The organism is Chryseobacterium mucoviscidosis (assembly GCF_002177115.1).
Classification (GTDB): Bacteria; Bacteroidota; Bacteroidia; order Flavobacteriales; family Weeksellaceae; genus Chryseobacterium; species Chryseobacterium mucoviscidosis.
Map to the genome: position 1 here is coordinate 1 of NZ_MVAG01000071.1, position 57,064 is coordinate 57,064.

Sequence of the window (57,064 nt, forward strand, 5' to 3'; positions counted from 1 at the left end):
TTTTTTTTTGCGCTTTATTTTCCCCCCCCAAACAAAAAAAATTTTTTTTTTTTTAAAAAAAACCCCCCCCCCTTGGCCCGTGTGTGTTTTTTTTTTTTGGGGGGGGGGGGGGGGGGGCCCCCCCCCCGAAACTCTAAAATAGCGAGTGCGAAAAGCGGGAAACAACTCTTGAAAAATTTATTCAAGATCTACGAACACCCGCAATCTTTATCGCATCCGTTTCTTTTGGAACTGAACTTTTTCGGTGCAAAATTCTTTTTCAATATTCTGAATAAAGAGTAGCACGCGAATGCAACGATAAGTAAGACAATGATATATTGTAAAAGTAAGGAAGTATCCATTATTTTAAAATCTGATAGGCTATCATCGACACAAAATATGCCAAACCGGTCATCATTGCCACCTGTAAGCCGGTCCATTTCCAGCTTTTGGTTTCTCTGTAGACTACTGCAAGTGTAGAAACACACTGCATTGCAAATGCGTAAAATAAGAGGACGGAAACTCCGGTTGCAAAGCTGAATACTTTTTCGCCGTTCGGTTTTACATCGCGTCTCATTTTATCTATTACTTTTACTTCAGGAGCATCATCTTCAAGACTGTACAAGGTAGACATAGTTCCTACAAACACTTCTCTTGCCACGAAACTTGTCAGAATTCCGACGCCCATTTTCCAGTCGTAGCCTAAAGGAGCAATTACCGGCTCAATTCCTTTTCCCATTTTGGCAAGGTAAGAATGATCCAATTCCACATTGGTTGCCACAAACTGATCCGGCTTCTGTTTTGGACCGAAATAGCTTAAAAACCAGATGATGATGCTTACAATGAAGATAATCTTTCCGGCTCCGGTAATGAATTCCCATACTTTGCCTAAAACCATTTTAAAATCGTAGGCAAAGAGCGGTTTTTTATAGGTCGGTAAATCCATCACAAGATAGGTTTTTCCTTTATTTTTAATAAATCTTTTGAGAATAGCTGCGGAAAATAATGCGACTAAAAATCCAAGTAAATACATTCCCATTAAAACCAAAGCTTTGTATTTTATTCCTAAAAACGTTCCGTCTGAAATAATAAGCCCGATGATGATGCTGTACACCGGAAGTCTCGCAGAACACGTCATAAAAGGTGTTACTAAAATGGTAAGCAGCCTTTCTTTTAAATTTTCGATATTTCTTGTTGAGATAACTGCCGGAATTGCACACGCTGTTCCGGAAACCAAGGGAACAATACTTTTACCGTTCAGTCCGAAAGGTCTTAAAATACGGTCCATCAGGAAAACGACTCTCGCCATATATCCCGAATCTTCCAAAAGATAAAGGAAGTACAGTAAAATTCCGATCTGTGGTGCAAACACTACAATTCCGCCGATTCCCGGGATAATTCCGTTTGAAATCAATGAATTAAGTGGTCCTTCAGGTAAATGTTCTGAAGTGAAAGCTGCTAACCAGGAGAAGAAACTGTCGATCCAGTTCATCGGATATTCGGCTAAGAAAAATACACTCTGGAAAATGATTAATAAAATCAAAAGGAAAACGACGTATCCCCAGAATTTATGAACCAATATTTTATCTAATTTTTCTGTTAAAAGTTCTTTGAACTGCGGTTTTTTAGAAATAACATCAGACAGAATTTTATCTGCATGCTGATATCTTCTTACCGTTTCCTGCACCTGCAGTCTTTTTGGAACCAGACTTTTGGAGTCCGGCTCGTTGATGAGTCCTACAATAGATTCCAGCTTCTCCAGATCTGTTCCCAGAGAAAGGCTCATCCATGCTTTATATTCGTTTTCAAATCCTTTATGAAGGGATAATTTTCTGATGAAATCTTTGTGTTCGGAAGGAGTTTCAAAAGAAATTTTCTCGGTTGTTACAAATTGATTAAGATGAATGGCTTCTTTTACTTCTTCAATCCCGATCTGTTCTTTAGCATTGGTCTCAAAAACTTTTATCCCTAAAGACTCAGATAATTTTTCAATATTGATGGTAATTCCTCTTCTTTCTGCCTGATCAATCTGATTAACCACCAGAATCATCGGAATTCCCAAATCCTGAATCTGCTGAAACAAAAGAAGTCCCCTTTTTAAGCTTAATGCTTCGAGAATATAGATAACTCCGGCATAATTTTGCTGTTCATCAATAAGAAATTTAGAAAAAATAGCCTCATCTTCCGAGCTTGGATAAATACTGTAAGAACCCGGCAGATCGATAATTTCAACTTCTTCGTTCTTATAACTGTATGTTCCGGAATGGCTTGCTACGGTAACTCCCGCGTAATTTCCGGTCTTTTGCTTTTTATTGCTTAAGGCATTGAAAACCGTAGATTTTCCGACGTTTGGATTCCCGACTAAAAGGATCTGTTTTTTGTGAGCGCTCTGCATTAATTCAATTCTTCAACGATGATATAATCTCCTTCTTCTTCACGAAGAGCAATACGGCTTTTTTCATCACCAAATTCCACATACATCGGACCACTGAACGGCGCCTGATACAAAATCCTGAAGAAAGTTTCCGGAAGAAGCCCCATTTCGATGATCTTGTTGGGCATTTTCAGGCTGTCGTTATCATATCCTACTATTTTCCCCAGTCTGTTTTTGGGAAATCCGCTCAACTTATGTAAATCCTTATGTTTCAAAGCCGATATTTTTGTAAGTGCAAATATACGCTATTTAAATTTAATCTAAATAACGTATATCATGAAAAAAATCAACCCAAATGCTTTCACGCATTTGGGTTGATTCAAATATAATTTAGTAAATATGAATGTTACTTTTTCTTTTTGTCTGTAGAAGCAGACTGGGTAAGTTCGATCGGGTTGTTGTTTGCGTTGAAGAAATCTTTATACATTTTCTCCTGCTTTTTCATCATATCCCCTATTGTTCCGTCCATTCCCGGAATTGTTTTAGACATAATCTCCTGCGTCATCATCGGTCTTGCCGTAGCGAAAGGATCTTTCTTGAACTCGTTAAACGTTTTCTCGAATTTTTCCCGCGGCATTTCTGTTACTTTTAAGCTCATGTTGGAAATTTTTTCTGCATAAGAAAGTTCTTCCCAGTTCTGTACCTTTCTGTTTCCCTGAAGCACCCAAGAATAGTTTTTTGCATCGTCTTCTATTTTAACGATCAAGCCCGGAAGTCCTGAAAACTTATACGGACCATCCTGAAAAGGCAGTTCTGTGGTAAACCATGCTGTCCATTTTCTTCCTCCGAATTCAGCCGTAGCTTTCTGAGCATTGTAAGCTCCTATTTTTTCTTTTTCGTTAGAAATTTTCCAGTCGAATTTCGGAGTTTCTGTGTAGGCAATTCCCATTGGTGAAAATCCGCTTGCTATTCTTTCGATGTACTGGATTTTCATATCAGGATATGTTTTAACCACTTTTTCTGAGAATTTCGGCATCCTGATAGATTTCGACATATCTTTAAATACTCCCGATTTCTGCATTGCTTCAATCTGAACTTTCATGATAGAATCCTGCGCAAGCATGGTGTAATCTCTGTAAACGGATCTGTCTTTCACGATGTCTAAAACCGTCATTACTTTTTCCAGTTTTGCAGAATCGCTTTTCGGCTTGAAAGTAAGTTCATAAAAAAAACGGTTAGCAGTTTCTTTAGAATCTTTATCCTGTGCACTTAAGAAAGCAAAAAATGCAACCAGAAATATTGAAAATAGCTTTTTCATTTTAAATAGAATGTTTATACAATTAGTTATCAGTTTAGGATTTTTGTTACAGATTTTTTTTAATTTGTTTTTGATTATTCTTTTATCAAATAAAAAAACCAGCCTTTGAAGACTGGTTTTGATTTTATTTAAAGTTAAACTTTACAGTAAACATGACCTGACTCGGACGGAGCTGAATTCTTGTGTAATTGGTATTTGTTGCATTAATTTCATAGGTTTCAAATACTCTTTTATTCGCGATATTCATCCATTTTAATTCAAAATCAATTTTCTTTTTAGCCCATGTGAACTGATAAGAAAGATCGTAGAATCCGTTGTGGTATTTCTGATCTACCGCATTGGTGTTCACCTGATCCCAGTTGAAGCCGATGGTATGGTTTTCTATCGGATAGAAGAAAAGTCCTAAGTTATGGGTAAATCCTTTTCTTGCAGCATCAGAAACTACTCTTCCAGTACTTGTCTGCTTTGTTCTTGAGAAACTTGCATTATAATCAATGCTCATCCAGCTAAAATAAGTGTTGTTGAACTTTACGCCAAATGACTGACTGTTATTCTTGTTCGTGTAGGAAGCATTATCCAGAAAAGCATCAGATTTTGCTGTATTATTGCTGTAGCTGACGGAAGCATTCGTTTTAAACTTCGGAAAATATTTTCCCACTTCCAGGTTATATCCATTATTTAAAACATGGTTGTCCTGCTCTTTATACTGCATGATAGTATATCCTGCTTCGTTGATTGTAGGATTGGAAATTAAGTTTCTCTTTGCATCAGAAAATCTGTAGTTGATGTTAAAGAATAAATTATTTAACGGATTTCTGTATTCTATTCTCGTTCCGGCAGATTTATTATTATTCTGAGGAATCGGATTATTAATATCCATCGCACTGATTCCCGCCGGAGAAGTCATTAAAAACCCTGAATAGGCTGTGTTTATTTCTCCAAAATTATTATTCACATTAGCATTTACGGAAGCTTTCCAGAAAGAAGCAAAGGTATATTGCGCAAAAATACTTGGCTCAAATGTCACTTTATTTACTTCTTTGGAAACCAGTCTTATCGGATCATCTGCTTTAATATTATTCGAGTTCACCGGGAAATTAGCATACAACATCCACGAATCACTTTTATAATTCACCCCTAAACTTCCATAAGGTGTTGCAGTGGTATAACTTAAGTCATTACTGTATTTAGAAGCAGGTGTAGGATCTGGACTGGTAAAAGGATTGGTTATAATATTTGACAAACCAGAAACTAAATCGGTCGATTTAAAATTGAATCCAACTTCCGGAGTAAATGTCCATCCTTTTGTAGAAAAACCAATATTGGCAGAATGATTCGCCTCAAAAGTTTTAAGTCTTAAATTCTGTCTCACAAAATCTGTAGAAGTAGTAAGAAAGCCAGGAATTGCGAGATAGGAAGCCGGTGAAACATCCAAAGTCTGTCTGTCTGTCTGATAACTGATGTACGATAATACATTTACCATTTTTTCTTTCCAGGGAACAATAGTACTCAATGAGTTTTGGAAAGAGGTTGTAGGCGATTCCACCGCTTCATCTCCATGTGCCGTATAACTGCTTGCAGAACCTTTTACAGTTCTGTCAACAATTCCTCTGTCGGCGTTCCAGTACTGAGAAAAACTTGTGGTATTTTTAAAGAATCCCTTTTTTGCATTTTTGGTAAAAATTAATTCTCCTTTTGCTTTGTCTGTATAGAAATTATTGCGGATATTCTGCAATATAGTAGATGCCTGTCTGTTAGGCGTTGCAAATAATTCCTGCTCATTATAAGACTCTCTTTCCACTGCATTATTTGTATAATTGGCGTTGGCTTTGAGTTCCCATTCTTTTTTCTTGTCGATATTGGTCAGGTAATTTGCAGATACGTAGTGAACACTGTTCATGAGATATCTTTTTACCGGAAGATTCGGGGTACTTGCATTTTCTACATTCAGCCAGTCGTTTTGGGTTGCGTTGATTCTTCTTCCTTCAAATCTGTTTCCGAAAGACAGAATATTTCCTTCGTTTTCTACCTGTTCTCCTGTGTTATTCGATTTGTAATTAACCACCCACTGACTTTTCTGCCCGAAGAACATCGGCGTAAGTTTTACATTCCATAAAAGCGGACTTCCTCCTACTCCTACTTCTCCTCTTCCCGTCATGGTCACCGAATTTTTCAGTTTGATGTTGATGGCTGCCTGATCGGAAGGCACTTTATCCTGTAAGATTTTTACGGGTTGGTGATTTTCAAGAACCTCAACTTTCTGTACCGCATCTTTCGGAAGTGAGTTGTTTATGGTTCCATATCCTCCTTCCATTAAGTCTTTTCCGTTGACGTAGAATTTATTGATCGCATTTCCCTGATAAAGAATCGTTCCATCTGTATTAACTTCAATTCCCGGCATTTTTTTCAAAACATCGGCTAATGTTCTGTCGCTCTTGCTGTCGAATGCTTTAAGATCGTAGGAAATGGTGTCTCCTCTTGCCGTAACCATTTTTGTTTTAAGTTTCACTTCCTTAATTTCCGTAGCCTCAGAATCCATTTTGAAGTTGAGCGTCTGATCGCTGTTGCTTATCTGCTTCGTTAAAGGTCTCTGGTTAAAAGCCTTTACTTTAAGGTCTACATTGGATTCTCCTGAAGTGAAGGTGACTTTGTATTCTCCTTTCGAGTTGGTAATTCCATAGGCAAGAATGGCATCTTTTCCCGGCTCTTCCACCGTTACACTTGCACTTGGGATTCCAACCCCGTCTTCATCCGTGATCTTCCCCGAAACCGTTTTCTGTGCAAAAGCGATCACAGAGAAAAAAATCATCAGGAATAAAGATATTCTCTTTTTCATAATTTATTATTTGCTTAATTAGTTAATGGTTAAAGCGTTTTGTTACACGAGTATAAAGATTGTATTTAAGCCCAAAAGTTAAACCTCTTTTTTATCACTACAAACATAGTGATATTTTTTTGATGTGTTGAACTTTATTTTTTAAAGGAAAAATTTTTCCCGAATGAAAAATTTTCTTTTGATTTTGTTATTAAGCCATATTTCATGAAAAGACTGAATTTTTGAAGTGTTTTATTATTAATTCTTTGGCTAATTGTATACATTTGTAAAAAACAATTTCATCTATGGGAGTAGGAACTAATCTTAAAAGGCTGAGAAGCAAAACCAAATTTTCTCAACAGGAAATTGCCGATATGTTGGGATTAGACAGAAACACATATACCAACTGGGAGAATGAAGCAACTGATATTAAGTCTCAATATATTCCGAAACTTGCCGAAATTTTTCAGGTGAAAATTCAAGACCTTTTTGAAGATGGTCAAAAATCAACAGTTTCAAATTCACAGGACAATTTTGAAATGCACGATAATTCGATTGGTCAAAAAGATTTTCAGCAGGGAATCATTATCAATATTACAGATTCTGAAGCAGCAAAAGTAATCAGTTCTCAGCTTGAAGAACTGATCAAAAGTCTGAAAAAATAAGTCGTTTTTTTATCTAACATTTGTGTTTTGAGCCTTAGTTTTAAGACTCTTTTGTTTTATTATTTCGCAGGGAAGTAAAGTATTATTCAAAAGGTTTTAATTCCAGAGGATTGTTATACATTACTTTTTTCTTATCAAACATTGCCTGTGATTCTTTTCTCATTTGTTCATCCATTTGAGGAAATCCCATGAGTGTAAATTCCATATTATATTTTGCCTGTAAATAATTCTTTTTGCTCATTAATTTAAATGCCGAAAGATTGAAGGTAAATTCTTTAGAGTTTTTTTCAACTTTGGTTGCTGTAAAATGATAATCATCTCTCGTATCATACAACTCAAAAACTAAACCCGGTAAGCCTGTAAATTTATAGGGTCCCAAAGATTGAGGATAATCTTTCGAAAAATAAGCAATCCATCTTCTTCCAAACTTGTTTGTAGCTGCCATTTGGCATTTTACACCGTTTATAATTTTTGTTTCACTATATAAAACCCATTGGATTGTTTCTGGCTCTTCATAACGTATCTTTGAGCTCATCGCTATGGTATAAACAGTAGTTTTACTATTTATTTTAATTATTCTTTCTTGAAAATAATCACTTATTATTCTCGTATCGATTGCTCCTTTAGCCTCATATTGACCAGTATCATTCAAATAATTTTGTGCAGCTCCAAAATAATAATCCTGCGAATTTCCTACTAAAACAAACCGCTGGTTGTGATAATATTTTTCTCCCAATTGAAGCTTAGAATCATATGTTACTTTTATGGTTGGATTAAATGATATCTTTTGAGAAAATATTATGGCAGAAATTGATAACGTAATAATTAAAAAAAATTTTTCCATAGCAATATTTGATATTAAAGACAGGCAGAATTACTTCTGCCCATCCAAATTAATTTAAGGATTAAGAACTACATTTGGTCTTACTCCACACTCTATTTCATTTATTGAGGCAATATAACTTTGCATATCACTATTACTCCAGTTACCTGTAAATGTTGTATAATGTTTAACTCCACAAGTTGAAGTCCAAACAGCCTGAAGTGTTTTCGCAAACGCCATCACTGAAATACCCATCATGGCGCTGAATAAAATTTTCTTTTTCATAAAATTTGTTTTCTTTTAGAATCGTTAATAATTAATTTTTCCCTAACTATACAATTTTGCCTAGAATAAATGTACAGTTCGGATGATGCATCATGATGACTTTAAAGAAATACATCTTACGGTAGGGCACCGAAAAATGTTTCGCGAATTTCTCATTGTGTCATATCATAAAATTATGAATAATCCTGTAAAGTTATTGCATAAGAAAATCAGCAAATTACGCCGTATTTATTGGGTAGGAAAAAAAATATTTTTTATTTGAAAATTAATAAAATTCATCAAAATTTATTTTGTGTTTTATATTTAAATACCATCAACAGTATTTTATAGAATGGTATAGAAAAAATTCTATACTTTTAGCTTATAATATTCACTTACAGATAAAAATCAGTTATAAATATTTTTTTATTTTAGCGGGAAGAAATGAATTTTTATTCATCAAATTGTGTTTTTACCCTGCAATTCTTTTTTGCAGGGTGTTTTTTTTTGCCTTTAAGATTATTTTTCAGTTTTTTATTTAGTCTAAATAGTTAAAAATGATTTGAATCATAGATTAAAAAAAGCTTAAATCTGTTAACATATATTTTTATTTAATAATTTTGTAACATTAAATTTTTAAGAAGATGGGAATCAATTTAAAGCCTATAGATATTGTAGATGATATTACTCAGGAAGAATTCATTGAAAAGTATCTGAAGCCGAGAAAACCTGTTGTCATTAAGAACATGGCAAGAAAATGGCCAGCGTACCAGAAATGGACTATGGAATACATGAAAGAAGTAGTAGGCGATGTGGAAGTTCCGTTGTACGACAGTTCGAAAGCAGATCCTGCAGCTCCCATTAATGCTTCTGCAGCCAAAATGAAATTCGGAGATTATATAGATCTTATCCAGAGAGAACCTACCGATCTTAGAATTTTCCTTTTTGACCCGATAAAATTTGCCCCGAAACTTCTTGAAGATTATATTTCTCCTAAAGAATTAATGGGAGGATTTCTGGACAAATATCCCAATATGTTTTTCGGAGGTAAAGGTTCTGTAACGTTCCTGCATTTCGATATTGATATGGCGCATATTTTCCACACGCACTTCAACGGAAGAAAGCATATTCTTCTTTTCGATTATAAATGGAAAGAGAGACTTTACCAGATTCCTTATGCAACGTATGCGCTGGAAGATTATGATATTGAAAATCCTGATTTTACAAAATTCCCTGCCTTAGACGGTGTAGAAGGTATTGAATGTTATCTTGAACACGGAGACACTTTGTTTATGCCAACCGGATGGTGGCACTGGATGAAATATCTGGACGGAAGTTTTTCTATTTCCCTGAGAGCTTGGGACAAATCCTGGGCGGTGAAGGCACATTCTTTATGGAATCTTACGGTGCAGCGTAAATTTGATGACATCATGAAGAAGAACTTCAAGAAAAAATACATGGACTGGAAAGAAAAAGTGGCTGTAAAAAGAGCAGAAATTGCTTTGAAAAGAGGCTTACCAAGATAAAAAAAAGACGTTTCGGCTGAAACGTCTTTTTTATTGATTAAAATTACCTGATTATTTTCTCAATATTTCCTTTTGCACAGTTAAAAGCTTCTTCTGCTTCTTCGTAAAATATCTTCATTGAGATCTCAAACCCGCTTGCCATAAAAAAGGTAACGTGACCTTCAATATTGTAGCTCAAAAAGCCAATATGGTTTACATTAATTACCAATGGCTGCCCCATAACCTTTGCTCCTTCCAGTGCATTGGGCTTTTTAACATGGATAACGCTCGACGCTTTAACATAAATCAAACCGTCTGATGTTGTTTTAATTATATAAGCCATGAACTATTTTTCTGTAAAGGTATCAAATAAAACCACATGAAAAAATCCCCGGAATAACCAGGGATTTAGTCAAAAGTATTAATATTTATAGTGATTGGTGTTTTTCCTGTAATTAGTGATAAAAAATATTCCCGAATTGCTCCGGGAAATATTTAAGATCCCTTATTTGTTAATTTTTTAATAGTTGCAATTAGGTATTCAACTACTATGCCAAGAATAAGAAATAACTGAAAAAAAATATTTTTTTTGTTTTTGATACCTCATTAGAAGATTTACCCTAAAACCGGCATATTTTTAGATTAGCTCACTGTAACACACCAAAAATATACATATATGAAAGCAACTGCACAATCTGAGAACATCAACTCTCACTTCAACAGGGAAGTTGAACGTCAAAAGGCTCTTAAAGCTCTGGAAAAAGCAAAAAGCATTAAAAGAAAAGTTGTTTTTCTTCCGCAGGGAGCAACAGGGAATCTAAATTACAGAGATTCATTCTAAGTTTACTATCAAAAAAATAAGCTGCAGAAATTCTGCAGCTTATTTTTTATACCAGTTTAGTAAGTTCTTCTGCCAAAAGCTTTACCTGAAGCGGTCTTTTCTTTTTATCAACATCCAGTCTGTTGTAAAAACCGGTTTTCACGATCACCATATTTTTTTCGGGAACCATGATAATGAACTGCCCTAAAAAGCCGTAAAAAAATCTGTATTGATGATCACTTTCGTCATCTGCCCAAATAGTGTAGCAAAATGCATCGTTCTCTTTTGTGGGCGATAAAAGTTTTTCACAATATTCTTTACTGATGAGCTGTTTTCCTTCCCACTCTCCTTTCTGCATGATAAGCTGTCCGATTTTTGCGAAATCTCTTGGTATTGCATGGATACAGCAGAACGCTTTTTCAACGCCTTTTTCGTCGATGCTCCATTTTGCAGGTAATTCCATACCTAAAGGCTGCCATATTTTTTCTGAAAGATAAACTGCAAGATCTTTTCCCGTTGCTTCTCTTAAGGCAAGTCCTAATAATTGCGCAGCAACACTTTGATATTCATACTTTTCGCCCGGCATTTCCTTGAACCCAATTCCGAAAGCCTGTTCCGCAAGATCGTCTACAAAATACTGTCTGGAATTCTCTGCAAAAGGATGATGGTATTCTTCTTCCCAATCCAATCCCGCCTGCATCGTCATTAAATGTTTAAAAGTGAGATGTTTTCCGAAACGGCTGTTTTGGTATTGTGGAAAAACGGTGGAAATCAACTGGTTTTCAGATTCAATATATCCGTCATCAATCGCGCAACCCGTTAAGATTGAAAGAACGCCTTTCGCCATTGAAAAGGAATTCATTAAAGAAGAAGCATCATGATCTTTCCAGTATTCTTCGTGCAGGAGTTTTCCGTCGTGAATTACCAGAAGAGAAGATGCTCTTGTCTTTTTTAGCTCTTCCAGAACCCGTTCCGACAATTCTTTTTTATTGTAATTCCTGTCTTTTTTCCAGCGTTTCGGATGTCTGTTGTGAATAACCCGGGAAGGAAATTTTTCCTCATCGTCTATTGAAGGAGTAAAAGGTCCTTTTTTTAAGTTGATCGCTAAAGCTTTAAAAATATATCCGTATCCCGAAAGGAGAACCACAGCAACAAATGCTGAAATTCCTGCGATACCTGCGGTTAGAAGTTTCCTCATAGTAAGTTTGAAAAATTGATGTTCAGATAAAATCTTAATTATCAACCATTCAAAGTATATGCCGCCAATTTTATCGTTGGATTTTATTGTGCTGAACTGTTAACAAGCAATTCTTCCATATTTCGGGTGACTTCATTGCAGGAAAAACAGGCTTCTTTGCCGTCCTGAGAAAACCATCTGCACTGCGAACGGATCGGGCAAAAGCTAAGTTCAGTATTTTTTGGAAAATTCAGATCCTGAACTTTTTTGGATAAAGAACATCTTGATTCCTCATGATTCCATTGTCCGCATCCTTTTTCTACACATTTTCCGGTGAAACGGAATCGCTGCTCAAGGTTTTCATTCTGTTCAATAAAATCTTCTGTGACGGTAAGAGGGGTTATAAACTGTACTTTTCCGTCTTTATTGACGACTCCGAAAAGCTGCGCCCCAACTTTTCCAACGTAGCTGGGACACATCTTTTTTGAAGAGTTAAAACTAGCCTCCATAAGCTTTTATCTGATTATGGATTTCTGTAACCTGCTTGGTAAGATCGATTCCCGGCTTGAAAATAATGATTCCCCAAGGAAACCAGTCTTTCACCTTTAAGGGTTTAGTAAGTTCTCTGAAATTTCTGTGTGCTCCGAAAGCCTGAGTGTTGTCTACTTTGGACAGTTCGGAAAGCACTACATTCTGAATTCCTCTGTCGATGTTTTTTAGCTGTTCGTCGGTAAGGTCTACGCCTTCCAGTGAAACGAAAAATTGCTTTTTAGTTGCCATAAGTGTTGGTTTTATTGGTTTTAGTAAAGCAAATTTCGTCTGATAAAAATTAAATTCTATCAGTAAAAACAACAGTTCCGTATGTGAAAAATACGGAAATTAAATACTGATTATCAACAAATTAAATTCAAAAGCTTATAAGATTCTGTAAATCGGATATTGTCTGAATTTTTTTTCTTCGAAGTAAGGAGAATTTCTGTAGATCCAGTCGAGCTGGGCAGTTCCGTCGTCGGCAAATTTTTTGTCGGCTGCTTTTTTAGCTTCGAATTTCTGTTTTAAATCTTTATCTTTTTTCAGTAATTCTGCGGCGGTATCTTCGAAAATGTAAGCAGAATAGTATTCTTTCTGGGCTAAAATCCCGTCGAAGAAATTCCAGTTGAAAAAGGAATCCAGTGCTTCCGGTTCAAGGGTTTCAATGATGTATTTTACCCCTTCCTGATCGGTCGGAACCATGTAATCCCCTGCTGAAAAAGTTATCTTTTTATTCGCTTTATCTACGGTTGTTTCAAAATGGAGATAATGACCTTCATATGGATTTTTCACGGTTTTAAAATCATTGATTCTGTAAGACTCCACCGCAATCGTACTGTCTTTCTGAATCGGCTTCATCTGAATTTTATTTCTTTTAAATTCCTCAATAACACGGTATTGCGACTGTGGAATGATATAATATTTCGGAATGGTGATATAACCTGTAGGAACTGCGGTTGTAAACAGCCTGATGTTTTTCGTGAAGGGTTTGCTTCTGTCGTAATAAAGTCTCGGTTTTCCGGAAATTTCACTGGGTTTGTATTTTCCCTCAAAACCTTTGAAATCCATCGTTGTATATTTTGCAGAATCTATTTTCCAGCGGATTCCGTACTGTTTTCCGGCTTGGTACTGTTTTAAATTTTCAATTCTGAGTTGTTTTATTTTCTGATAATCCTGATCTAAATTCTGAAGGTTCACCAACATATATTTGTACGTTGCATCCACTCTTTTGTCGTAAGGTTTCAGCATATGCGTTTCAGGAACGGTTCCCAAGGAATTGAACAGCGAAGTATATCCTGTAGAATATCTCGGAGAATCTTCAAAAGAAGCAAAGCCAACTTCCGGAATATCGCCATGAATATTAACGTAAGGCGTACTTTCGTAACCCAGTTTTTTTAAGTCGCTTAAATTTTTCGCCTGATAGCTGTTATAAAAATATTCGCCCAAAATATTTCCCAGACGTTCTTTAAAGGTAGAAATATAAGTAAATGTATATTGATAATCTGCTCCGTTACTTACGTGATTGTCAATGAAAATATCGGGTTTCAGCCACTGATAAATTTCCTGAAAACTTCTGGCATTTTTAGTATCAGCTTTAATGAAATCTCTGTTCAAATCATAATTTCTGGCATTTCCTCTGAAACCATACTGTTCCGGACCATTCTGGTTGGCTCTGGAAAACGATCCGCGATTGAGCATTCCGCTTACGTTATACGCTGAAATGGCTGCGACAATGAAATTCTGTGGTGTTTTGATTTTCTGAGTTGCCAGATCTTTCATCAGCATCATGGTGGCATCGATTCCGTCCGGTTCGCCGGGATGAATTCCGTTATTGATGAACAAAACGGCTTTGTTTTTTCTCAATTTATCAAGGTCTTTTTCGGGAAAAGGGTTATAAATGACCACATAAATTGCTTTTCCATTATCGTCTTCTCCTTTTTTAAGATACTGAATGGTGTTGAAATTTTTAGCTAAATTCTGATAATAGCTGTTCATTTCATCATAAGTTACGGTCTGATTTCCATTTCCTTTTTCAAAAGGGGTCTGAAATTGATTCTGGGCAAAAAGAAATGAAGAAGTAAGCAACAGGAAAAGATATTTCAGTTTCATTGAGTGGTATTTTGGGCTTTAAAATTACTTAAAGTTTGTGAAACTGATTGTTCGCTTTTGTTCGGAAAGCTTATTATTCAGAACGGATTTACTCTATCGCAATTCTTTTTGTAAAAATAATACGTTTGAAATGATTTTTATTTATTGATATTATTGATGAAGATCGTTTTTGATTAGATTTATATTTTTAATTTTTTAACAAAAAACCCCTAAAAATTTGATGCTTTTAGGAGTTTTATATCTTTTTTAATTAAAGAGCATACCAGCGTCCGCATTTATTAACGCAAAATGGGTCTAGGTCAGGATTATTACCAGCAGCTTGAAGACAAGCTGCTTCAGTAGTATAATACGGACGACCTGAACTCCACCAAGATGCACATTCTGGTGTGATTCCTCCTTTAACAGATTTTAATTTTTCTCTAGAAATTTTCTTTAAATTTTTCATAATGATTTTGTTTAGTTTTTTCCTACTCTACACGTTTTTCGGATACCCCGTATTTAATACACTAATATATGAAATATTCGATATAAAAAATATTTTTTTTAATTATATTAATTTCTCAGTTGATTATTACTATTGTGAAATAAGCTTAACACTCAAAAAATCAGTCAACAAGACTTTATTTTGGGAAAGAGAGAAGATAATTCCGTCTTCATACATTTATTTATCCCAAAAGTCTTATTTAGAAAACCTATTGCTAATTTTACATTCTAAATGACTTTGCTCCTGCCGATTTTGCTGATGGCGCTGATTCTAAGTATCAAAAAAAAATCTTCCCAATTTAGAGAAGATATTTAGCGGTTTTTGGGTTTTACAGTATCGTTATTTCTGCCCTTTTCATCGGGATATAATGACGGAAGGGAATCGCTTTGCCAGAATTCTTTGGAATCGACATCCATGATTGTTAATGCTCCGGTGAATGCGGCTCCTGTATCTAAATTCCAGACATTGGCTTTGTTGATGGGTTGTTTACTCCCCAAATGCAGCGTTGGTGTATGACCGATGAAAATTTCATGGTATAAAAGCAGCCTTTTCGGATAAAATTCTGAGTCTTTTGCCAAGGTTTTATCCATTGCAACGGCTGTTTCCCACAATGTTCTGTCCCAGCGGTAATTGCTGGAATACACTTCTTTTTCGGGACCGTGCATGGACGAATAGCCTGCGTGAATAAACAGTCGGTTTTTATCGTCGACATAATAGTTTTTCATCCGCTGGAAAAACTCAAGATGAACTTCAATTTCTTCCAAAGAGAAATCTGAATAGCTTTCTACCGTACTTTTTCCGCCATTGAAAAGCCATACATCTTCACTTTTCCCGAAAGCAAGCCAGTCTTCCGTCCATGCATCATGATTTCCTTTAATGAAAATACATTCCTGCTTTTCGGCAAGTTCAATTAAAAACTGAATGATCTGCGAAGATTCGCTCCAGCCATCGACATAATCTCCAAGAAAAATCAAGTTGTCGTTTTCTGTAACAGCGGCTCTGTCCAAAACCTGTGTCAATGCTTTGAATCCTCCGTGAATGTCGCCTATTGCTAATGTTCTTTTCATTTAAATCTGTTGTGATAATTCGGGCAGGATTCCACAATTTCCATTGCTTCAACTAATCTGCAATTCTTATGTTCAACAATAAAATATAAAATACGTACGGTTCCCGCTCCTTTTCCAAATAATTCATTAACTTTTTCTTTTAAATCCTCTTTATCCGGAGAAAAGTCTTTTACGGCTTCATCAAATTCCTGAGCTGTCATTTCGAAATATATTCTGCATCCACAAAATCAGTCAGCCAGACTTTGTTTTCGGAAAGATAGAATACGATTCCATCTTCGTGCATTTTTCCTGTTTCTATGGTTAAAATGACTGGTTTTCCGTGACGCATTCCGACTTTGGTTGCGGTTTCTTTGTCCTGACTTAGATGAACGTGCTGTCTGTTTCTCTTTTCAATTCCTTTTTCAAAGATGGATGCAAGATTGGTTTCTGCGGTTCCGTGATAAAGAAATTCCGGTGGCTGTTGTGGTTTCAGCGCCAGATCAATATCAATTGAATGTCCCTGATTTGCGCGGATTCTGGTTTTATCCTCGTTTAAAATAAAGCGTTTTTTATCGTTGGTTTCTACGACCTCATCCAATTCTTCCAGTGTGAAAGCGCGATTTTGTTTTGCACATTTTTCCTGCAGTTCTTCCACATCTGCCCATCCGTTTTCGTCTAAATTCAACCCGATAACTTCGGGTTTGTGTCTAAGCACCAAGCTTAGGTATTTGCTTATTCTTTTTTTATGTTGTTCGTTCATTTTATTTCATATTTATTGTTTCTCCATTTGCATTATAATAATAATATTTAAATTCAAATTCATCAAAGTCTTTTAATACCGCTATCATATATACACAATTTAAACTTTGCTGAATATAGCTTTTAATAGCTTTTGGAAAATATTCTTCAAAATATCTTATATCATCTTCTCCGTTTTTATGACAGCAAATCATCAATTTTAGTTTAGCATCAGATTGTAATAGTTTTTCAAAATCATATCTAATATCATCATATCCATAACTCCATTCAGATTCCATAATGAATGGTATCTCAGAAAGGTAACCTTCATCATTATTTTTATACCAAGTTAAATCATATAGCCAAGCTGCATTAAAATTATCTGGACAAGGACACGGCAAAAAATCATAACTTTTCCCTAATTCTGAAAGTTTTTGAATAATATATTTTGTCCATTTTTTATTTCCAATATTATCTACATAATCTTTTTTTGCTAATTGATTTAATATATTTTCTATTTTTTGAGTTACCTCAATAGTATTAAAATTTGTTTCCATTTATTTCGTTATTTAATTTTTTCTAATTTCTCACACAATTTCTCAATATCCTCCTTTCTCGCCAAAACATCAATCCACTCTTTCGGAATACTTTCAAAACCATAATATATTCCGGCAATTCCGCCTGTGATAGCTCCCGTTGTGTCGGTATCCTCACCCAGATTGACGGCTTTTAAAACAGCTTCAGCATAATTTTCAGAGTTCAGGAAACACCATAATGAAGCTTCTAAACTGTGAAGAACGTAACCTGATGAACTTATTTCCTCTTCCTGTAAAGTATGCAATGGAGCAACATCATAATCGCCAACTTTTAATTCTAAAATCCGGTGAAATTTATTCATTTCGTGCTGTGAACAAACCGGATTGTTATCCAAAAATTCTTTGACATTCCTCTGCATGTTTCTGTATGCTTCCCATTTTTCTTTTTTGTTCAGGATTTCCAATGCCAGTTCAAGATAAATGAAACACGCCAAAACAGAACGGATATGTCCATGTGTAATGCCGGAAACATCTTTCACCGTATCAAAACGTTTTGTAATGGAAAAGTCTTTGATATAAAACAGCAACGGTAAAATTCTCATTAAGGAACCGTTTCCGTTATCAAATTCCGTTGTTCCACCACATAAAGTTGGGGAAACCCCTTTACTGATTCTATGGATTGCCTGTGAAGTGGCAATTCCGATATCGAAAACAGTTCCGTGAGGTGTCCAGATTTCTTTATTATACCATTGTAAAAATTTCAGCGCAATATCTTCTAAATCATACGTATTAGTAAGACTTTCTGCAAGACATAAAGCAAGAGAACTGTCGTCGCTCCACGTTCCCGCAGGTTGACGATGCGTTCCGAAAGCTCTCATGGTTGTCACCGGAGAACGTTTCAGTTGTTCTCTGCTCCTGAATTCCACCGGAACGCCTAAAGCATCACCCACACAAACTCCGAAAATTGCTGATTTTATAAGGTTATTCATTTCAGTTTCTCATTTAATTTTTCACACAATTTCTCAATATCCTCCTTTCTCGCCAAAACATCAACCCACTCTTTCGGAATACTCTCAAAACCGTAATATATTCCGGCAATTCCGCCTGTGATGGCTCCGGTTGTGTCGGTGTCTTCTCCTAAATTAACAGCTTTCAATACGGCTTCAGCATAATTTTCTGAATTCAGAAAGCACCATAATGAGGCTTCGAGACTGTCAAGAACGTAACCTCCTGAACTGATGGAATCTTCATGATATTCTGAAATATCATTCTTTAAAATCCTGTCAAAAAGCTGTATCTCCTTCAGGTTAAAGCCCTGAATTTCTGCAAATTGCAATACCGCTTTTTGAGTGTGATGATATGCTTCTTTTTTATCTTTTCCTTTGATTAATTCAATGGCAAAAATTATATAAATAAAGCAGGCAAACACCGAGCGAAAATGTCCGTGTGTGATTGCAGAAACTTCTTTTACCGTCTGATAAAGTTTTTCAATATTTTCTTCGTCCTTAAGGAAGAACGCCAACGGAAGTGTTCTCATTAAAGAACCGTTTCCGTTATCTTCTTCGAAAATATTTCCCGAAAATTTTGCGCTTTCTCCTTTTATTAATCTTGCGATAGAATGTCTTGTTGTTCCTCCAATATCGAATAATCTTCCGTGAGCCGTCCAATGTCCGTATTTTACCCACTTCACAAAGCTTTGCCCGATTTTTTCCAGATCATAACCTTTTGTGAGTTCGTCTGCAATGCAAAGCGTTAACGAACTGTCGTCGCTCCATGTTCCTTTCGGCTGGTTCCACGATCCGAATTCACGCATATTCTCAACAGGAAACGCCTTTAAAGTTTCTCTGGTTTTAAATTCTACTGGAACGCCCAATGCATCACCCACACAAACTCCGAAAATCCCAGATTTTACGATATTTTCCACTATGCAAGATTTACCAGTTTGTCAAAAAGCAGTTTCATTCCCTGCGTTGCGGTTTCTTTCATCACAACGGCTCTCTGTCCGTACCCGAAACCCGTTTCGTTGGGATTGATTACGATTAAAAGACAGTCATCCTTGATATCATGAATTAATCCCGCCGCAGGATACACCTGTAAAGACGTTCCGATTACTAAAAATATATCGGCTTCTTTTGCCATTTTCGTAGCTTCTCTCATCAGCGGAACGTCTTCTCCGAACCAAACAATAAATGGTCTTAACTGCGCTCCGTCTTCTGCTTTATCGCCGATGTTGATGTCATCTTTCTGCTCATATATCAGGTTTTTATCGCTGCAAGAACAGGATTTGAATAATTCGCCGTGTAAATGTAAAATATTGGTTGAGCCTGCTCTTTCATGCAGATCATCGATATTCTGGGTAATGATCTGAACTTCAAAATATTTTTCCAGTTCTGCCAATAATCGGTGTGCCTCATTCGGTTCTACTTCGTGAAGCTGTCTTCGTCTCTGGTTGTAAAATTCAAGGACTAAAGCTCTGTCTTTTCGCCATCCTTCCGGACTTGCTACGTCTGTGATGCTATGATTTTCCCAAAGACCGTCTCCGTCTCTGAAGGTTTTTATTCCGCTTTCGGCACTGATTCCGGCACCGGTTAATATGGTTAGTTTTTTCATTTGTTTTTTATTTTTTTTAACGCTAAGTCCGCAAAGTTTTTGTTTCAAAATGATCTCGCATATTTTCGTTCGCAAAGGCGTTTGACTCAGCAAATGAGCATTAATTTTATTCTTCTAATAATTTTCTGTAAATCTTTTCATTTTCATCATCAAAACATACGAAAATAACTTTTTCTATGATCTCCGATGTAAAGTTTTTCACCTCATCTATGGCAATTTTAGCAGCCAATTCTTTTGGAAACCGATAAATTCCCGTGCTTATGTTGGGAAAGGCAAAGGTTTTAACATTCAGACTTTCTGCTAATTTCAATGAATTTATATAACAATTTGCCAGTAATTTCGATCCTTTTTCTTCATCTCCATTCCAGACCGGACCAACGGTATGAATGACGTATTTCGCAGGGAGATTTCCGCCGGTTGTAACGACTGCTTCTCATGTTTTGCATTTGCCCTGTCGGTTTCGGATTTCTATACACTCATCAAGAATCTTTTTCCCTCCTGCCCGATGAATGGCTCCGTCTACTCCGCCACCGCCCAATAAGGAAGAGTTGGCTGCGTTAACGATAGCGTCTGCTTCTATTTTGGTGATATCGCCTTTTGTTAATTCAATGTTCATAAAATTTGCTTTTTTTCCAATCCTCAACATTCTTTGTCCAATCCGGAATTGATGCTTCATCGCAGCTTAAAATACTTATTCCTCCTGCCATTGCGCAGGTTGTATCTCTGTCACCTAACGCAGAAACTGTATTCCAAAGACATTCTTCAACATTGTTTCGGTATCTCGAAAGCATCCAGAGTACAATCGGAACGGTGTCCTGAGCGGTCATTTTTATTCCGTTTCCTAATGTTTTGACCAATAACTCGATGCTTGGATTTCCGTCTAAATATAAGGCTTTGTTTAGTTTACTTTTCATATCAGAATCCTTCAATTCAGACTGAATTTTTTGAATAAATTCCTGCTGATTCAACTGTATCAATCCTAATTTTTCCTGAATGACAAAAGCTGCGGCTAATGCAATGGCTTTCGTGCCTTCCATCGCTTCCTTGTTGGCATGGGTAACTTCACAGGACAGTTCTGCATTTCTTTTAAGCTGATCCAGTTCATCATAAAAATAAGCTCCGATTACAGAAGCTCTCATCGCTCCTCCGTTTCCCATAGAACCCTGTCCTCCAAATTTTGAATAAGAGACTTCTTTCCAGTTCTCACCATCCTTTACAGCTCTGAAATATTGATGCATTGAAGGTCCGTAACCTCGATTAATATCAAGATAATAATTTTGGGTAAACTCTTCCGCCAGAAAATCCTGATTGATTTGTCCGAATTTTTCCAATGATTTGAAAACAGCAATTGCCATAATGGTATCATCCGTAAAATCCAGAGCGCTTTCAGGAATGATTCTTTGATGGATGTATGTTCTGATTATACTTTCTTCACCAAAGAAGCTTTCGCCAAAAGCATCACCAATGGAAATCCCAGTAAGTGATTTTGAAGCGATTAAGAGTTTATCTTTCATTATTTTAACCTTAATTTCTTATTTAAATCCTCATCATCAAACAGCAACGGTTTTTCTTCCGGAAGAACTAAGTTATCTAAATCGTCATTCAAAACAAACTGATGCTGTTCTTTAACAAAATCTGAAATATCTTCAATGAAAAGGATGTCTTCTTTTGCAAAGGTTTTGATGAAATCATTTCTCAAACCAATCTGAATGGCTCTTCTTTCAAGTTTGTTTCCGAAAGGATCGTGATCCGGATCCCATTGCAGTCTCACAGAAGATTCTTTCACCTGATTCTGCCATTCTTCCCTTGAAATTCCTAATTTTTCATTGTATGAAGAATAGACTGCATTTTTCAGATAATTTTTAAATGCATCCATCTTCAGATGAATGGCAAGAACAGACTCCTGTCCTTCTTTTGTTCCCCAACCGTTTCGGAACATCATCCAAAGGAAGTTCGGTTTGATCCAGGTCATTCTCTCCAAACTGAATGCTCCGCCAAAATATTGATTTTTAACGGCAAATTGACCTATTTCTTTCCGATACGACTGGTAGACAATAATTTTATCTTCATCATACTGAGCCATGATATGATAGCCTTTTTCCGGCCAATCCTGTAGTTGTTCTTTATATTTTTTTAAATTGATTTTCATGATATTTCTTCAAACGGCTTTATCATTTCCTCCTTTTTCGAGAGAATGGCAAAGACCACTCTTTTAAATTTATTTTTATACTTCCCAAGAAGATGCTTTTTGAATAATTCGGCAATTTCTTTCGGATCATTTTTGAAAACTCCGCATCCCCAGGCTCCTAAAATTAAGGTTTCATTTCCTTTGTTTAAAGCTAAAGCGAGCATTTTATCTGTTCTTACATCCATTGCTCCGAAGATTTTGTGGGCTCTTTCCGGTTCCTGACGTTTCACAACGCCTGCGTTCACTGCGGGAGAGGTGATGAAATTGCAGAAAACAGGCTGATCCAGCAATTCTCCTTTGTCTTTTCTGAAAACAGGAACTTTCGGGCTGTAAATCATCATATCTGTATAAAAGCATGATTCCATCGCCCGATGGGTTTCGTAATATTCCCAACCCTGAAGCAGACTGTCGTGGAGTCCGGAAGTTCTAGCCAGACTTTCTTCCTGCGCTTCTGCTCCGTTAATGAAACCGCCACCCGGATTTTTTGCTGATGCAAAATTCAGGCACATGAGCTTCTCCTGATCTTCTTCTGCGGCTAACTGCAAAATGGCTTTCAGGGAACTGCATCTCCAGACTTCAAACTGAGTTTCGAAGTGGGTTTCCGGAAGTTCGTTTTCTGTCATTTCCGACAGTTCTTCCGAGGAATACAAAACGGTTTCTTTAATACAGGTTTCCATTTCGTTTTGGATGCTAATTTTTTCGTTGTTTTCGTTGATATAATATTTTTTAGCTAAGATTTCCAGGGTATCTTTCGCCATTCCTTTATTTGTCATTGTTAGTTTTTTAATGTTTATCAATAGATTTTCCAGTTGTTCATTTGCTGCTTTTTTGAAGTCTTTTCCCATGAAAACTTTCGTCACTTCAATACTTCCGATAATTGCCTGATTAAATTCTTCGAGCTCTTCGGAAGGAATCCAGAGTTCGTTGTGATTTCTTGCTCCCACGTTTTGTGAGGGATATTTGCTGACTACTTCCTCAGAAACTTCAAACTTTGTAACAAAACCGAGATAATTTCCGGCTTCGTCTCGTGTGTTCCATTTTTCTGCGATTTCGGAAGCGTATTCTTCATTCAGAACGGGGTAGAAAATCGGTTGCCAGTTTAATCTTGGAGGGAATTTTTTATAATTGCTTTCGATGATTAAGAGCATTTCTTTTTCTCCGACGGGTCTGTATAAAGTTGTTGTTTTCATGTTTTTTAATTATTATTTTAAACGCAAAGTCCGCAGAGTTTTTTGTTACTACTAAACGTTTTTAAGTTCGCAAAGGCGTTCTACTCAGCTAAGATCAGAGAGTTCTATTAAATTTATAATTTTTGATAATGATCTGTTTCCTTCTGACTGTGGATTTGTTGCGTCGCCTTTTAAATATTTTATTGTTTTCATGGCTTATTTTTTCTTTTTTAACGCAAAGCCCGCAGAGTTTTTTGTTACTACTAAATGTTTTTAAGTTCGCAAAGGCGTTCTACTTAGCTAAGATCACAAAGAGTTTTTCAAGGTGAAGTTTTAAATTTCTGAGGGTTTGTTGTTTTTTTGTTTTACTTTTAAATATATTATTGTTTTCATGTTGTGTTATTTTTTTTAACGCAAAGCCCGCTAAGATTTTAGTTACTACTAAATGTTTTTAAGTTCGCAAAGGCGTTCTACTCAGCTAAGCTCTCAAAGATTTTCCAATTATTCGAAATCATAAACAAATACCTCGACGTTGCTTTTCAGCAGTGTTCTTTCAATAATCGGCTCGATTTCTTCCCATTTTCCGCCTGCCAAACCGCAACCGATTCTCGGCATATGAACTCCTGCATTTAATTTATTTGCTTCTTCAGAAAGTTTTTCAAGGCATTTTTCAACGGATTCATAGCGAATCGGGGAAATTCCTTTTGAATTGGTTTTAATTTTATGCTGACCAATCATGTTGCAAACCCAAATATCTTCTTCAACCTGAACGGTCTGGATTTCTCCGAGATTAAAATTTTCAGCCTCATGAAACCATTTTCTATACTCGTTTTCCGGCTTTTTCCAACGATTTGAAATGGCTAAGACAAAACCTTTCCCCCAACCTCCGATGTCGTTGCAGATGTGTGCAATGATCTTGTTTCCTTCAACTTGAGGGTTTGTTGCGTCGCCTTTTAAATATTTTATTGTTTTCATGGTTTGTTTTATTTTTTTTAAACGCAAAGTCCGCAGAGTTTTTTGTTACTACTAAACGTTTTTAAGTTCGCAAAGGCGTTCTACTTAGCTAAGATCAGAGAGTTCTATTAAATTTATTATTTTTGATAATGATCTGTTTCATTAAACTTGAGGGTTTGTTGTGTCGCCTTTTAAATATTTTATTGTTTTTATTTTTTTAACGCAAAGTCCGCAGAGTTTTTTATTACTACTAACTTTTTTTAAGTTCGCAAAGGCGTTCTACTCAGCTAAGCTCTCAAAGATTTTTTCTACATAAGATTTCAAATTTCTGATAATACCTGATTTGTTGCGTCGACTTTTAAATATATTATTGTTTTCATGGTTGTTTTTAATTTAAAACTAAAACTGCTTCATCGTCAGAAAGCCTGATTTCTGCCGTTGCTCCGCTGTTGAACTGTAGAAAATCCTGCTCAATTCCGTCGCTAAATATAAAACCATTATTCGGCATTAGTGATTCGATGATTAATTTGTTTCCTTTTTTCAGTTTTCCGCTGCAGATATCGGTTTGCGTTCGGATGCTTTTGAAAGGTTCTCTTACTGCAAAATACAAATCTTCTTCATTCAGCTGCGGATATTTTAAAGCTGTTTCGCCTAAAATTCCGAACGCCATATTGAAAATGGAACTCAGCCAGCCTGTACTTCCTGTTTTTGTGGAAACTATGATTCCGCTGGAAGAGTGTATTTCCTGTTTTCCGTTCAGCATGATTTTGTATCTCGCGGAAGAATGTGAAGAAATTCCTACAAATAAATCATTCACTGCCCGTAATTTTTGTCCGTCATTCAGCACGGCTTCGGCAAACTTCATTTTTTTTGAACTAAAATTTCCGTTCATCACAGCTTGTACGCCTTTTAAAAAATTTTTTGCCGTGAAGGGAAGCAAAACGCCATCATATCTTTCGGGATCGGGATTCACCGCAATGATCGGAATGTGTTTGGAATATTTGGCAACATTGGCTACCAAACCGTCCTGTCCGACCACCACAATCAAATTGTTTTCGGAGAAAATGTAGGAGGGAACAAACTCTCTTTCAATCACTTTATTTTTAATGATTTTGGAAAGCTGGGTTTGAACTTCCAAGAATGACTGACCGAATTTTTCGTGTTCATCCACATATTCCTGAAAATTTCCTCCGGAACTTTCAATATAAAACTTCGCCTGAGCCTGCGTGTTGAATCTTTCGACCAGAGACTCAAGACGGGTTTTATTTTTGATGATGATGGCGTATTCTACTTTCATTTTTTTAATTATTCAGAAGTTTTTATTTTAACACAAAGTCCGCAAAGTTTTTATTTTACTACTAACTGTTTTTAAGGTTCGCAAAGGCGCTCTGCTCAGCAAAGACGATAACCTATTTTATCCTTTTTTTGAGACAGTTAAATGCTTCCAACTTCCTTCTTCCCTCTTCCAGCCTCTTACTTTTTCAAAATACTATCCAACAAATCCGGACTGATATTCAGGTTTCCGATTTTTCCGGCATTTTCTGCCAATTCTCTAAACGCTAAAGCGATGTTATTTCTCGCATCCTGTCTTCCGCTCAAAGCAGTGAGGACTTTCCAGTCGATTTCTTTGTATGGTTTTAAGGAAGTTTCCAGAATATAACCTTGAGTCTCTGCTTCTTTTCTGTCGTTTTCCGTTTTTTGCTCGATCAGTTTTTTTCTCTGGTTTTCTACAGAAATATCGGCGGCAATTTTCATTTCACGAAGGATTCTGTTGTTTTCTTCCTGCTGAACCTCGGTTTCCATCCTTTTTTCTTCAATCTGCTTTTGCTTTTCTTCAACCGCAATTTCCGTATTCAGTTCAGATTCCTTGATCTTTCTCTCCTGTTCCACTGCAAAATTTCTTCTTTCATAAATCGCTTCATCGGCTTGCTGCTGCAGTTTTTCCCTTGTTTCTGTTTCCAGGGCTCTTGCCATTTCCGGAGTGGTCTGAACGGCTAAAATATTGGCTCCCAGAATTTCAATTCCCATGCTTTTTATAGATTCGGAATCTATTAATCCTTTCAGAATATGATCTTCAATCTGTTTGGCAGAACGAATTGCTTCTTTTAAACTAAGATTGTGTACAAATGATGAAGTCGCTGTCTGTGCGAGATTAATGATTCTCTGGTTCAGCTTTTCGATATCATTCTTTTTGTAAACTCCTTCTCCGTCCACGGTAAAATCCAGTGTGTTGGAAAGTGCTTTCGGATCGGTCACCTTATAGCTGATCTGTCCCTGAATTTTCACTGTCTGATAATCGTTCGTGTTTTCATTAAAGATAAACGGCAGATCATTACTTCCCAACGGAATCGCCACAATAGACGAATTGGGAGCGAAATAAAAGAACGATAAGCCTCTTCCTTCTCTGGCGATCTTTCCATTTTTAAAATGAAGAACGTACGTCATAGAATCAAATTTGATGTGTGTAAATCCAAACATAGCTTTATGATTTTTAGTGAAACAATTTGTTAATTTTCGTGTATTTTTTACGCAAATTATGGGTAAAATTTTTTACACTTTTATTTTATTCAGAGCAAAACACTTTTCGATATTTTTTAATGTTCCGCTTTTTCTTTTTTCATCGGTATTGAAATCAACCGCCAGAAAATGAGTGCATAGATCAATTCCAAAGGTATCTCTTTCATAATTTGAAGTAAATCCTCCGATAACTTTCCATTTTTCAGCTTTTGTTTTAAAAGAATTGGCAAAATATCTCGGTCTTTTTCCGACATGAAGAATGGTTACCTTCTCTGTTTTATCTTTTAAAAATTCCATCATTAATGTATCGGTTCCCGAAAAATCACCAATGATAAATTCACAATCATCAAGGCTGAATTTCTTTAACGGTTCGATATAAAACTGCTGAAACTTTTCCCAGGATACATTTCCGTTTCCTGAAACATAGATCTTTTTCATTTTTAAGCCTTTAAATACATTACATCTGTTCTTAAAACATACTTTTGTCCGCTGATCAGTGTTTTCCCTTCGTGTCTCAAAGGATGATAGAAAACCAACGCAGAGCCTTTCTTTGGAGCTACAGTGAACAGATTTTCAAACTCTGTTTCTCCGCCTTCAAAATAGTCATTCAGATAAATTAAAAAAGTGTAAAAGCTTTTTTCATTCTGATTTCTGATGTAGCTTCCGTCGTGGTGCATTTTAAACTGCTGTCCCGGAGAATATTTATAAATCCTGAACATTTCATTAAATCCCGAAACTTCATAATTGTCATGAATCTGAGGAAGAAATTCAACTGCTCTTTGAAAAAGATTTTTAGCCAAATCTTCATCAAAAATCATCAATCTATCGTTGTTTCGGATTCCTTTGCTCATAACCTGTCGACCTCTCATATTAATTTTCGCTTCCTCAAAGACTTTATCCTTCGTCATTTCAATATAATGATCGCATTCTTGATCCGAAAGGAAATTTTCTATTAAAAATATCTGAGGATGGAGCTCTGTTTTTTTCATGATTTCTAATTGGTTTACGGCTATTGTGTTTTTACCCTCTTAATTCGTCTCTTACTTCCATTAAAGCAAATCCTAATAAATTTTCACCATTCCATTTTGAAGGATCTTTTGCTTTTGCATTGGTTTCCAGCATTCCAATTCCCCAGATTTTATCGTACGGACTTGCCTCTACTAAAATTCTATCGTCTGTTGAAAGCAGGAATTTTTTAAACTCTTCATTTTGAGAAAACTTTAATAGATTTCCCTGTTTTACAATTTCATATTTATGCTCGTCCCAAATTTGAGGATCAAAGTTTCTGACTTTTCTGCCTAAACTTTTTGCCTGATTCGGAGTTTCTGCTTTTAAAATCTGCTCTAAAACTTCATGATCATTAAATAATCTCGCTTTTCCTGCCATCATATAATGTTCTGCTGTTTTGTAAATGTTTCCGTTTTCTTCAAACTCAAAAGGAAACCACTGACTGAAGCAGGCTTTTGTAATTTCATCTTTCACGGTATGTCCCCAAAAGAAAAGAAATTCCGGGTTTTCTTTTTGATGAAATTTTTCGATGGTATTATTTAATGTATATTTCATTATTGCGTTATTTTTACACAAATTTAAAGGAATATGATTTTATCTTCCAAATTTATTTGTGTTATTTTTACGCTAAATATTTTAATTGATTGATTTTCAGCGTTAAAAATTTATTTTATTGAAACACGAATGGAGCAAATTTTATTTATGCTTTAGATTTTGGCTAAAGTTGGTTTGAAATTATTTTATTTAAACACAAGGGGCGCAAATGTTTTTCACTAAGGACGCAAGTATTTATTGGCTTTATGTTTAGGCTGAAGCCAATTGAGATTTCTGAATTGAAAAATTATTTTATTTAAACACTAATAGCACAAATGTTTTTCACTAAGGACGCAAGTATTTATTGGTTTTTATGTTTAGGCTAAAGCCAATTGAAATTTTTTAATTGAAAGAACGGACTAAAGTCCGTTTCTATTGATTTTGAAATTGGGATCGTAATTGACTTGGTAAGCTGATTTTTTTAAACACGGATGGCGCAAATGTTTTTCACAAAGGACACAGATTTTTAATCAATTAATATAGAGGGTAAAATATATACACACTGTGTCATTCTGACACAGCCTTAAGGGATGCGAACGAAGTTCACAGAATCTATTATTATGTTTGGTCTAAGTGTAAAGATTCTTCATTCCGCTTCGCTTAATTCTGAATGACAGCGAACGCAAAAGAATCATTCGTGAAAATTAGTGTAAATATTTGTTCTATTTGTGTTTAAAAAAAACTATTTGATTTCGAAATAAAATCCCTGCTCTTCCAGCTCCTTATATTTTTCCTGATTGAAAGTGAAGAGTTTTCCGGGTCTTCCGCTGCCTTCTTTTTTGAGATTATTGGTTTCATTAAGCAATCCGTAGCTCATGATCTTTTTGCGGAAATTACGGCGGTCTATTTCTTTACCAATAATGGTTTTGTATAGGTTTTCAAGATCAGAAAAGGCAAATTCGTCATTTAAGAGATTAAAACCGATCGGCTGATACTGGATTTTCGTGCGAAGTCTTTTTAAGGCAATATCAATAATGGATTGATGATCAAAAGCCAGTTTCGGGAGCTGATTCACACTGAACCATTGTGCATCTTCGGCATCAGAATCGGCGAACAACTCATGATAGGATGGATTGACAAGTCCTAAATAAGCGATGGAAACAACGCGGTTTCGGGGATCGCGACCGACGTTTCCAAAAGTGTAAAGCTGCTCCAAAAAATCGGGCTTTATTCCTGCTTCTTCGTGGAGTTCGCGTTTTACGGCATCATCAAGGTTTTCATCATCCAAAACCAGACCTCCGGGAAGTGCCCAACCTCCTTTGAAAGGCTCGATGTTTCTTTTAATGAGAAGGATCTGCAGATCTTTTTTATCAAAATATCCGAAAATTACTGCATCTACAGCCACTTTTATATCCTGTAATTTTTTTGGAGATTCCATTGTTTTAATTTGCGTTATGAATACACAAAGTTACAATTTAGAATCATGAATATCAACATAAAAATAATTATTCTTTGTAGACAATTTTTATTTAAATTTATAATCAACTTAAAACTAAACAATTATGAGAAATTTATTTTTTACAGCTTGTACCTTTTTTCTACTTTTCTCTTGTGATAAAGGCAAAACTGTGGCAAAAACAGACTCAGATAAAACAGATTCTTTAACCAATGAAGAATGGAAACCCGTAGATTCTGCAACTGCAACAAAAGCTTGGATAGAATATGCAACTCCGGGAGAAATGCACAAAATATTAGCAAAATCTGACGGAAATTGGTCTGGAGAAAATACCATGTGGATGGAAAACGGCGGAAAACCAATGATAAGCCAATCTGAAGTTACTAACAAAATGGTTTTCGATGGTCGTTATCAGGTAAGCAATCACAAAGGAAACTTCATGGGAATGCCATTTGAAGGAATGAGCATTCTGGCTTATGACAATTCTAAAAAGAAATTTGTAAGTACGTGGATCGACAATATGGGAACAGGAATTATGAATATGGAAGGCGATTGGAATCCGTCAACAAAATCTATTGAATTTAAAGGAAAAATGACAGATCCATCAAGACCCGGAAAAGACTGTGAGGTAAGAGAAGATTTCACTTTCGTAGATGATAATACCCAAAAAATGGAAATGTACGGACCGGATTCTAAAACTGGAAAAGAATTTAAAACAATGGAAATCAAGTTCACGAAAAAATAAAAACATTAATCTCAATAAAAAAATCCGCAGAAAATTTCTGCGGATTTACTTTTATCTTTTGTCTTTTTACTTGGCTCTTTCACTAATCATTCAGCTTCAAAACAGCCATAAACGCCGATTGCGGTACTTCTACCCTACCAATCTGCTTCATTTTTTTCTTACCTTCTTTCTGCTTTTCCAAAAGTTTACGCTTTCTGGAAATATCTCCTCCGTAACATTTTGCGGTAACGTCTTTTCTTAACGCTTTAATGGTTTCTCTTGCAATAACTTTCGTTCCTAACGCCGCCTGAACGGCAATATCAAACTGCTGTCTCGGGATCAGTTCACGAAGTTTTTCACACATTTTCTTACCAATGTGATAGGCGTTCGAATCGTGAATCAATGAAGATAAAGCATCTACCATATCTCCGTTGATCAGGATATCCATTTTTACAAGCTTAGAAGCTCTGAATCCGATCGGATGATAATCGAATGAAGCATACCCTTTAGAAATAGATTTCAGCCTGTCGTAGAAGTCGAAAACAACCTCAGCCAAAGGCATATTGAAGATTAATTCTACTCTGTCTGATGTCAGGTAACTCTGGTTAACAATTTCTCCTCTTTTTTCGATACAAAGTGTCATTACAGAACCTACAAAATCTGATTTTGTGATGATAGAAGCTTTAATATAAGGTTCTTCTACTCTGTCCATCGTGGTAGGATCCATCATTTCCGATGGGTTATTAATCATAATCGGAACTTCAGGTTCTTTTTTGGTATATCCGAAATAAGATACGTTGGGAACCGTGGTAATCACGTTCATGTTGAACTCTCTGTCCAGTCTTTCCTGAACGATTTCCATGTGAAGCATTCCTAAGAATCCGCAACGGAAACCAAAACCAAGTGCTGCAGAGCTTTCAGGTTCGAAAACCAGAGAAGCGTCATTCAGTCTTAATTTTTCAAGAGAGAATCTCAGTTCTTCAAAATCCTCAGAATCAATCGGATAAATTCCGGCAAAAACCATTGGTTTTACTTCCTCAAAACCTTCAATCGGTCCTGCTGCAGGTTTTTCAAAAGAAGTGATTGTATCTCCTACTTTTACTTCTCTAGCATCTTTAATTCCGGAAACCAGATATCCTACATCTCCACATTCTACCGATTTCTTCGGAACCTGCTTTAATTTCAGTGTTCCTACCTCATCAGCTCCGTATTCTTTTCCGGTTGCGAAGAATTTAATTTTTTCGTTTTTAGAAATACTTCCGTTTACCACTTTAAAGTAAGCCTCAATTCCTCTGAACGGGTTGTAAACCGAATCAAAGATCAAAGCCTGCAGCGGCGCATCCGGATCACCCACCGGAGCCGGAATTCTTTCTACAATCTGCTCAAGCAAATGGTGAACTCCTTCTCCTGTCTTCCCGGAAACTCTTAAAACATCTTCATAGTCGCAACCAATCAGGTTCATGATTTCATCGGTTACTTCTTCAGGGTTTGCGGAAGGAAGATCTATTTTATTCAGAATAGGAATGATGGTTAAATCATTTTCCAGTGCTAAATATAAATTACTGATGGTCTGTGCCTGAATACTCTGTGCCGCATCTACAATTAGAAGCGCTCCTTCGCAGGCAGCAATGGAACGGGAAACTTCGTAAGAAAAATCTACGTGTCCCGGTGTATCGATAAGGTTTAAAATATATTTTTCTCCTTTGTATTCATAATCCATCTGGATGGCGTGGGATTTTATGGTAATTCCACGTTCTTTCTCCAAATCCATATCATCCAGTGTCTGAGACTGCAATTCTCTCTGAGTCACCGTATTGGTATATTCCAAAAGACGATCCGCCAAAGTACTTTTACCGTGGTCGATGTGGGCGATTATGCAAAAATTTCGTATGTTTTTCATTTAAGAATCTTGTAATTTGCAAAGATAACAAAATGCAGGATAATTCCTTAGTGTAAATTTTGAAGAACAAAAATTTAATTTTAAGCCTTTTTAATTTCCAAAATTCACGAAATGCGGAATGTCTGTTGTAAAGCCGTTCATTGGCAAAAGATTGTTCCGGTTGCTGTTGAAATCGAACAATGAATTATTGTCAAAAGGAACTTTTGGATAATAGGTGAAGGAAATCTGGATGCGGTTGAAGACCAGAAAAGGATTATTAATGAGAACTCCGATTCCTATTTTTGTATTGACGTTTGTTTTTAATAATTTTTCATCGGGCATTGCCAACCAGCCTGCTGCTGCTGTTAAGTAAGGACTGAAATGAAAGTTTTTCCAGGTTTTATTAACGAAAAGTTGAAGCTGATAGCGCAGAACGAGTTTTTTTGTCCCGATGTAATCTGCGCTGTACACCGGAAACTCATCGCCTGCGGAGAGATTAATGCGGTCTCTGTAAGAATAGTTGTGCTGCGGATTTCCCAAGGCTAATGTAGGTGAAAAAAAGTGTCTCGCTCTGGCAAATTTCCAATCCATAAGATTGGTGAAATAGGTTCCGTCTAACCGGAAAGATTCGCGGTTTTGTCTGTCTTCGTTGAAGAATCTTCCGAATTGCGCTCTCACACTGAAATATCCGATGTCGGTAAAATCTCCATACGCGGCTGAAATTCCTGCATAAGGAATTATTTTATTGCTTCTTGATAAACCTCCCGCAGTAAGGCTCGCCGAAGTTCCGTAGGCAATATCTTCCGGAAGATCGTACTGAAAAATATTCTTCTGAACAGAGAATTTTCGCTGTATAAATCCTACAGACGCCAGAAAACTGCTGTAAGAGGTAAAATAATCATATTTGTCTATTGCAGGATTGTCTTTGTACTGATAATTCTGGAATCTTCCGATTAAAGCAATATTGCTGGAAACTTTTTCTGAAGTTTTTGAGGCAATGGGAATCTGGTAACCTCCCCATAAATCCTGACTGTACACTTTAATCTGAGCTTCAGGAAAAACGGTTTCGGATTCAATCGGCAGCAAAACCCTACGCATAAAATATTCAAAATTAAATCCTCCCGCCCATTTCGTTAAAGGAGAGAAAAAATCGCGCGTTGCAGTAAGGCTGATTCTTTCGTTTCTGGCAAAATCCCTTTCTCCCAAAATCTGTGCATTGATGTACGAACCCCATAAATTGTATGCGGTGTAACTTCCGAGTAAATAATTCTGTTTTTCTTTGGAATCGTTCCGGTACAGAAAACTTAAGTCATGCCCCAGACCGAGAAAATTTTCTTCGGTAACGCCTAATCCGATTTTATTTCCGGAATAGCTTGCTCTGGGTTTCAGACTCCATGAATCCAGCACTTTTATGATTACATCAATAGAATCTTTGGTGGAAGTACTGTCGGAAATACTGATGTTCACTCTGTTGATAAAAGGCATTGTTCTCAGCAAACGTTCAGACTCATAGATTTTCTGGGCATTGTATTCTTCTCCTTTTTGGAAAAGTAAATAATTGTTAACGGTTGAAATTCTTGTATTGGAGTGAAGATGATTGGTAAACCAGTCGTACCATCTGGATTTCTCTTTCTTATCTTTAGAACCGTATCCGAAAGGATCTATGGTTTCGATTTTAATATTTCTGATGTATTTTCCGTCGTGCGTTTCCTGCACAACTTTTTCGGTGGTTGTTTTTACAGAAACGGAATCTGCTTCTCTCCGGAATATAAAACGGTGAAGGAATTTGGTAAATTTTCTCTTATCTGAAAATTTTTCAATTTTATAATAGATTGAATCCTTTTTTTCCTGTGCGTGAAAAAAGAAGAAACAATTAAAAATAAGAGCTAAAATTACGATCGACTTGTTCATTTACCATCTGAAATTCGGTAAATTTTGTAGTATCAATTTACAAGCCATTAAAGTGCTGAATATTTTTTTTGCTGAGTAAAGAATCTTTTTAATTGGCAGAAAGTTTAAAAGAGAGACGCTATGTCTCTCTTTTTTATGGTAATTCATCAAAAATATCATTAAAATCGTACTCGCCTGTCATCGGATCGATGTAAATTTCCTGAGGATTATGACTTAGCTTATTCGGATTAAAAAGTAATGCATCTGCAATTCCGCCGGCCAACCCAAACATGATTCCTAATCTAATATCATATTGAGGCGGAAATAAACTTGAAGGTTTTGCGACAATGTAAAATCCTTTTTCGTTTTTTAACAGCTCCTGAAATCCTGAATAGGTATTTTTAAACGCTTTTCCGTTTTCTACATAGATAAACATTTTACGGGAAGGAATTTTCATTTTCTTTCCGTTTTCGGTTTTTACAGCCCTGTCTAATGTTCCATTTTCCCATCGCTCCAAAGTGTAGCCTTCTTCTGGAGTCTGCCTGAAAAACGAATTGTAATCCAGATAGATTCCTTCTTTCAGGGTTTCATTTTTAAAAGCAGGATAATTATTTACATAGTTTTGATAATTGGAAATATCATCCCGTGTAAGGTCATATTTTGAAGGTTTGGATTTGTATGTTTTTTCAAGATACAAAGAAAATAGATGATGCATATTTCTCACCATCGCATCGGCAACATCTCTGTGACTGAACTTGAAAGTGGTGTCTTTTTTATACAGAAAATGATACTTCCCCTCTTCTTTCACAAAGCTTTGAAGGGAAAATTTCATGGTTCCGATGTTTTTCCTTTCGTACGTTTCTTTTACAGATAATTTAAGATCATTAAGAACTAATACAAGATCCTGCTTCCCTCCTTTCAGATTGCTTTTACGGTACCATTCGGAAAAATCGTCTTCCGGACTGTTCTGAAACGAAACTTCTCTCATTTCTTTACCATCTCCAAATGGCAGAACCCCGATTGTTCTATCTTTTCTGTTATCAATAACAATTAATGAGCTGTAATCTCCTTCCCCATTATTGGGAATACTGCCTTTCAGTTTTATGATTTCTTTATTCTGTGCAAAAGAAACAATCACCAGACAAGTCATGATAACCTGCAAAAACTTCTTCATCATTAAAATTTTAAATTAAAATTACTTCGTAAAAATATATTCTCCCGTAAGCGGATCGATGTAAATATTAGACAAATTTTCAGGTTTATCTCTTGCGGCTTTTCCGGAATCGAGTGCTGCACCGATCAGTCCGCCGACAATTCCGCCCATCATTACACCAATCATGGCGCCGTTATTAACATTCTGAGGCGGAAACAGCTCAAGTCTTGAAGAAACTACATAATATCCTTTATCGTCTTTCTGCATTTCTAAGAAGCCAACAGGCGTAAGTCGGTATGCTTTTCCGTCTTCCACATATCCAAAAACATACTCGGCGGATAAAAGAAGATCTTCCCTGTTTTTAATCCCGATAACTTTTCCTTTTTTATTTTTATCTACATAATATCCTTCTTCCGGCTTTTGAAGAGAAAAAGATCTGAAATCTTTATACACTCCGTTTGTAAGTTCAGGGACTGTAAGATATTTGATATTTTTGCCTACGATTTCCTCATAATTATGAAGATCAGACTCAGCAATTGGAGTACTCAAAGCGATATGCGAGTAAGAATCTTTAATTAAAGTGGAAAAAATAGTTTCTATGGCTACAGATATTACTCTTGGGATGTTGGGCGTTAATTTTGAATTGAAACCTACCGTACTGTTGTATCGGTTAATGAAATAATATTTGCCGTTCCTGTTGATAAAACTGCTGATTTTAACCTTTGCATTTGCCAAGCCTGTGTTTTTAAAATCATCAATCCTGATTTCTTCCAGCAACAAAACAATATCGTTATTATTTCCTTTGGTCTTATTATCGTTTGCAAACCAGTCTTCAACATATTTTTTGAGATCCTCATTTTCAAACTTCAACTGAACATTTTCTTTTTTGTAGGTTACAGTTCCCAAATCTTTTTCAGTTCTGTTATCAATCAGGGTTAAAGACTTTACCCGTGAGAATTTATCTTTAATACTTTGGTTGAGCTTTATATATTCAGTTTTCTGCGCTGTTAAAAAACACGAAAACATTAAAAACAGAATTATCTTCTTCATCGTTAAAAATTTTCGCAAAAATATCGTTTTAATTTAAAATTAAACGACCCTCACAAATAAATTGCAAGGGTCGTCCAACATTAAAAAAATAAACTATTATGGGTTTTGTCTTGAAGCGTTATTACTGCCATTATTTCCGTGAGGTTTTCTTTCGTTCATTTTATCTCTCATCATTCCCTCAGACTGGAAAAGCTTCAAAACTTTTTGGCATGGTATTACTTTCTGCATTTTGTCTGCATATTTCTTCCTGTTATCGAGCAGCTTCTGCCCTACTTCAAAACTCTGCTGAAGCTTGGCTTTTGCCTCCTCATCCGATAAGTTTTCAGGATTAAAATCAGAATTAAACTGACTTTTTATCTGCTTCTGGCTTTCCAGATATTCATTATAAATATCGGTAAACTCTTCCTTATCACTGGGATCAATATCCAGATTATCCATCACCATATTATTCCTGAACTTCATCAGAAGATTCTTTCTTTCCTCAGGAGAAAGATTATTGATGATCTCCTTTCTCTGTTTAGGATCCATCTTCTTCCAGTCATAATCTGTCCTTTGGGCATTCAGACCAAAACTATAGATAATAAAAAGCGTAAATAATATCTTTTTCATTTTCTTTTAATTATATAAGTCCAAATAAACGTCCTGTGTAGAATTGCTTGCCAGTTCCGAAATTTCGGAATTTGAGAAGGAATCCAGGTACTCGTTCATTTGAGCCTCATTTTGTTTCGAAACAGATGGTGAAGATTTTGGTCTTGCTTCATCTGCCGCCTTAGCCGTTTTTTCTTCTTTCGCTAAAGACTTATTGTTGTCCTGACTGCTACCTGTTTGATTGTTATTCTCAACAGAAGTTAAATCAGATTTTAAGGTTTCATAAGCAATCTGGCTTTCCGTTTTAGGCTCCTGATTGTTTGCTGCAACCTGTTGCTGTACCTGATCTGCAGAATCTCCGTTGTTGAAAACAAAAGTCGCTCCAAAAATCAAGGCAAGTGATGCCGCAGCTGCATAAGCCCAGTTAAGTCTGAAAACCGGTGCTTTTTTTACAGGCAGAACACGCTTTACAACATTATCCTGAACGGTTTCAAATAATTTTTCAGGAACGGTGTAAATATTCTTACGTTCTAATTGCTCCAGATCAAAATCATTCATTCCGCTCAATACCTTTCCCTGAATATTTTCAAACAAATTTTCGGGGACTTTGTATATGTTTTTGCGTTCTAATTTTTCCAGATCAAAATCTTTCATGCTGTTGTTTCTCAAAAATTATCTTTCGTAATTCTCTTTGATGTATTCTTCAATCTTCTGTTTGGCATAATGATAATTTGTTTTTAATGTTCCTACGGACATATCTACAATTTTAGATATCTCTTCGTAAGGCAAATCATCATAATACCGCATCATAAATACCAGTTTCTGCTTTTCCGGCAGACTTTGTATGGCGTTCTGCAGCAAAATCTGTATCTCTTCTGCATCTCCGTCTGTATTGTCTGCAATAAGATTCTGCATATGATATTCGGGATCTTCATCGGTTTTCTGCATTTTCTTCAGTTTGTTGATCTGCTGCAGCGCCTCATTGGTGGCGATTCTGTACAGCCATGTGTACAACTGGCTGTCATTTTTAAACTGATGAAAATTCTGATAAGCTTTAATAAAAGTCTCCTGCAAAGTGTCCTGCGCAAGATCTCCGTCCACAATAATTCTTCTTATGTGCCAATACAATCTACTCTGATAAGCATCCATCAGTGCACGAACTCCTTTTTCCTGAGTTCGCGGATCTTGCATCAACGAAATAATTTCCGTGTCTTTAATCTTCATAGGATGCTTTCATTGTTTTGGATTACAAAAATAACTGAAAGTTAAATTACTCCTTCAATTTTTAGTCCAAATATCTTTATTAAATATATGAATTATTTTAAACGTTTTCATTGTGTTCTTATTTATTGATAATCTTATATCCTTAGAATTACTTTAAAATAAAGAAATTTATGGCTCTGAATAAAAAATTCACCATACAATAATCGTTATCCAGATTTAGATTTGAAAATTAAATATTCACTTTTAAATCAAACCAGAAAGTTTATATTTGTTTTATGCAAATTGTAATTATCGGATCAGGAAATGTTGCTTATCATCTGGCAAAAGCATTTGTTCAGAATAATATTCCTTTGGCTCAGATTTTTGGAAGGAATGAAGAGGAATTAAAAAAAATCTCCGAAGAATTAGAAATCACTTATTCAACTAAAAATTTAGTCGATTCAGATTTATACATCATTGCCGTAAGTGATAATTCCGTTGAAGAGGTCTCAGAAATAATTCCCATAAAAGACTGTCTTGTTGTTCATACTTCCGGATCATTACCCAAAGAAAGCCTGAAAGGCGACTATCGAAAAGCAAGTTTTTATCCTTTGCAGACATTTTCAAAATCCAAGGAGCTTGATTATTCTAAAATTCCCTTTTTTATTGAAACAGAAAACGAGCAGGATAAAAAAACACTTTTTGAAATTGCTTCGAAGATTTCAGAAAACGTGATGGAAAGTACCCATGAAAAAAGAAAATACATCCATCTTACCGCAGTTTTTGCCTGCAATTTTGTAAATCATCTGTTTGCAAGGGCTAAAGAAATTTCAGATTCGCAGGAAATTCCTTTTGGTTATTTTTTACCATTGATTGATGAAACTGTACAAAAAATTTACGAAATTGAGCCCCGATCTGCCCAGACCGGTCCCGCAGTAAGGAACGACAAAAGAATACTGGAGCTTCACGAACAATTACTGCATGGAGAAAGTCTCGAAATTTATAAGACAATGAATCACTCAATTCAGAAAATGTATGAGCTATAAAGAGAAATTAAAAAATATTAAAGCGTTTGTATTCGACGTAGATGGCGTTTTTACAGACGGAAGCGTTTATCTGATGCCTGGTGGAAATATGTGCAGGGTAATGAATGTTCTGGACGGATACGCCGTAGTTAAAGCATTAAAAAACAATTACTTAATCGGAGTTATCACCGGAGGAAATGATGAAATGGTAAAACACAGAATCAATTACCTGGGTATTGAAGATTATTATGCAAAATCCCACAATAAGATGGCAGATTTTGAGGATTTCAGAAGAAAAAATCATTTGAAGTACGATGAAATTTTAACAATGGGGGATGATCTTCCGGATCTTCAGATCATGAAAAGTTCTGCCATTTCTGCGTGTCCGGAAAATGCAGTTCCCGAAATAAAAGCCATTTCCGATTATATTTCGCCCATCAAAGGCGGAAGCGGAGCTGTAAGAGACGTCATCGAACAGGTGATGAAAGTTCAGGGAAAATGGCTCGACGACGATGATACACAATCTACTTAATTTACTGTAAATGAAATTATTATTAGCCTCACAATCTCCAAGAAGAAAAGAACTTTTAACCAGTTTAGGGTTTGAATTTGAAGTGGTAAAGATTGATTGTGAAGAAATTGTACCGGAACACATCAAAGTAGAGGAGTCGGCTGCTTATTTATCTGATTTGAAAGCAAATGCATTCCGAAGTCTTGAAAAAGATGAAGTTCTGTTAACCGCAGATACGGTTGTAGCGATTGATCATCAGTTTCTGGGAAAGCCATCAGATGAAAAGGAAGCTAAACAGATGCTTCAGCTTCTTTCCGGAAAGACTCATCAGGTTTACACCGGAATTACGATAAAAACCTCAGATAAAACCATCACACAGACCGATGTTGCCGATGTGGAATTGGATGAAATTACAGATGATGAAACAAAATATTATATTAAAAATTACAGACCTTTCGACAAAGCCGGAAGCTACGGTATTCAGGAATGGCTCGGAATGGCAAAAATCAAAAAAATAACAGGAAGCTATTATACGATCATGGGACTTCCTACTCATTTGGTTTACAAAATTTTGAAAGAAATATAACGAGTTTCCCCATAAAATTTTATTATTTTTACAAAATCATCAATCCTACTGATAATAAAAAGTAGATTAGCGAGTTATATTTAATAATGAAAAAGAATATTTTATTCCTTTTGATACTCTGTATCGTTGCTTCATGCGCCACAAAGGTAAAAAAGCCTGAACAGCGGTCTAAGTTTATGAAAGGATTTACCACATATTACAACACGTTATTTAATGCAAAAGATGCTTTAAATAATGAGTTTGAGACCCGCGATAAAGGGCATAAAGATAATTTTTATGCGCCTTATATCCCGATTCTTACGTATGAAGATCAGCCTTTGGGAAGTGATCTGGGACAGTCTGCTGCATTTGCAGAAAACTCCATGAAAATGGGAGAGATCAACCGTCCTCAGCAAAATACCGATTCCCGCGGCGGCCGTCCTCCCGGAATGCCTTCAGGAATGCCCGGAAATCCGATGTCCGGTGCAACAGGAATGGCTACAGGAGACTCCGGTCAGCCGGAGCAGAAAGGGGCTACCACACTGGAAATTGCAGAAGCAAAGGCTTTAAAAGCCATTAACAAATATTCTGTGATTCGACATGGTGAAGAGCAGAACAAGCAGATTTTCGATGCGTACATGATTCTTGCACAGGCGAGAATTTACAGAGGAAAATCTTTGGAAGCACTTGATGCGCTAAATTATGTTTTCACGCACATGAAGGATGATAAAAGACTTCCTCTGGCAAGAATTTATCAGGGTTTAGCGTATGATCAGATCAAAAACTATCATAAAGCTCATGAAACTTTTGCCAAACTAAAAGGAGACAAAATTTCAAAACAATACGAGAAATTACTGAGCATTTACTATGCAGAATCTCTTTTGGATGCAGGAAAAAAAGAAGAAGCCATAAAAGAACTGGATAATGCTTTTGAACTGAACAGCAACAGAAAGCTGAAAAGCCGAATTGCTTATCTGAGAGGGCAGGTTCTGGAAGGTCTTAACCAGAATGAAAAAGCCAGGGAAAGCTTTATGGCCGCTTACAAATACGCCAATGATTTTGAGTTTGAGGTAAAATCCCAGATCGAAATTGCCAAAACATTTAACGGAAACGGAGATTACAGCGGAGCTAGAAAATACCTTGAAGACATCAGTAAAAAAGGAACTTACGGATCCAGAAAGAACGAATTTTATTATGCTTTGGGACTGATGGCGAACAAAGCCGGAAAGAAGGAAGAAGCTCAGGAATTTTTCAGAAAATCTCTGAAGGAAAAAGTGTCTGACGGACAAATTCGTGGTCTTGCGTACTATGAAATCGGAAAAGGATATCTGGATAAAAATGATTACATCGGAGCCGGAGCTTATTATGATTCTGCTTTGGCGGTAATGACTTACGAACCTTCTAAAGTCCTTTTGGCAGATCAGTCTACGTACATCAAAAAGATTTCAAGAAACTATTATCTGATCAAAAAGAATGACAGTATTCTGAGTCTGGCAAAAATGGCTCCGGATCAGAAAACAGATTTCTTCAATAAATATATTGCTAAAATTAAAGCCAAAGAGGAAAGAGAAGAACTGGAAAGAAAACGCGCGGAAAGATCCAAAGGTTTCGATACCGGAGACTATAATGCGAACTCTATATTTGCCAACAGCTCAAATTCTTTCGAAGATTTCGGGGTGGCAACCAAAGGTTTCTATTTCAGCAATACAGGGACGGTTTCCAAAGGAACCCAGACTTTTAAGCAAACCTGGGGAGACAGAGCTTTGGTAGACAACTGGCGTTTTTCCAAGAAAATGGCAACAATCGAAGATCTTAAAAATGATGCTTTAGGAACCACTGCCGCGCCAAATCCGAGACGTTTTGAACCGGCTTTCTACATAGAGCAGATTCCGACAGATGTTGCAAAACTGGATCAGCTTAAAAAAGACAGAGATACCGCTTCTTTAGGTTTGGGAGTTATGTATCAGAATTATTTTACCAATACGCCTTTAGCTACAAAAACTCTGTATGATCTTGTGGATGTAAAACCTGAAGAAAAAGTGATGTTACAGGCTTTGTATGAGATTTTCGCCATGAATTATGAAAAAAATCCACAGGCTGCCGAAAGAGCAAAACAAATCCTTTTAAAAGATTATCCTTACACATCGTATGCAGAATTTGCAAGAAATCCTAAAAGCAGTTCTTTCGTAAAATCTTCCGCAGATGTGGAAAACCAGTACAAACAGGCATTTGCCCTGTATGAATCTGAGAAGTTCGGGGAAAGTAAAGATCTCATTGAAAAAGCGATCCAGCAAAATCCGAAAGATGCCCTGGTTCCGAAATTATATTTGCTGAATGCCTTCAATTCCGGAAAATCGAGTGGGAAAGAGGTGATGATTCTTCAACTGGAACAGATTGCCCTGAATTACGGTAAAACACCTGAAGGCGAAAAAGCCAAAGAAATGCTTAATTATCTGAAAAGTGACCTGAGCTTTCAGGCTACCGATAATAAAGGAAATGCGGTGCCTCAAAATCCGGGAGATATGGTAAACAATGTTCCGCAACAGCCGGTGCAGCAGCAGAGTAACGGAATTGGCAGTTCTCCGCAAACGCAGGGAAATACTATGATGAATAATCCTCAGCAGAGCCAGCCGATGAACAACAGCGGAAACAAACCGCCCAAAAAACAAAATAACAATCAGCAGCCTCCTGTAAATACAGTTCCGGCAAAACCACAATAAAAATAAAAGCGAAGAACTACTCTTCGCTTTTATTTTTTTTCTTTACTCCATGAAAATCTTTGAGATAGAAAGGCTCAAAATAAGCAATATCCTCAAATTCTTTCTGCTCTATTTTTTCAAGTGCTTTTTTAACAAGATATTTTGCAGAAGGATAAACGTTTTCATCAAACACAGCATTTGGAAGCTGTAAAATCTCTTTTGCTTTCTTGGCTCCGTCTCCTGCAAACAGTATTTTTTTGTCTTTGAATTCTTCAAAAGATGTTTCGTCTAGAATTTTAGCCTCAGTTGCAGAAATTTCTTTGCCTGTTTTTCCGTCATAAACCGCCGTATAAACCTCCATTCGTCTCGCATCGATCATTGGTACTATCAAATCGTAGTTCTGGTCTAAAAAAGGCTCTATGATGCTTTCCATAGAATTTACCGCAATCAATGGAATTTTCAGTCCGTAGCAGAAACCTTTTGCAGAAGCTGCACCAATTCTCAATCCGGTATACGAACCGGGACCTTTCCCCAGACAAACGGCTTCAATTTCCTTCATGGAAATTCCGGCTCCTTCCAAGGCCCATTCTACAAAAGTATGCAGACTTTCAGACTGTTTGTAGTTTTCAGAAACTTCTTCCGTTACACACAACAGTTTTTCATTATCGGAAATGGCTACGGAACAGTTTTTTGACGAGGTTTCGAGATATAGAATTTTCATTTTTTAAATTTAAAATCAACAACAAAATCCAAATTGATTGTTTCAGTGCAAATTTATGGCTTTATTTCCACACTTTGCCTGCTCCAGAGTTTCCAGACCGATTTCTCTTTTTTCCAGATTTCCAGCAATGCAAGAATCATTTCGAATTTCTGGCTTTTGTAGGTTCCTGAAACTTTTATTTTTCTTCTAAGTGAGCAGATATTTTTATCTTTTTTAAGCTCTGAAATTTCAATCTGTTCGATCTTATCATAAATTACTTTTTTCGAGCTGAAATCTCTCTTAAAATCCGAATAGTTCTGGATCCATCCATTGGAGTGTCCGAAAGAAACATCATTTTCGAACAAATCTAAAACTCCCGAATCGTTATTCTGTATCAGAGAATCCAGTTTTACCGTCTGAGAAAGGAGTTGTTTTTCCTCTTTAGAATATTTCTGCGAGTATCCAAAAATATAACAGAAGACCAATAACAAAGGTAAAAGTTTCATAATCAAAAACTCAGATTAAGGCTTTCTGTGAATGGTTCTCGGTTCCGCCTGAGCGGAAGGGTAGATCGTCATATCCGAAATACAGACGTGTTTTGGAGCATTGATGCAATAGGCAATGGAATCTGCAATATCTTCTGCTTTCAAAGGCTCATATCCGGCGTAAACCGTTGCTGCTCTTTCGCTGTCTCCTTTAAATCTTACCATAGAAAAGTCTGTCTCTACAGCTCCCGGCTGAATATTCGTTACTTTGATTCCAAATTCCGTAAGTTCGATACGCATTCCTTCGGAAATAACATCCACTGCTTTTTTTGTAGCACAATAAACCACACCATTTGCATAAGTCTGTCTCGCTGCAACAGAACTGATGTTAACGATATGTCCTGAATTTCGTTCTTTCATTCCGGGAATAATCATTTTAGAAACGTACAGAAGTCCTTTCACATTTCCGTCGATCATAGAATCCCAGTCATCCGTTTTTCCGGCAGACAAAGGATCTAATCCATGAGCATTTCCGGCGTTGTTAATTAAAACATCAATATTTTTCCATTCCGAAGGAAGAGAACCGATTGCAGTTTCCAATTCTTCAAGATTTCTGACATCAAATTTCAAACTAAATATTTCGGTATATCCTGAAAGTTCATTTTTTACATTTTCCAGAACTTCAGACCTTCTTCCGCAGATAATTATTCTGTTTCCCTGTTTTGCCAGAAGTTCGGCGGTAGATTTTCCGATTCCGGATGTTGCTCCGGTAATTAATATTGTTTTCATTTTTACTTTTTATTTTTGGATTGTATTATGTTTTTTTGATTATCCGTTATTAATCATACAGCTTTTTAACGCAAAGGATCGCCAAGATTCTTTTTATATACCACCTGTTTTTAATTTCGCAAAGCTACTTCAACAAGCTCAGCATAAACTATTCACTCAGCAAAGAACTCAGAGGTTTTTCAATTATGTCAGATTACGGACAATCCTTTATTAGTATAACAATTTACCAATATAACAATCATTAATGCATTTAATTCAATCTTAAATTAATTTAGTTGGCGTCAAATGCTTCAAAAGCATCGATGATATGTTCGATCATCAGATTTTTATTTTCGTCAGGAAGAACGGAAATGATATCAAATCGTACTTCCTGATTTTTATTGTATTCTTCCATGAAATAATTGGCAGCCGAAACAATCAACTTAATTTTTCGTTTGTTTACGGCTTCCTGTGGAAGATTAAACACATCGGTAGAACGTGCCTTTACTTCAACGACTACAATTAAACTATCTTTTTCGGCAACCAAATCAAGTTCTGCTTTTTGGTATCGAAAGTTTCTTACCAAAATTTTGTAGCCGTTTTTCTGTAAATATTCAGCGGCCAATTCTTCTGCTTTTTTACCAAAATCGTTATGATCTGCCATTATTGAGATAAAGTGTTTGAGAGTTTTTGAGTTATTAAATATTTTCTCTATCTATTAATTTTTCATAAACTTCTTCCAACCATTCTGTTATATTTTCATGAAATTTTCCAAACAACAGTTCCTGTTCTGTTTTTAAAAATTGCTTTTTAAAAATGTAAGGACTTACATTAACCCAGAATTTTATTCCTTCAATGTAAAATTAATAATCTTCATGCCTTACATCAAGTGGGGTATATTGTTTTTTTTCTTCTTCTGTTAATGGAGGGTTTCGAAGTCGTGAAAAGAAAGTAAAGCCTTTAAATTTTCTTTTAAACTGTTTGAAAGAACATCATTAAATACTGTTTCCTGTCTATAATTTTTAGAATTATTTTTATCTAAAGTTTCGTTATCACGATATTTTTTATACCAATTAAACTTAAGGATATAATTGTAATCACTGTAAATTTCTAAATGTATTATTCGGATTTCATCATATAATCCCGATAATCCCGGACTGAAACTATAATCAACTAATAAACTCCTCACACTAAAAACTCAATCTTAACCTTATTCTTAACCTCCATTCTCACGTTTCCACCAATAATCAACGGTCTGTTGTCTTTGATGTGTCCATTCGGGAAACCGAAAACTGTTGGGAAATTGTACTTTGAAATTCTGTCGGCAATTAACTTGTAGGCAAATTCATCAAAGCTTTCTTCGTATTGTTTATTTTCTTTTTCATCGCCCATATTGGTCATTCCGCCGATAATCAACCCTGAAATTTTATTATAAACTCCGGCTAATTCAAGACTCATGATCATTCTATCGAGAGCATAAAAATTTTCGCCAATATCTTCAATGAAAAGAATTTTATCTTTAAAATCAAAGGAATATTTCGTTCCTAAAAGCGCATAAATCAAGGCTAAATTTCCACCGACTATCTGTCCTTCAACGTTTCCTTTTTTATTAAACTGATGCGAAGAGAGGGTATATTTAAGGGGTTTTCCTTTTAAAACATTAAAAACAAGATCGTAGCTTTCTTCGGTAACGCCAAAGCTCGACGTTTTTACAGTCTGTCCGTGAATGGATGCAAAACCTTTTTTCAGCAAATAACTCTGAATTACGGTATTGTCTGAATATCCAATGTACCATTTCGGATTTTTGGCAAAGTTTTTAAGATTAAGATGCTGAATGAGATGCTGACAACCGTAACCGCCTCTTGAAGCCCAGACTGCGGAAATTTCGCTGTCATTGAGCGCCCAGTTCATGTCTTTTAATCTTTCCTGCTCCGTTCCTGCGTAATTGTATCCGTTCGCATATTTCGTGTAAAGATGTTCTCCCAAAACGGGTTCGAAACCTTTACTTTTAATCATTTCGATTCCCTTTTCAAGCTGGGAAGATTCTACGGCTCCCGCAGGAGAAATAATGGCTATTTTATCGCCTTTTTTCAGAGATTTTGGAAAGATTGTTTTATTCATTTGTCTTTTTGTATTTTACTTCGGTTTTCTCTGCTTCTTCCAGTCTTTTATCAAATTGATTGAATTTTTTAAAGCTCTGCAAGAAGATAAAGAAACTGAATATGATGAGAATTCCGCCAACAATTCTTCTGATTCTGTTGGCTAATTTTTGGGTAAGTCTGTCGTGAAACTGCTTCGCAAGGAATATTTTTACCAGATCGATAAAGAGATACGTTCCGATGACGATTCCGATGTATAAAATAAAATTGCTGGTATCCGGATACTGATTTCTTACCGAAATAACGGTGACAAGCCAAAAAAGGATGACTCCGACATTCAGAAGATTAAAGAAAAAACCGTTGACGAATGTTTTAAAATAGTTCTGATTGATGAATTTTTCTTCTCCGGGAATATGCATCTTGGTTTTGGTAACCATCATCACAATTCCGTACACAAAGATCAGAATGGCGGTAATCCTGTAAAATCCGGGATGTTTATCGATGAGCGTTACAATATCTGCACTCGCATAATACGCTGCCAAAATGCACAGAAGATCTGCAGAAATAACGCCTAAATCCAGTGCTAAAGCATGTTTCGGACCTCTCGAAAAGCTGGTTTCAATTAAAAGGAAAAAAATAGGTCCTATAAAAACCAGACTCAGCATGAATCCTAAAACGATGGCAGATAATATAAGTTCAAACATTCAGTGGTGTTTTCAATGAAATAATTTCATCTATTTATACAAAGTTAGTTTTTATGTTGTAAAAAGCAAATAAGAAAAGCATCGGATCAATTAATACTTATCAAACTCATACAATTCATAATATTCTATAAGTTTATCTTTGTATTCCTGTCTCAATTTCGGGAAAACATAAAAAATCCATTGCTTAGAATAGATATAATGCGATAAAAAATTTCTTTTAAAGGAATAATATGATTCCAGATAGTTCTTCCAACTTTCATGATATTTTTCAAGTGAAGAAAGAGATTCAGGATCATTTTTTCTGATCTTTTCATGAAGTTTTAGATAAATATTTTCAATTTCTTCTTTCCAGGAATTTTCTTCAATTCTAAAATTATTAATTACATCGACATCAGATCCTTTACCGTCATCAAAACTTTTAATTCGGGTTAAAGCTGATTTCAGAGACGGACTGTACGGTAAGCTGTCTTTTATAAAATGAGACTGATCGCTCTTTTCAGTAACTATTTTCTGTTCATTTCTTTTGCATTCAATACATAATAGCAAACCCAGTAAAACAGCTACAGTATTCATATTTCTTATAAATCTAAAACAGTATTTTCCCATCAAATAAATTTTAAGTAAAATAAAAAAAACTGCAATCTCTTGCAGTTTCTAAATATAGTTCTTTATTGTAAAATCTAATCAACAATCTTGAAATCCAATTGTTTTTGAATCAGATTTGCCTTTACCACTTTGATCTGAACCTGATCTCCCAACTGGTATTTTTTACCATGCCTGTTTCCGTACACAGCGTGGGTTTTTGCATCATAAGAGTATGAATCGTCCGTTAAATCTCTTAATTTGATTAATCCTTCTGCACCGTTTTCCGGAATTTCTACCCAGAAACCGAATTCCGCAACACCCGAAATAACCCCGTTGAAAGTTTCTCCCAAATGTTTCTCCATAAATTTCACCTGCATGAATTTTATCGAATCTCTTTCCGCATCTGCCGCCAGTCTTTCCATATAACTGCAGTGTTTTGCTTTTTCTTCAAGATCTGCCTTGTTCGGAGATTTTCCGCCATCAAGATAATGCTGCAACAATCTGTGTGCAATTAAATCCGGATAACGACGGATAGGAGAGGTGAAGTGGCTGTAATAATCGAATCCCAATCCGTAGTGACCAATAGGTTCTGTAGAATAAACCGCCTTGCTCATGCTTCGCATCGCCAGAGTTTCGATCATATTTTCTTCACCTTTACCTTTTACATCATGCAGTAATTTATTTAAAGATTCCGCTACTTTTTTGGTATTTGCTAAGTCCATTTTATATCCGAAAGTCGACACAAAATCTCTCAAAGATTCCAGTTTTGCAGGATCCGGATCGTCGTGAACCCTGTAAATAAAAGTATTCTGCGAAATTTCCCCTCTCTTGTTCAGAGAAACAAATTCCGATACTTTTTTATTCGCCAACAGCATAAATTCTTCAATTAAATGATTGGAATCTTTGCTTATTTTAAAGTAAACTCCAATAGGCTCGTTGTTTTCATCCAGATTGAACCGTACTTCACTTCTGTCGAAAGTAATTGCTCCGTCTTTGATTCTTTTCTGACGCATGATTTTTGCCAGTTGATCCAAAACGAGGATTTCTTCTTTGAAATCGCCGTCTTTTCCTTCAATTCTTTCCTGCGCTTCTTCGTACGTAAATCGTCTGTCTGAATGAATTACCGTTCTTCCAAACCACTGTTTTTTAATCTCGGCTTTGTCATTCAGCTCAAAAACGGCTGAAAAAGTAAATTTATCTTCGTGCGGACGAAGCGAACAGACATCATTACTTAAAACTTCCGGAAGCATCGGTACAACGCGGTCTACCAAATATACGGAAGTCGCTCTCTGGTAAGCTTCATCATCCAGAATTGTTCCCGGAACCACATAATGAGAAACATCCGCAATATGAACTCCGATTTCCCAGTTTCCGTTGTCTAATTTTCTGATGGATAAAGCATCATCAAAATCTTTTGCATCTTTCGGATCGATGGTGAAGGTTGTAATTCCACGCATATCCCATCTTTTTGCAACTTCTTCTTCATTGATGCTTCTGTCGATTTTATCTGCATCTCTTTCCACTTCTTCAGGGAATTCGTACGGCAGTCCGTATTCCGCAAGAATAGAGTGGATCTCCGTTTCATGTTCTCCGGGAGCTCCTAAAACCTGGATAATTTCTCCTTCCGGATTTTTATCTCCCGGTCTCCATTCCGTCATTTTTACGATCACTTTATTGCCGTCTTCCGCACCTCCAAATTTCGGTTTAGGAACAAAAATATCGGTATTAATGGTCTTTTTATCGCAAACCACAAAACCAAAATCTTTATGAGGAACGATCTGCAAAGTTCCCACAAATTCTGTTCTCGTTCTTTCTAAGACTTCCAAAACAGAACCTTCCAGTTTTTTGCCTTTATAGGTATAGGTTACAATTAATACTTTATCGCCCTGCAAAGCATCTTTTACGTTTTTGGAGTGGATAAAAATATCATCTTCAAGACCTTCTACCTTTACATAAGCATTACCGGACTGGTTGAAATCGATAATTCCTGTTAACGTTCCTTTGATATTAAGGTTAACAATATATTTTCCTTTTTCTGTTTCTTTAATTCTTTCGGCAGCCTGCAATCTGTGCAGTGCCTGAATCACAAGCTCTCTCTGTCTCGGATTCTTATAATCTATTCCGTCTGCAATCTGCTTATAGTTGTAGACTTTCGTGGAATTTTCATTCATAAATCTAAGGATCAGTTTTCCGATTTCCTTTAGTTTATGTTCGTTTTTCTGACTTATATATTTTCTTTTTTTTGCCATTTTAATTTGTAATTCGTTAAATTTTCAATTCTGATCTCCCGATCAGAGGGATTTAAATCATCCTTTAACAAGAGATTTTTTAAATCTTAAAGTTTAGTTTATTGGTAAAAACCCATCAATTTTCCTTCCATTTATTCTACAACGGAAGTTTTAGTTTTGTATAAATTTAATACAAATATGGAGAAGAGTGGAGAAAAACCTTTTAATAATGTGTTTTTAAATTTTCTACAGGCTTGTATGGAAATAATAGATGGTAATTTCTATTGGACGCTGCAAATATACAAAATAAAAAATAAATAAGGCTTGCAATTTGATTTACAAGCCTTTATACTTTTAGCAGAATGCAATTTTATCTACTCTGTTCTGATGTCTACCTCCTTCAAAGTCTGTAGAAAGGAATTTTTCAGCAATTTCAATAGCCACTTCCTTTGATATGAATCTTGCAGGGATCGAAATCATATTGGCATCATTATGCTGTCTTGCCAAGGAAGCAATCTCCGGCATCCAGCAAAGTGCGCAGCGAATCTTCTGATGTTTGTTGGCAGTGATCTGAACACCGTTCCCGCTTCCGCACAGCAAAATTCCCAGTTCATTTTCACCGTTTTCAACAGATGTAGCAGCGGGGTGTACAAAGTCCGGATAATCCACACTGTCTGTGGAAAACGCGCCAAAATCCTGAATTTCAAAACGTTCTGAAAGATAGTTCTTAACAATCTCCTTGTATTCATAGCCTGCGTGATCTGCAGCAATTGCTATTTTTCTTTTCATAATACTTGTATTAAGCCTTTAATAGATTTATTCCACACAAAGTTAAGTATAATGTGGATAAGTCTTAAATTTTTGCGAGTTAATTGTGAAAACGCTTGTGGGTAACTGTTGAAAAAAGTTCTAAAACTAAAGTTTCGTAACATTGAAAAATTTTGTAATGGAATTTTACTTTCATAGATCCGACATTTTTTTACACAAAGTTATTGGGGAGAATTCTCAGTCTTTTCCATAAAATATTTATTAATAATAGTAAATTCTGAAAGTTACCCACAATTGTTAATAACAATGTGAAATACTCTAATATCAATGGATTACAATGTATATAAGTTGTGAATTGGCTTAAAATTAAATGTGGTAAAGTATTTCATTAAAATTTATCCCCTAAACTAACAATACTCAACAACAGTATCATTTTTCTTTTTTTAAGAGAAAAGAAATTATGTTGATTGATGAATGATGAGTCTGCGGGAAACTTTTTGAAAACTTTTCAAAGCTTGAATCGTTCTGAAAATTTTAAAATCTTACATTTGTGAAACAAAATTTGAACGAAATGAATGAACCCGACCTGCCGGAAAAAATGAAGCCAATGGATTCTCAAAGTCGGTTCACTTTACCCGAAAAAATATAAAATGTACATATGAAAACAATCAATGATTTCAATTTCAATGAAAAGAAGGCTCTTGTAAGAGTGGATTTCAATGTTCCGCAGGACGACCAGCTTAAAGTAACAGACAATACGAGAATTGTTGCGGTAAAACCAACCGTGGATAAAATCCTTAAAGATGGCGGTTCTGTAATTCTAATGGCTCACTTGGGAAGACCAAAAGGGGAGGTTAAAGACGAATTTTCACTGAAACATATCGTAGACGAGGTTTCTGAGGTTTTAGGACAGGAAGTTAAGTTTGTGGACGAATGTGTTGGAGAAAAGGCTGAAAAGGCTGCTTCTGAGCTTAAACCGGGAGAAATTCTTTTGTTGGAGAATCTGCGTTTTCATAACGAAGAGGAAAAAGGCGATGAAGCTTTTGCAGAACAGCTTTCTAAATTAGCAGATGCGTATGTAAATGATGCATTCGGGACAGCTCACAGAGCGCATGCCTCAACGGCGGTTATTGCTAAATTTTTCCCATCAACTAAATTTTTCGGTTTATTGATGGCTAAAGAGCTTCAGGCGATTGATAAAGTATTAAAAAGCGGTGAAAGACCTGTTACAGCTATTCTTGGTGGTTCTAAAGTTTCAACTAAAATTACCATTATAGAAAATATTTTACCGGCAGTTGATAATTTAATCATTGGAGGCGGAATGGCGTTTACTTTCATTAAGGCTTTAGGCGGAAAGATCGGTACCTCCTTAGTGGAAGAAGATAAGTTACCTTTAGCACTGGAGATTTTAGAAAAAGCGAAGGAACATAAAGTAAAAGTTTATCTTCCGTCTGATACAGTAATTGCTGAAAGTTTCAGTAATGATGCCGACAGAAAAGAAGTGGATATTTACGAAATTCCTGAAGGTTGGATGGGACTGGATGCAGGTCCGAAATCTAGAGATCAGTTCAATGATGTATTGTTAAATTCCAGAACGATTCTTTGGAACGGACCGATCGGAGTTTTCGAAATGTCTAACTTTGCGGCAGGAACTATTGCATTGGGAGACAGTATTGCTGAAGCTACAAAATTGGGAGCTTTCTCTTTAGTAGGAGGAGGAGACAGTGTTGCGTTTGTGAAACAATTCGGTTACGGAGAAAAAGTAAGTTATGTTTCTACCGGAGGAGGAGCGATGTTGGAAAGTCTGGAAGGTTTGGAACTTCCGGGTGTTGCTACCATTAACAATTAAGAAAATTAATTTATATATCTGAAGTCCGCTGATTTTTTCGGCGGACTTTTTATTTTAAGCTTGCTCAAAGTCATTTTAAATTTAACCGCAAAAGATAAAAAAGACTTTATTGAATTTATTTAAAGTATTACAAAAGTCTGCAAAGAGAAAAATCTTTGATTTTTTTACTTATGTATTCTTTTTCAGTTTAAGTATTAAATTTAAGAAACTAAAGTGTTTAAATCTTTTGTTATATAAAAGTTTAAATATTGTTCTTAAAAAACGATCAATATTTTTAATTTTCAAATGCGAAGAACAAATTAACAATTTTCATTTTTGATTTATCGAGGAATAAATTCTCAAATTTTGAAAATTTCCAGATAATTTAAATTTCTGAAATGGATAAAAATTTTTGCTGATTCAATTTTTGCTTATTTGTTCATATTTGAGCTAATTTGAAAATTTACCCGAAAATCAAAAAATATGATGATGTTGTAATGATTAAAATTTTCAAGATTCTAAAAGGATGAAAATTGAAGTTTTTAAAAACTATTGTTAATTTTCTAATTTTCAAAAAATAGAGTCAAATCTTAAGTTACTAACTTTTTACTAACATATTCTAAAATTCTGGAGTGATTTTTCCAAAATTTAATCTTGTGAAAAAAATATTCTGAAAATTTAATCGAGTAGGGGAGGTGATAAAAAATAAAATCCCGGAGAATTTCCCGGGATTTTGATTTTCAAGGCTCAAATTCTGAAAAATTGACATTCAGAAATGGCTTAAATTTCGATTTTCTACTTTTTTTCGATAATGTATATCAAACTTGAAAATTCGTTCGAAAAAAGGGCTTTTACGTTAGAAATCGTTCCGAAGATCGTTGCTTTTAGCCAAAATAGGGATGATTTTTTATATTTTTCGCTTAGCATAGAGATGTAATAAGAATCCAAAACCAAAGGTTTGATTTTTCTCATTTTCCAGTTGGGTTTTTTAGCAATCAGATTTTCCATACCGTTTTTTGAAAAATGATAGATGTGTCTCGGAACATCATACGCTGCCCAATATTCTTTATAATGTTTCGCATCGTATGAAGTAGGATTGGGAACGGCAATAATCAACAGTCCTTTGTCTTTCAGTTTACGATTGAAAATTTCGAGCATCTCGTCCTGATTTTCGATATGTTCAAAAACATGCCATAAAGTAATTGCGTCCAGACTTTTATCTTCAATGGAATGAATATTATCTAAAATAGTAGCTTTTGAAATTTTATTCTGGGCTGCTTTTCTTGCATCTGCATCCGGTTCAAAACCGAAAGTTTCGAAATCATTTTCTATAAACTTTACAAATTCTCCGGCTCCGCAACCGTAATCCAATACTTTTGATCCTTTGCTGATTCGATATAAAAGTATATTTTTTTTGTACTGCAAATTAAAGGATTGTAAAAATTTATACAATTTTTCTTTAAGACTTCCGGAATCCTGATGGTGGGAAATATAATCTTCACTTTCATAATATTTTGAAATATTGGATGGAATAGGGGAGGTCTTGAAAACTCCTTTTGTATCTGTTTCAATAATTTCAAAAATTTCCTGAGATAGAAAATGATCTTTTATTTTCATTTGATTTTTCTTTAAAATTAAAAATTAAGATATTCAGACCTTTGTATAAGCTCATAAATACCTTAATTTTTGATTGTATTTTTATGAATGTTTCACGTGAAACATTTTCGTTTTAGCGTCCTAAATAAACTAATAAAACGTTAATATCTGCAGGCGAAACTCCGCTGATTCTTCCAGCCTGTGCAATTGTTTTTGGTTTTACATTCGTCATCTTCTGCTTGGCTTCTGCGGAAAGACTTGAGATCTTTGTATAATCGAAATCTTCCGGAATTTTAATGTTTTCCAGACGGTTCAGTTTTGCTACATTTTCTTTTTCTTTCTCAATATAGCCTCTATATTTGATATTCACTTCTGCCTGTTCTCTTACTTCATCATCAAATTTAGAAGAAACTTCGTTGATAAAGTCGATCTGATCCAGTTTTTCCAACGTCATATTCGGTCTTGTAAGAATCTGCGCTGCTCTGTAAGCCTGATCAACAGGGCTGCTTTCGATCGTTTCCAGAATAGGATTAATTACTCCCGGCTTTAAAGAGGTTTCCCGAAGAAAGCTTTCAAGTTCTTCGCTCTGAGCGACTTTCTCATTCACTCTTTTTAAGCGTTCTTCTTTGGCTAAACCTAAATCAAAAGCTTTTTGCGTTAATCTGATGTCTGCGTTATCCTGTCTTAAAAGAAGTCTGTATTCTGCTCTTGAGGTAAACATTCTGTACGGTTCTTCTGTTCCTTTTGTGATAAGATCATCAATTAAAACTCCGATGTAAGCTTCATCTCTGTTAAGGATAAATTCATCCTGTTCCTTTACTTTGTTGTGAGCGTTAATTCCGGCAATAAGACCTTGTCCGGCTGCTTCTTCGTATCCCGTTGTCCCGTTGATCTGTCCCGCGAAGTACAAATTATCAATTAATTTTGTCTCCAAGGTATGCTTCAATTGGGTAGGAGGGAAGTAGTCATATTCAATAGCATAGCCCGGACGGAATACTTTTACGTTTTCGAATCCCGGAATATGTTTCATTGCTTTGATCTGCACATCTTCCGGAAGGGAAGAACTGAATCCGTTTACATAGATCTCTACTGTTTTCCACCCTTCAGGTTCTACAAACAACTGATGTCTGTTTCTCTCTGCAAAACGGTTGATCTTATCTTCAATACTCGGACAATATCTTGGTCCTAAGCTTTGAATCGTACCATTGAACATTGGGCTTCTGTCGAAACCTTCACGTAAAATATCATGTACTATTTCGTTGGTATAAACAATGTGACAGCTTAATTGTTTGGTTAATTTAGGAGTATCTAAATAGCTGAATTTTTGAGGATTTTCATCTCCTTTCTGTTCTTCCATTTTAGAATAATCCAGACTTCTTCCGTCTACGCGGGGTGGGGTACCAGTCTTCATTCTTCCTGCTTCAAAACCTAAAGAAACGAGCTGTTCTGTAATACCGAAAGCTCTTGGTTCGCCCATTCTTCCGCCTCCTAATTGTTTGTCTCCAACGTGGATCAAACCATTAAGGAAAGTTCCGTTGGTAAGAACTACAGAATGTCCTTTGATCTCTATTCCTAATGAAGTAACTACTCCGGCAACTTTATTATTTTCGATAATAAGCTGTTTTACCATATCCTGAAAGAAATCAAGATTGGGTGTATTTTCTAAAGCCAAACGCCATTCTTCCGCGAAAAGCATTCTGTCGTTTTGTGTTCTTGGCGACCACATGGCAGGACCTTTGGAAAGATTCAGCATCTTGAACTGGATCGCAGATTTGTCTGCTACAATTCCGGAATATCCTCCCATCGCATCGATCTCTCTTACGATCTGTCCTTTTGCAATTCCTCCCATTGCAGGGTTGCAGCTCATCTGTCCGATGGTCTGCATATTCATTGTAATAAGCAGCGTCTTTGAACCTAAATTGGCTGCTGCAGCGGCGGCTTCACATCCTGCGTGACCGGCACCCACTACAATTACATCATATATTTCTGAAATCATTTTTTTTGCTTGTTTTAAGCCTTAATTTTTACTCTTTTTTACAAATGTTTCACGTGAAACATTTGTAAATTTTATTGTCTTAAATATGTTCTGTTGCGCTTTATTTAGCCACGATCGCAGCATTTGTCTGAGCTCATTTTCTTTTGAAAAAAGAAAATAGCGAGTGCGGAGAGCGGGATTAAGCTCCTAAAAAACTTAATGGTATTTTGCTAAATAATGATCTTCTTTTCCTCGCATCTGCAGTTCTTCTTCTTCTGTTTTATCTTTATATCCGCAAAGGTGCAGAATGCCGTGAGCCAAAACTCTCCGTAATTCTTCTTCGTAATTTCTGGATAGGGTAGAAGCGTTGTCTGAAATGCGCTGCAAAGATACAAAAATCTCGCCGCTTATGGTCTTCCCT

At 35.9% G+C, this 57,064-nt stretch carries 58 protein-coding genes and 1 pseudogene (1 of these 59 cut by a window edge); 10 read left to right on the forward strand and 49 right to left on the reverse strand.

Translation table 11 applies throughout. The features are described 5' to 3' along the window. Positions 1-282, forward strand: a 282-nt coding sequence (locus B0E34_RS21540; protein WP_228423002.1) for a hypothetical protein, incomplete at its 5' end; no start/stop codon positions are given. A gap of 58 nt (positions 283-340) precedes the next feature. On the opposite strand, the gene feoB is transcribed toward B0E34_RS21540, so the two are convergent. The 4 genes from feoB to B0E34_RS02880 form a co-directional block, all read right to left on the reverse strand. After that, entirely contained in the window at positions 341-2,374 is a 2,034-nt protein-coding gene (gene feoB, locus B0E34_RS02865) for a ferrous iron transport protein B (RefSeq protein ID WP_087706587.1), read from the reverse strand. After that, positions 2,374-2,628 (reverse strand): FeoA family protein, encoded by a 255-nt coding sequence (locus B0E34_RS02870; RefSeq protein ID WP_076391119.1) that lies wholly within the window; start codon positions 2,626-2,628, stop codon positions 2,374-2,376. Before B0E34_RS02870 ends, feoB begins: the two co-directional genes overlap by 1 nt. A gap of 131 nt (positions 2,629-2,759) precedes the next feature. Next, positions 2,760-3,671 carry a GLPGLI family protein gene (locus B0E34_RS02875; protein ID WP_087706588.1) on the reverse strand — a complete coding sequence of 304 codons (912 nt, stop codon included), beginning with the start codon at positions 3,669-3,671 and terminating at the stop codon, positions 2,760-2,762. Between the two features lie 124 nt (positions 3,672-3,795). Next, on the reverse strand, positions 3,796-6,507 hold the full coding sequence (locus B0E34_RS02880) for a TonB-dependent receptor (RefSeq protein ID WP_087706590.1): 2,712 nt from the start codon (positions 6,505-6,507) through the stop codon (positions 3,796-3,798). Between the two features lie 284 nt (positions 6,508-6,791). Between B0E34_RS02880 and B0E34_RS02885 the strand changes: the two genes are divergently transcribed. Further along, the gene (locus B0E34_RS02885; RefSeq protein ID WP_087706592.1) at positions 6,792-7,151 is read left to right on the forward strand and encodes a helix-turn-helix domain-containing protein; all 360 of its coding nucleotides are present in this window, start codon (positions 6,792-6,794) and stop codon (positions 7,149-7,151) included. Between the two features lie 82 nt (positions 7,152-7,233). Here B0E34_RS02885 and B0E34_RS02890 read toward each other — a convergent pair whose 3' ends face one another. Next, a complete protein-coding gene (locus B0E34_RS02890) occupies positions 7,234-7,995 on the reverse strand; it encodes a GLPGLI family protein (protein WP_087706594.1) in 762 nt (253 codons plus the stop codon). A 54-nt stretch (positions 7,996-8,049) separates the two neighbouring features. Further along, on the reverse strand, positions 8,050-8,259 hold the full coding sequence (locus B0E34_RS02895; protein WP_087706596.1) for a hypothetical protein: 210 nt from the start codon (positions 8,257-8,259) through the stop codon (positions 8,050-8,052). 623 nt (positions 8,260-8,882) lie between these two features. Between B0E34_RS02895 and B0E34_RS02900 the strand changes: the two genes are divergently transcribed. Continuing rightward, positions 8,883-9,764, forward strand: coding sequence for a cupin-like domain-containing protein (locus B0E34_RS02900; protein WP_087706597.1), 882 nt, complete (start codon positions 8,883-8,885; stop codon positions 9,762-9,764). A gap of 43 nt (positions 9,765-9,807) precedes the next feature. On the opposite strand, the gene B0E34_RS02905 is transcribed toward B0E34_RS02900, so the two are convergent. Next, positions 9,808-10,086 carry a hypothetical protein gene (locus tag B0E34_RS02905; protein WP_087706599.1) on the reverse strand — a complete coding sequence of 93 codons (279 nt, stop codon included), beginning with the start codon at positions 10,084-10,086 and terminating at the stop codon, positions 9,808-9,810. A gap of 333 nt (positions 10,087-10,419) precedes the next feature. Here B0E34_RS02905 and B0E34_RS21215 point away from each other — a divergent pair, with 333 nt between their 5' ends. Further along, positions 10,420-10,584, forward strand: a complete 165-nt coding sequence (locus tag B0E34_RS21215; protein WP_157967254.1) for a hypothetical protein — start codon at positions 10,420-10,422, stop codon at positions 10,582-10,584. A gap of 46 nt (positions 10,585-10,630) precedes the next feature. Here B0E34_RS21215 and B0E34_RS02910 read toward each other — a convergent pair whose 3' ends face one another. From B0E34_RS02910 to B0E34_RS03020, 23 genes and pseudogenes are all read right to left on the reverse strand, one after another. Beyond that, complete coding sequence (locus tag B0E34_RS02910) at positions 10,631-11,761, reverse strand: serine hydrolase domain-containing protein (protein WP_087706601.1); 1,131 nt, start codon at positions 11,759-11,761, stop codon at positions 10,631-10,633. 83 nt (positions 11,762-11,844) lie between these two features. Then, on the reverse strand, positions 11,845-12,219 hold the full coding sequence (locus tag B0E34_RS02915; RefSeq protein ID WP_087706603.1) for a hypothetical protein: 375 nt from the start codon (positions 12,217-12,219) through the stop codon (positions 11,845-11,847). 19 nt (positions 12,220-12,238) lie between these two features. Next, positions 12,239-12,520 carry a hypothetical protein gene (locus B0E34_RS02920; RefSeq protein WP_087706606.1) on the reverse strand — a complete coding sequence of 94 codons (282 nt, stop codon included), beginning with the start codon at positions 12,518-12,520 and terminating at the stop codon, positions 12,239-12,241. 135 nt (positions 12,521-12,655) lie between these two features. Next, positions 12,656-14,380, reverse strand: coding sequence for a M14 family metallopeptidase (locus tag B0E34_RS02925; RefSeq protein ID WP_087706608.1), 1,725 nt, complete (start codon positions 14,378-14,380; stop codon positions 12,656-12,658). A 250-nt stretch (positions 14,381-14,630) separates the two neighbouring features. After that, complete coding sequence (locus tag B0E34_RS21090; RefSeq protein WP_123956519.1) at positions 14,631-14,825, reverse strand: bacteriocin-like protein; 195 nt, start codon at positions 14,823-14,825, stop codon at positions 14,631-14,633. A gap of 350 nt (positions 14,826-15,175) precedes the next feature. Continuing rightward, positions 15,176-15,931, reverse strand: a complete 756-nt coding sequence (locus B0E34_RS02930) for a metallophosphoesterase (protein ID WP_087706610.1) — start codon at positions 15,929-15,931, stop codon at positions 15,176-15,178. Further along, positions 15,928-16,131 carry a hypothetical protein gene (locus B0E34_RS02935; RefSeq protein WP_087706612.1) on the reverse strand — a complete coding sequence of 68 codons (204 nt, stop codon included), beginning with the start codon at positions 16,129-16,131 and terminating at the stop codon, positions 15,928-15,930. Before B0E34_RS02935 ends, B0E34_RS02930 begins: the two co-directional genes overlap by 4 nt. Continuing rightward, entirely contained in the window at positions 16,128-16,670 is a 543-nt protein-coding gene (locus B0E34_RS02940) for an RNA 2'-phosphotransferase (protein ID WP_087706614.1), read from the reverse strand. Before B0E34_RS02940 ends, B0E34_RS02935 begins: the two co-directional genes overlap by 4 nt. A 1-nt stretch (position 16,671) precedes the next feature. Next, complete coding sequence (locus B0E34_RS02945) at positions 16,672-17,205, reverse strand: hypothetical protein (protein ID WP_087706615.1); 534 nt, start codon at positions 17,203-17,205, stop codon at positions 16,672-16,674. 8 nt (positions 17,206-17,213) lie between these two features. Next, on the reverse strand, positions 17,214-18,173 hold the full coding sequence (locus B0E34_RS02950) for an ADP-ribosylglycohydrolase family protein (RefSeq protein WP_087706617.1): 960 nt from the start codon (positions 18,171-18,173) through the stop codon (positions 17,214-17,216). Further along, a complete protein-coding gene (locus B0E34_RS02955) occupies positions 18,170-19,108 on the reverse strand; it encodes an ADP-ribosylglycohydrolase family protein (protein ID WP_087706619.1) in 939 nt (312 codons plus the stop codon). Before B0E34_RS02955 ends, B0E34_RS02950 begins: the two co-directional genes overlap by 4 nt. Next, complete coding sequence (locus tag B0E34_RS02960) at positions 19,108-19,794, reverse strand: SIR2 family NAD-dependent protein deacylase (RefSeq protein ID WP_087706621.1); 687 nt, start codon at positions 19,792-19,794, stop codon at positions 19,108-19,110. Before B0E34_RS02960 ends, B0E34_RS02955 begins: the two co-directional genes overlap by 1 nt. Positions 19,795-19,900: 106 nt before the next feature. Beyond that, positions 19,901-20,470, reverse strand: a pseudogene (locus tag B0E34_RS21220) (O-acetyl-ADP-ribose deacetylase). Then, entirely contained in the window at positions 20,400-21,308 is a 909-nt protein-coding gene (locus tag B0E34_RS02975) for an ADP-ribosylglycohydrolase family protein (protein ID WP_087706627.1), read from the reverse strand. Before B0E34_RS02975 ends, B0E34_RS21220 begins: the two are co-directional and overlap by 71 nt. Then, positions 21,308-21,943 (reverse strand): DUF4291 domain-containing protein, encoded by a 636-nt coding sequence (locus B0E34_RS02980; RefSeq protein ID WP_087706629.1) that lies wholly within the window; start codon positions 21,941-21,943, stop codon positions 21,308-21,310. The genes B0E34_RS02975 and B0E34_RS02980 overlap by 1 nt, the downstream gene beginning before the upstream one ends. Further along, a complete protein-coding gene (locus B0E34_RS02985) occupies positions 21,940-23,172 on the reverse strand; it encodes a TIGR02452 family protein (RefSeq protein ID WP_228423003.1) in 1,233 nt (410 codons plus the stop codon). The genes B0E34_RS02980 and B0E34_RS02985 overlap by 4 nt, the downstream gene beginning before the upstream one ends. A 480-nt stretch (positions 23,173-23,652) precedes the next feature. Continuing rightward, entirely contained in the window at positions 23,653-24,126 is a 474-nt protein-coding gene (locus B0E34_RS02990; RefSeq protein WP_087706631.1) for a macro domain-containing protein, read from the reverse strand. Positions 24,127-24,493: 367 nt separating this feature from the next. Next, positions 24,494-25,402, reverse strand: a complete 909-nt coding sequence (locus tag B0E34_RS02995) for a diacylglycerol kinase catalytic domain-containing protein (RefSeq protein WP_087706633.1) — start codon at positions 25,400-25,402, stop codon at positions 24,494-24,496. 176 nt (positions 25,403-25,578) lie between these two features. Next, positions 25,579-26,583 (reverse strand): SPFH domain-containing protein, encoded by a 1,005-nt coding sequence (locus B0E34_RS03000; protein WP_087706635.1) that lies wholly within the window; start codon positions 26,581-26,583, stop codon positions 25,579-25,581. 72 nt (positions 26,584-26,655) lie between these two features. Next, entirely contained in the window at positions 26,656-27,060 is a 405-nt protein-coding gene (locus tag B0E34_RS03005) for a hypothetical protein (protein WP_087706637.1), read from the reverse strand. Positions 27,061-27,062: 2 nt separating this feature from the next. Then, on the reverse strand, positions 27,063-27,611 hold the full coding sequence (locus B0E34_RS03010; RefSeq protein WP_087706639.1) for a prolyl hydroxylase family protein: 549 nt from the start codon (positions 27,609-27,611) through the stop codon (positions 27,063-27,065). Between the two features lie 31 nt (positions 27,612-27,642). Continuing rightward, positions 27,643-28,185, reverse strand: a complete 543-nt coding sequence (gene ybiA / locus B0E34_RS03015) for a riboflavin biosynthesis intermediates N-glycosidase (RefSeq protein WP_087706641.1) — start codon at positions 28,183-28,185, stop codon at positions 27,643-27,645. Between the two features lie 721 nt (positions 28,186-28,906). After that, entirely contained in the window at positions 28,907-29,602 is a 696-nt protein-coding gene (locus tag B0E34_RS03020; protein WP_059135587.1) for an NUDIX hydrolase, read from the reverse strand. Between the two features lie 124 nt (positions 29,603-29,726). Between B0E34_RS03020 and B0E34_RS03025 the strand changes: the two genes are divergently transcribed. Next, positions 29,727-30,365, forward strand: coding sequence for a DUF1579 domain-containing protein (locus B0E34_RS03025; RefSeq protein WP_087706643.1), 639 nt, complete (start codon positions 29,727-29,729; stop codon positions 30,363-30,365). 82 nt (positions 30,366-30,447) lie between these two features. Here B0E34_RS03025 and lepA read toward each other — a convergent pair whose 3' ends face one another. The 7 genes from lepA to B0E34_RS03060 form a co-directional block, all read right to left on the reverse strand. Next, entirely contained in the window at positions 30,448-32,244 is a 1,797-nt protein-coding gene (gene lepA, locus B0E34_RS03030) for a translation elongation factor 4 (protein WP_087706645.1), read from the reverse strand. 90 nt (positions 32,245-32,334) lie between these two features. Further along, positions 32,335-34,134: a BamA/TamA family outer membrane protein gene (locus B0E34_RS03035; protein ID WP_087706647.1), complete on the reverse strand. Its 1,800-nt coding sequence runs from the start codon at positions 34,132-34,134 to the stop codon at positions 32,335-32,337. Between the two features lie 133 nt (positions 34,135-34,267). Further along, a complete protein-coding gene (locus B0E34_RS03040) occupies positions 34,268-35,287 on the reverse strand; it encodes a hypothetical protein (RefSeq protein WP_123956521.1) in 1,020 nt (339 codons plus the stop codon). 21 nt (positions 35,288-35,308) lie between these two features. Continuing rightward, positions 35,309-36,316: a hypothetical protein gene (locus B0E34_RS03045; RefSeq protein ID WP_087706650.1), complete on the reverse strand. Its 1,008-nt coding sequence runs from the start codon at positions 36,314-36,316 to the stop codon at positions 35,309-35,311. A 96-nt stretch (positions 36,317-36,412) separates the two neighbouring features. Next, complete coding sequence (locus B0E34_RS03050; RefSeq protein ID WP_076391070.1) at positions 36,413-36,925, reverse strand: hypothetical protein; 513 nt, start codon at positions 36,923-36,925, stop codon at positions 36,413-36,415. Between the two features lie 6 nt (positions 36,926-36,931). Further along, positions 36,932-37,558, reverse strand: coding sequence for a hypothetical protein (locus tag B0E34_RS03055; RefSeq protein WP_228423004.1), 627 nt, complete (start codon positions 37,556-37,558; stop codon positions 36,932-36,934). Positions 37,559-37,576: 18 nt separating this feature from the next. Continuing rightward, positions 37,577-38,128, reverse strand: a complete 552-nt coding sequence (locus B0E34_RS03060; protein ID WP_076391069.1) for an RNA polymerase sigma factor — start codon at positions 38,126-38,128, stop codon at positions 37,577-37,579. Positions 38,129-38,403: 275 nt separating this feature from the next. Between B0E34_RS03060 and B0E34_RS03065 the strand changes: the two genes are divergently transcribed. The 4 genes from B0E34_RS03065 (at position 38,404) to porW (ending at position 42,928) form a co-directional block, all read left to right on the forward strand. Further along, entirely contained in the window at positions 38,404-39,153 is a 750-nt protein-coding gene (locus B0E34_RS03065; protein WP_087706652.1) for a Rossmann-like and DUF2520 domain-containing protein, read from the forward strand. After that, complete coding sequence (locus tag B0E34_RS03070; protein WP_087706654.1) at positions 39,143-39,664, forward strand: KdsC family phosphatase; 522 nt, start codon at positions 39,143-39,145, stop codon at positions 39,662-39,664. Before B0E34_RS03065 ends, B0E34_RS03070 begins: the two co-directional genes overlap by 11 nt. A 10-nt stretch (positions 39,665-39,674) precedes the next feature. Next, positions 39,675-40,229, forward strand: a complete 555-nt coding sequence (locus B0E34_RS03075; protein ID WP_087706656.1) for a Maf family nucleotide pyrophosphatase — start codon at positions 39,675-39,677, stop codon at positions 40,227-40,229. Positions 40,230-40,315: 86 nt separating this feature from the next. Then, positions 40,316-42,928, forward strand: a complete 2,613-nt coding sequence (gene porW, locus B0E34_RS03080) for a type IX secretion system periplasmic lipoprotein PorW/SprE (RefSeq protein ID WP_087706658.1) — start codon at positions 40,316-40,318, stop codon at positions 42,926-42,928. A 16-nt stretch (positions 42,929-42,944) separates the two neighbouring features. Here the strand turns inward: porW and tsaB are convergent, their stop codons facing one another. The 9 genes from tsaB to rpiB form a co-directional block, all read right to left on the reverse strand. Then, on the reverse strand, positions 42,945-43,628 hold the full coding sequence (gene tsaB, locus B0E34_RS03085; RefSeq protein WP_087706659.1) for a tRNA (adenosine(37)-N6)-threonylcarbamoyltransferase complex dimerization subunit type 1 TsaB: 684 nt from the start codon (positions 43,626-43,628) through the stop codon (positions 42,945-42,947). Positions 43,629-43,681: 53 nt separating this feature from the next. Continuing rightward, complete coding sequence (locus B0E34_RS03090; RefSeq protein ID WP_087706661.1) at positions 43,682-44,113, reverse strand: nuclear transport factor 2 family protein; 432 nt, start codon at positions 44,111-44,113, stop codon at positions 43,682-43,684. A gap of 15 nt (positions 44,114-44,128) precedes the next feature. Then, positions 44,129-44,881: an SDR family NAD(P)-dependent oxidoreductase gene (locus B0E34_RS03095; RefSeq protein WP_087706663.1), complete on the reverse strand. Its 753-nt coding sequence runs from the start codon at positions 44,879-44,881 to the stop codon at positions 44,129-44,131. A 271-nt stretch (positions 44,882-45,152) separates the two neighbouring features. Beyond that, positions 45,153-45,524, reverse strand: coding sequence for a YraN family protein (locus tag B0E34_RS03100; protein ID WP_087706665.1), 372 nt, complete (start codon positions 45,522-45,524; stop codon positions 45,153-45,155). A 521-nt stretch (positions 45,525-46,045) separates the two neighbouring features. Beyond that, positions 46,046-46,981 (reverse strand): S66 peptidase family protein, encoded by a 936-nt coding sequence (locus B0E34_RS03110; RefSeq protein WP_087706670.1) that lies wholly within the window; start codon positions 46,979-46,981, stop codon positions 46,046-46,048. Further along, the gene (locus tag B0E34_RS03115) at positions 46,974-47,663 is read right to left on the reverse strand and encodes a LysE family translocator (protein ID WP_076391058.1); all 690 of its coding nucleotides are present in this window, start codon (positions 47,661-47,663) and stop codon (positions 46,974-46,976) included. Before B0E34_RS03115 ends, B0E34_RS03110 begins: the two co-directional genes overlap by 8 nt. 90 nt (positions 47,664-47,753) lie before the next feature. After that, positions 47,754-48,236, reverse strand: a complete 483-nt coding sequence (locus B0E34_RS03120) for a hypothetical protein (RefSeq protein ID WP_123956523.1) — start codon at positions 48,234-48,236, stop codon at positions 47,754-47,756. A 107-nt stretch (positions 48,237-48,343) separates the two neighbouring features. After that, positions 48,344-50,497 carry a ribonuclease R gene (gene rnr / locus B0E34_RS03125; RefSeq protein ID WP_087706674.1) on the reverse strand — a complete coding sequence of 718 codons (2,154 nt, stop codon included), beginning with the start codon at positions 50,495-50,497 and terminating at the stop codon, positions 48,344-48,346. A 333-nt stretch (positions 50,498-50,830) separates the two neighbouring features. Next, positions 50,831-51,265 (reverse strand): ribose 5-phosphate isomerase B, encoded by a 435-nt coding sequence (gene rpiB / locus B0E34_RS03130; protein ID WP_087706676.1) that lies wholly within the window; start codon positions 51,263-51,265, stop codon positions 50,831-50,833. A gap of 637 nt (positions 51,266-51,902) precedes the next feature. On the opposite strand from rpiB, the gene B0E34_RS03135 reads away from it, so the two are divergent. Then, on the forward strand, positions 51,903-53,093 hold the full coding sequence (locus tag B0E34_RS03135) for a phosphoglycerate kinase (protein WP_087706678.1): 1,191 nt from the start codon (positions 51,903-51,905) through the stop codon (positions 53,091-53,093). A 774-nt stretch (positions 53,094-53,867) separates the two neighbouring features. On the opposite strand, the gene B0E34_RS03140 is transcribed toward B0E34_RS03135, so the two are convergent. The 3 genes from B0E34_RS03140 to ybeY form a co-directional block, all read right to left on the reverse strand. Next, entirely contained in the window at positions 53,868-54,689 is an 822-nt protein-coding gene (locus tag B0E34_RS03140) for a class I SAM-dependent methyltransferase (RefSeq protein WP_087706679.1), read from the reverse strand. A gap of 112 nt (positions 54,690-54,801) precedes the next feature. Beyond that, a complete protein-coding gene (gene mnmG / locus B0E34_RS03145) occupies positions 54,802-56,664 on the reverse strand; it encodes a tRNA uridine-5-carboxymethylaminomethyl(34) synthesis enzyme MnmG (protein ID WP_087706681.1) in 1,863 nt (620 codons plus the stop codon). A 195-nt stretch (positions 56,665-56,859) separates the two neighbouring features. Next, positions 56,860-57,064, reverse strand: the 3' portion of a protein-coding gene (gene ybeY, locus B0E34_RS03150; RefSeq protein ID WP_076391051.1) for an rRNA maturation RNase YbeY. It continues 203 nt past the right edge of the window; only the last 205 of its 408 coding nucleotides appear in the window; its start codon lies off the right edge, out of view — the gene reads right to left on this strand; the stop codon is at positions 56,860-56,862.

What these genes read in the sequence shown, in the direction of transcription:
- feoB (WP_087706587.1), bottom strand. Translation starts at nt 2,374, where the DNA reads ATGCAGAGCGCTCACAAAAAACAGATCCTTTTAGTCGGGAATCCAAAC.
- B0E34_RS02875 (WP_087706588.1), bottom strand. Translation starts at nt 3,671, where the DNA reads ATGAAAAAGCTATTTTCAATATTTCTGGTTGCATTTTTTGCTTTCTTA.
- B0E34_RS02880 (WP_087706590.1), bottom strand. Translation starts at nt 6,507, where the DNA reads ATGAAAAAGAGAATATCTTTATTCCTGATGATTTTTTTCTCTGTGATC.
- B0E34_RS02885 (WP_087706592.1), top strand. Translation starts at nt 6,792, where the DNA reads ATGGGAGTAGGAACTAATCTTAAAAGGCTGAGAAGCAAAACCAAATTT.
- B0E34_RS02890 (WP_087706594.1), bottom strand. Translation starts at nt 7,995, where the DNA reads ATGGAAAAATTTTTTTTAATTATTACGTTATCAATTTCTGCCATAATA.
- B0E34_RS02895 (WP_087706596.1), bottom strand. Translation starts at nt 8,259, where the DNA reads ATGAAAAAGAAAATTTTATTCAGCGCCATGATGGGTATTTCAGTGATG.
- B0E34_RS02900 (WP_087706597.1), top strand. Translation starts at nt 8,883, where the DNA reads ATGGGAATCAATTTAAAGCCTATAGATATTGTAGATGATATTACTCAG.
- B0E34_RS02905 (WP_087706599.1), bottom strand. Translation starts at nt 10,086, where the DNA reads ATGGCTTATATAATTAAAACAACATCAGACGGTTTGATTTATGTTAAA.
- B0E34_RS21215 (WP_157967254.1), top strand. Translation starts at nt 10,420, where the DNA reads ATGAAAGCAACTGCACAATCTGAGAACATCAACTCTCACTTCAACAGG.
- B0E34_RS02910 (WP_087706601.1), bottom strand. Translation starts at nt 11,761, where the DNA reads ATGAGGAAACTTCTAACCGCAGGTATCGCAGGAATTTCAGCATTTGTT.
- B0E34_RS02915 (WP_087706603.1), bottom strand. Translation starts at nt 12,219, where the DNA reads ATGTGTCCCAGCTACGTTGGAAAAGTTGGGGCGCAGCTTTTCGGAGTC.
- B0E34_RS02920 (WP_087706606.1), bottom strand. Translation starts at nt 12,520, where the DNA reads ATGGCAACTAAAAAGCAATTTTTCGTTTCACTGGAAGGCGTAGACCTT.
- B0E34_RS02925 (WP_087706608.1), bottom strand. Translation starts at nt 14,380, where the DNA reads ATGAAACTGAAATATCTTTTCCTGTTGCTTACTTCTTCATTTCTTTTT.
- B0E34_RS21090 (WP_123956519.1), bottom strand. Translation starts at nt 14,825, where the DNA reads ATGAAAAATTTAAAGAAAATTTCTAGAGAAAAATTAAAATCTGTTAAA.
- B0E34_RS02930 (WP_087706610.1), bottom strand. Translation starts at nt 15,931, where the DNA reads ATGAAAAGAACATTAGCAATAGGCGACATTCACGGAGGATTCAAAGCA.
- B0E34_RS02935 (WP_087706612.1), bottom strand. Translation starts at nt 16,131, where the DNA reads ATGACAGCTCAGGAATTTGATGAAGCCGTAAAAGACTTTTCTCCGGAT.
- B0E34_RS02940 (WP_087706614.1), bottom strand. Translation starts at nt 16,670, where the DNA reads ATGAACGAACAACATAAAAAAAGAATAAGCAAATACCTAAGCTTGGTG.
- B0E34_RS02945 (WP_087706615.1), bottom strand. Translation starts at nt 17,205, where the DNA reads ATGGAAACAAATTTTAATACTATTGAGGTAACTCAAAAAATAGAAAAT.
- B0E34_RS02950 (WP_087706617.1), bottom strand. Translation starts at nt 18,173, where the DNA reads ATGAATAACCTTATAAAATCAGCAATTTTCGGAGTTTGTGTGGGTGAT.
- B0E34_RS02960 (WP_087706621.1), bottom strand. Translation starts at nt 19,794, where the DNA reads ATGAAAAAACTAACCATATTAACCGGTGCCGGAATCAGTGCCGAAAGC.
- B0E34_RS02975 (WP_087706627.1), bottom strand. Translation starts at nt 21,308, where the DNA reads ATGAAAGATAAACTCTTAATCGCTTCAAAATCACTTACTGGGATTTCC.
- B0E34_RS02980 (WP_087706629.1), bottom strand. Translation starts at nt 21,943, where the DNA reads ATGAAAATCAATTTAAAAAAATATAAAGAACAACTACAGGATTGGCCG.
- B0E34_RS02985 (WP_228423003.1), bottom strand. Translation starts at nt 23,172, where the DNA reads ATGAAAACAACAACTTTATACAGACCCGTCGGAGAAAAAGAAATGCTC.
- B0E34_RS02990 (WP_087706631.1), bottom strand. Translation starts at nt 24,126, where the DNA reads ATGAAAACAATAAAATATTTAAAAGGCGACGCAACAAACCCTCAAGTT.
- B0E34_RS02995 (WP_087706633.1), bottom strand. Translation starts at nt 25,402, where the DNA reads ATGAAAGTAGAATACGCCATCATCATCAAAAATAAAACCCGTCTTGAG.
- B0E34_RS03000 (WP_087706635.1), bottom strand. Translation starts at nt 26,583, where the DNA reads ATGTTTGGATTTACACACATCAAATTTGATTCTATGACGTACGTTCTT.
- B0E34_RS03005 (WP_087706637.1), bottom strand. Translation starts at nt 27,060, where the DNA reads ATGAAAAAGATCTATGTTTCAGGAAACGGAAATGTATCCTGGGAAAAG.
- B0E34_RS03010 (WP_087706639.1), bottom strand. Translation starts at nt 27,611, where the DNA reads ATGAAAAAAACAGAGCTCCATCCTCAGATATTTTTAATAGAAAATTTC.
- ybiA (WP_087706641.1), bottom strand. Translation starts at nt 28,185, where the DNA reads ATGAAATATACATTAAATAATACCATCGAAAAATTTCATCAAAAAGAA.
- B0E34_RS03020 (WP_059135587.1), bottom strand. Translation starts at nt 29,602, where the DNA reads ATGGAATCTCCAAAAAAATTACAGGATATAAAAGTGGCTGTAGATGCA.
- B0E34_RS03025 (WP_087706643.1), top strand. Translation starts at nt 29,727, where the DNA reads ATGAGAAATTTATTTTTTACAGCTTGTACCTTTTTTCTACTTTTCTCT.
- lepA (WP_087706645.1), bottom strand. Translation starts at nt 32,244, where the DNA reads ATGAAAAACATACGAAATTTTTGCATAATCGCCCACATCGACCACGGT.
- B0E34_RS03035 (WP_087706647.1), bottom strand. Translation starts at nt 34,134, where the DNA reads ATGAACAAGTCGATCGTAATTTTAGCTCTTATTTTTAATTGTTTCTTC.
- B0E34_RS03040 (WP_123956521.1), bottom strand. Translation starts at nt 35,287, where the DNA reads ATGAAGAAGTTTTTGCAGGTTATCATGACTTGTCTGGTGATTGTTTCT.
- B0E34_RS03045 (WP_087706650.1), bottom strand. Translation starts at nt 36,316, where the DNA reads ATGAAGAAGATAATTCTGTTTTTAATGTTTTCGTGTTTTTTAACAGCG.
- B0E34_RS03050 (WP_076391070.1), bottom strand. Translation starts at nt 36,925, where the DNA reads ATGAAAAAGATATTATTTACGCTTTTTATTATCTATAGTTTTGGTCTG.
- B0E34_RS03055 (WP_228423004.1), bottom strand. Translation starts at nt 37,558, where the DNA reads ATGAAAGATTTTGATCTGGAAAAATTAGAACGCAAAAACATATACAAA.
- B0E34_RS03060 (WP_076391069.1), bottom strand. Translation starts at nt 38,128, where the DNA reads ATGAAGATTAAAGACACGGAAATTATTTCGTTGATGCAAGATCCGCGA.
- B0E34_RS03065 (WP_087706652.1), top strand. Translation starts at nt 38,404, where the DNA reads ATGCAAATTGTAATTATCGGATCAGGAAATGTTGCTTATCATCTGGCA.
- B0E34_RS03070 (WP_087706654.1), top strand. Translation starts at nt 39,143, where the DNA reads ATGAGCTATAAAGAGAAATTAAAAAATATTAAAGCGTTTGTATTCGAC.
- B0E34_RS03075 (WP_087706656.1), top strand. Translation starts at nt 39,675, where the DNA reads ATGAAATTATTATTAGCCTCACAATCTCCAAGAAGAAAAGAACTTTTA.
- porW (WP_087706658.1), top strand. Translation starts at nt 40,316, where the DNA reads ATGAAAAAGAATATTTTATTCCTTTTGATACTCTGTATCGTTGCTTCA.
- tsaB (WP_087706659.1), bottom strand. Translation starts at nt 43,628, where the DNA reads ATGAAAATTCTATATCTCGAAACCTCGTCAAAAAACTGTTCCGTAGCC.
- B0E34_RS03090 (WP_087706661.1), bottom strand. Translation starts at nt 44,113, where the DNA reads ATGAAACTTTTACCTTTGTTATTGGTCTTCTGTTATATTTTTGGATAC.
- B0E34_RS03095 (WP_087706663.1), bottom strand. Translation starts at nt 44,881, where the DNA reads ATGAAAACAATATTAATTACCGGAGCAACATCCGGAATCGGAAAATCT.
- B0E34_RS03100 (WP_087706665.1), bottom strand. Translation starts at nt 45,524, where the DNA reads ATGGCAGATCATAACGATTTTGGTAAAAAAGCAGAAGAATTGGCCGCT.
- B0E34_RS03110 (WP_087706670.1), bottom strand. Translation starts at nt 46,981, where the DNA reads ATGAATAAAACAATCTTTCCAAAATCTCTGAAAAAAGGCGATAAAATA.
- B0E34_RS03115 (WP_076391058.1), bottom strand. Translation starts at nt 47,663, where the DNA reads ATGTTTGAACTTATATTATCTGCCATCGTTTTAGGATTCATGCTGAGT.
- B0E34_RS03120 (WP_123956523.1), bottom strand. Translation starts at nt 48,236, where the DNA reads ATGAATACTGTAGCTGTTTTACTGGGTTTGCTATTATGTATTGAATGC.
- rnr (WP_087706674.1), bottom strand. Translation starts at nt 50,497, where the DNA reads ATGGCAAAAAAAAGAAAATATATAAGTCAGAAAAACGAACATAAACTA.
- rpiB (WP_087706676.1), bottom strand. Translation starts at nt 51,265, where the DNA reads ATGAAAAGAAAAATAGCAATTGCTGCAGATCACGCAGGCTATGAATAC.
- B0E34_RS03135 (WP_087706678.1), top strand. Translation starts at nt 51,903, where the DNA reads ATGAAAACAATCAATGATTTCAATTTCAATGAAAAGAAGGCTCTTGTA.
- B0E34_RS03140 (WP_087706679.1), bottom strand. Translation starts at nt 54,689, where the DNA reads ATGAAAATAAAAGATCATTTTCTATCTCAGGAAATTTTTGAAATTATT.
- mnmG (WP_087706681.1), bottom strand. Translation starts at nt 56,664, where the DNA reads ATGATTTCAGAAATATATGATGTAATTGTAGTGGGTGCCGGTCACGCA.